The 57,671-nt window shown below is 74.2% G+C and carries 45 protein-coding genes, 2 tRNA genes and 1 other RNA gene (1 of these 48 running past the window's edge); 19 read left to right on the plus strand and 29 right to left on the minus strand.

What is annotated here, in order from left to right; genetic code table 11:
* Positions 1–1,918, minus strand: a 1,918-nt coding sequence (locus INN71_RS13505) for a DNA polymerase III subunit gamma and tau (protein WP_301800797.1), incomplete at its 3' end; no start/stop codon positions are given.
* Between the two features lie 79 nt (positions 1,919–1,997).
* An RNA gene (gene ffs, locus INN71_RS13510) (signal recognition particle sRNA small type) lies at positions 1,998–2,088 on the minus strand.
* A gap of 110 nt (positions 2,089–2,198) precedes the next feature.
* Here ffs and INN71_RS13515 point away from each other — a divergent pair.
* Positions 2,199–2,287 (plus strand) — tRNA-Ser (locus tag INN71_RS13515).
* Positions 2,288–2,364: 77 nt separating this feature from the next.
* Here the strand turns inward: INN71_RS13515 and INN71_RS13520 are convergent.
* From INN71_RS13520 to INN71_RS13560, 9 genes are all read right to left on the minus strand, one after another.
* Positions 2,365–2,811: a hypothetical protein gene (locus INN71_RS13520; protein ID WP_277501595.1), complete on the minus strand. Its 447-nt coding sequence runs from the start codon at positions 2,809–2,811 to the stop codon at positions 2,365–2,367.
* A 72-nt stretch (positions 2,812–2,883) separates the two neighbouring features.
* Entirely contained in the window at positions 2,884–4,194 is a 1,311-nt protein-coding gene (locus INN71_RS13525) for a S8 family serine peptidase (protein ID WP_277501594.1), read from the minus strand.
* Complete coding sequence (locus INN71_RS13530) at positions 4,191–5,678, minus strand: type VII secretion protein EccB (RefSeq protein ID WP_277501593.1); 1,488 nt, start codon at positions 5,676–5,678, stop codon at positions 4,191–4,193. Before INN71_RS13530 ends, INN71_RS13525 begins: the two co-directional genes overlap by 4 nt.
* Before the next feature lie 2 nt (positions 5,679–5,680).
* Complete coding sequence (gene eccD / locus INN71_RS13535) at positions 5,681–7,033, minus strand: type VII secretion integral membrane protein EccD (protein ID WP_277501592.1); 1,353 nt, start codon at positions 7,031–7,033, stop codon at positions 5,681–5,683.
* A 136-nt stretch (positions 7,034–7,169) separates the two neighbouring features.
* Positions 7,170–8,495 (minus strand): hypothetical protein, encoded by a 1,326-nt coding sequence (locus INN71_RS13540; protein ID WP_301800801.1) that lies wholly within the window; start codon positions 8,493–8,495, stop codon positions 7,170–7,172.
* 1 nt (position 8,496) lies between these two features.
* Positions 8,497–8,847, minus strand: coding sequence for a hypothetical protein (locus INN71_RS13545; RefSeq protein ID WP_277500800.1), 351 nt, complete (start codon positions 8,845–8,847; stop codon positions 8,497–8,499).
* Positions 8,848–9,004: 157 nt separating this feature from the next.
* Positions 9,005–9,301: a WXG100 family type VII secretion target gene (locus tag INN71_RS13550; protein WP_277500801.1), complete on the minus strand. Its 297-nt coding sequence runs from the start codon at positions 9,299–9,301 to the stop codon at positions 9,005–9,007.
* A 35-nt stretch (positions 9,302–9,336) separates the two neighbouring features.
* Entirely contained in the window at positions 9,337–9,648 is a 312-nt protein-coding gene (locus INN71_RS13555; RefSeq protein ID WP_277500802.1) for a WXG100 family type VII secretion target, read from the minus strand.
* Between the two features lie 138 nt (positions 9,649–9,786).
* Positions 9,787–11,148, minus strand: a complete 1,362-nt coding sequence (locus INN71_RS13560; RefSeq protein WP_277500803.1) for a hypothetical protein — start codon at positions 11,146–11,148, stop codon at positions 9,787–9,789.
* 145 nt (positions 11,149–11,293) lie between these two features.
* Between INN71_RS13560 and eccCa the strand changes: the two genes are divergently transcribed.
* The 3 genes from eccCa to INN71_RS13575 are packed head-to-tail and all read left to right on the plus strand — an operon-like array spanning position 11,294 to position 16,225.
* Positions 11,294–15,328 carry a type VII secretion protein EccCa gene (gene eccCa / locus INN71_RS13565; protein WP_277500804.1) on the plus strand — a complete coding sequence of 1,345 codons (4,035 nt, stop codon included), beginning with the start codon at positions 11,294–11,296 and terminating at the stop codon, positions 15,326–15,328.
* Between the two features lie 52 nt (positions 15,329–15,380).
* A complete protein-coding gene (locus INN71_RS13570) occupies positions 15,381–15,677 on the plus strand; it encodes a type II toxin-antitoxin system VapB family antitoxin (protein ID WP_277500805.1) in 297 nt (98 codons plus the stop codon).
* Positions 15,674–16,225, plus strand: a complete 552-nt coding sequence (locus INN71_RS13575) for a LytR C-terminal domain-containing protein (protein WP_277500806.1) — start codon at positions 15,674–15,676, stop codon at positions 16,223–16,225. The genes INN71_RS13570 and INN71_RS13575 overlap by 4 nt, the downstream gene beginning before the upstream one ends.
* 16 nt (positions 16,226–16,241) lie before the next feature.
* On the opposite strand, the gene INN71_RS13580 is transcribed toward INN71_RS13575, so the two are convergent.
* Positions 16,242–17,759, minus strand: a complete 1,518-nt coding sequence (locus INN71_RS13580) for a potassium/proton antiporter (RefSeq protein WP_277500808.1) — start codon at positions 17,757–17,759, stop codon at positions 16,242–16,244.
* Positions 17,760–17,928: 169 nt separating this feature from the next.
* Between INN71_RS13580 and INN71_RS13585 the strand changes: the two genes are divergently transcribed.
* Positions 17,929–18,438 carry a hypothetical protein gene (locus tag INN71_RS13585; RefSeq protein ID WP_277500809.1) on the plus strand — a complete coding sequence of 170 codons (510 nt, stop codon included), beginning with the start codon at positions 17,929–17,931 and terminating at the stop codon, positions 18,436–18,438.
* A 110-nt stretch (positions 18,439–18,548) separates the two neighbouring features.
* A complete protein-coding gene (locus INN71_RS13590) occupies positions 18,549–20,054 on the plus strand; it encodes a hypothetical protein (protein ID WP_277500810.1) in 1,506 nt (501 codons plus the stop codon).
* On the opposite strand, the gene galE is transcribed toward INN71_RS13590, so the two are convergent.
* Positions 20,042–21,061 carry a UDP-glucose 4-epimerase GalE gene (gene galE / locus INN71_RS13595; RefSeq protein ID WP_277500812.1) on the minus strand — a complete coding sequence of 340 codons (1,020 nt, stop codon included), beginning with the start codon at positions 21,059–21,061 and terminating at the stop codon, positions 20,042–20,044. The genes INN71_RS13590 and galE overlap by 13 nt on opposite strands.
* Positions 21,062–21,166: 105 nt before the next feature.
* Between galE and INN71_RS13600 the strand changes: the two genes are divergently transcribed.
* From INN71_RS13600 to INN71_RS13610, 3 genes are read left to right on the plus strand one after another with little or no spacing between them, the layout of a single operon-like run.
* A complete protein-coding gene (locus INN71_RS13600) occupies positions 21,167–21,610 on the plus strand; it encodes a hypothetical protein (RefSeq protein ID WP_301800809.1) in 444 nt (147 codons plus the stop codon).
* A 1-nt stretch (position 21,611) separates the two neighbouring features.
* A complete protein-coding gene (locus tag INN71_RS13605; protein ID WP_277500814.1) occupies positions 21,612–22,547 on the plus strand; it encodes a hypothetical protein in 936 nt (311 codons plus the stop codon).
* On the plus strand, positions 22,544–23,947 hold the full coding sequence (locus INN71_RS13610; protein WP_277500815.1) for a hypothetical protein: 1,404 nt from the start codon (positions 22,544–22,546) through the stop codon (positions 23,945–23,947). Before INN71_RS13605 ends, INN71_RS13610 begins: the two co-directional genes overlap by 4 nt.
* A 21-nt stretch (positions 23,948–23,968) precedes the next feature.
* Here the strand turns inward: INN71_RS13610 and INN71_RS13615 are convergent, their stop codons facing one another.
* From INN71_RS13615 to INN71_RS13625, 3 genes are read right to left on the minus strand one after another with little or no spacing between them, the layout of a single operon-like run.
* Complete coding sequence (locus INN71_RS13615; RefSeq protein ID WP_277500816.1) at positions 23,969–25,495, minus strand: VWA domain-containing protein; 1,527 nt, start codon at positions 25,493–25,495, stop codon at positions 23,969–23,971.
* Between the two features lie 5 nt (positions 25,496–25,500).
* Positions 25,501–26,376 carry a MoxR family ATPase gene (locus INN71_RS13620; RefSeq protein ID WP_277500817.1) on the minus strand — a complete coding sequence of 292 codons (876 nt, stop codon included), beginning with the start codon at positions 26,374–26,376 and terminating at the stop codon, positions 25,501–25,503.
* A gap of 41 nt (positions 26,377–26,417) precedes the next feature.
* Positions 26,418–26,684 carry a GlsB/YeaQ/YmgE family stress response membrane protein gene (locus tag INN71_RS13625; RefSeq protein ID WP_277500818.1) on the minus strand — a complete coding sequence of 89 codons (267 nt, stop codon included), beginning with the start codon at positions 26,682–26,684 and terminating at the stop codon, positions 26,418–26,420.
* Positions 26,685–26,842: 158 nt separating this feature from the next.
* Between INN71_RS13625 and INN71_RS13630 the strand changes: the two genes are divergently transcribed.
* From INN71_RS13630 to INN71_RS13655, 6 genes are all read left to right on the plus strand, one after another.
* Positions 26,843–26,932, plus strand: a tRNA-Ser gene (locus INN71_RS13630).
* A 481-nt stretch (positions 26,933–27,413) separates the two neighbouring features.
* Complete coding sequence (locus INN71_RS13635; RefSeq protein ID WP_277500819.1) at positions 27,414–29,504, plus strand: hypothetical protein; 2,091 nt, start codon at positions 27,414–27,416, stop codon at positions 29,502–29,504.
* Positions 29,505–29,971: 467 nt separating this feature from the next.
* A complete protein-coding gene (locus tag INN71_RS13640) occupies positions 29,972–31,210 on the plus strand; it encodes a helix-turn-helix domain-containing protein (protein WP_277500820.1) in 1,239 nt (412 codons plus the stop codon).
* Positions 31,211–31,428: 218 nt separating this feature from the next.
* Positions 31,429–32,289 (plus strand): collagen-like protein, encoded by an 861-nt coding sequence (locus INN71_RS13645; RefSeq protein ID WP_277500821.1) that lies wholly within the window; start codon positions 31,429–31,431, stop codon positions 32,287–32,289.
* 376 nt (positions 32,290–32,665) lie between these two features.
* Positions 32,666–34,189, plus strand: a complete 1,524-nt coding sequence (locus INN71_RS13650; RefSeq protein WP_277497803.1) for an aldehyde dehydrogenase family protein — start codon at positions 32,666–32,668, stop codon at positions 34,187–34,189.
* Positions 34,189–34,623 (plus strand): DUF779 domain-containing protein, encoded by a 435-nt coding sequence (locus INN71_RS13655; protein WP_277497802.1) that lies wholly within the window; start codon positions 34,189–34,191, stop codon positions 34,621–34,623. The genes INN71_RS13650 and INN71_RS13655 overlap by 1 nt, the downstream gene beginning before the upstream one ends.
* Before the next feature lie 18 nt (positions 34,624–34,641).
* Here INN71_RS13655 and INN71_RS13660 read toward each other — a convergent pair whose 3' ends face one another.
* The 12 genes from INN71_RS13660 to INN71_RS13715 all read right to left on the minus strand — a co-directional run bounded on the left by INN71_RS13660 (position 34,642) and on the right by INN71_RS13715 (position 51,082).
* Positions 34,642–35,280 carry a lactate utilization protein C gene (locus INN71_RS13660; RefSeq protein ID WP_277497801.1) on the minus strand — a complete coding sequence of 213 codons (639 nt, stop codon included), beginning with the start codon at positions 35,278–35,280 and terminating at the stop codon, positions 34,642–34,644.
* Complete coding sequence (locus INN71_RS13665) at positions 35,277–36,740, minus strand: lactate utilization protein B (RefSeq protein ID WP_277497807.1); 1,464 nt, start codon at positions 36,738–36,740, stop codon at positions 35,277–35,279. Before INN71_RS13665 ends, INN71_RS13660 begins: the two co-directional genes overlap by 4 nt.
* Before the next feature lie 17 nt (positions 36,741–36,757).
* Positions 36,758–37,543: a (Fe-S)-binding protein gene (locus tag INN71_RS13670; protein WP_277497806.1), complete on the minus strand. Its 786-nt coding sequence runs from the start codon at positions 37,541–37,543 to the stop codon at positions 36,758–36,760.
* A 22-nt stretch (positions 37,544–37,565) separates the two neighbouring features.
* Positions 37,566–40,616: a glycosyl hydrolase gene (locus INN71_RS13675; RefSeq protein WP_301800812.1), complete on the minus strand. Its 3,051-nt coding sequence runs from the start codon at positions 40,614–40,616 to the stop codon at positions 37,566–37,568.
* Between the two features lie 43 nt (positions 40,617–40,659).
* A complete protein-coding gene (locus INN71_RS13680) occupies positions 40,660–42,180 on the minus strand; it encodes a rhamnulokinase family protein (RefSeq protein ID WP_301800814.1) in 1,521 nt (506 codons plus the stop codon).
* 141 nt (positions 42,181–42,321) lie between these two features.
* A complete protein-coding gene (locus tag INN71_RS13685) occupies positions 42,322–44,361 on the minus strand; it encodes a bifunctional aldolase/short-chain dehydrogenase (RefSeq protein WP_301800816.1) in 2,040 nt (679 codons plus the stop codon).
* 73 nt (positions 44,362–44,434) lie between these two features.
* A complete protein-coding gene (gene rhaI, locus INN71_RS13690; RefSeq protein ID WP_277497797.1) occupies positions 44,435–45,598 on the minus strand; it encodes an L-rhamnose isomerase in 1,164 nt (387 codons plus the stop codon).
* Positions 45,595–46,044 (minus strand): L-rhamnose mutarotase, encoded by a 450-nt coding sequence (locus INN71_RS13695; protein ID WP_301800818.1) that lies wholly within the window; start codon positions 46,042–46,044, stop codon positions 45,595–45,597. Before INN71_RS13695 ends, rhaI begins: the two co-directional genes overlap by 4 nt.
* Before the next feature lie 215 nt (positions 46,045–46,259).
* Positions 46,260–47,285, minus strand: coding sequence for a rhamnose ABC transporter substrate-binding protein (gene rhaS / locus INN71_RS13700; RefSeq protein WP_277497795.1), 1,026 nt, complete (start codon positions 47,283–47,285; stop codon positions 46,260–46,262).
* 43 nt (positions 47,286–47,328) lie between these two features.
* A complete protein-coding gene (locus INN71_RS13705; protein ID WP_301800821.1) occupies positions 47,329–48,426 on the minus strand; it encodes an ABC transporter permease in 1,098 nt (365 codons plus the stop codon).
* A complete protein-coding gene (locus INN71_RS13710; RefSeq protein ID WP_301800823.1) occupies positions 48,426–49,493 on the minus strand; it encodes an ABC transporter permease in 1,068 nt (355 codons plus the stop codon). The genes INN71_RS13705 and INN71_RS13710 overlap by 1 nt, the downstream gene beginning before the upstream one ends.
* Complete coding sequence (locus tag INN71_RS13715; protein ID WP_301800826.1) at positions 49,490–51,082, minus strand: sugar ABC transporter ATP-binding protein; 1,593 nt, start codon at positions 51,080–51,082, stop codon at positions 49,490–49,492. Before INN71_RS13715 ends, INN71_RS13710 begins: the two co-directional genes overlap by 4 nt.
* Before the next feature lie 133 nt (positions 51,083–51,215).
* On the opposite strand from INN71_RS13715, the gene INN71_RS13720 reads away from it, so the two are divergent.
* The 3 genes from INN71_RS13720 (at position 51,216) to INN71_RS13730 (ending at position 55,387) form a co-directional block, all read left to right on the plus strand.
* Positions 51,216–52,223 (plus strand): LacI family DNA-binding transcriptional regulator, encoded by a 1,008-nt coding sequence (locus tag INN71_RS13720; RefSeq protein ID WP_301800828.1) that lies wholly within the window; start codon positions 51,216–51,218, stop codon positions 52,221–52,223.
* A gap of 340 nt (positions 52,224–52,563) precedes the next feature.
* A complete protein-coding gene (locus INN71_RS13725) occupies positions 52,564–54,093 on the plus strand; it encodes an HNH endonuclease signature motif containing protein (RefSeq protein ID WP_277497790.1) in 1,530 nt (509 codons plus the stop codon).
* Between the two features lie 373 nt (positions 54,094–54,466).
* Positions 54,467–55,387, plus strand: coding sequence for a M15 family metallopeptidase (locus tag INN71_RS13730; protein WP_277497788.1), 921 nt, complete (start codon positions 54,467–54,469; stop codon positions 55,385–55,387).
* Here INN71_RS13730 and INN71_RS13735 read toward each other — a convergent pair.
* Entirely contained in the window at positions 55,368–56,321 is a 954-nt protein-coding gene (locus INN71_RS13735; RefSeq protein WP_277497787.1) for a hypothetical protein, read from the minus strand. The genes INN71_RS13730 and INN71_RS13735 overlap by 20 nt on opposite strands.
* A 129-nt stretch (positions 56,322–56,450) precedes the next feature.
* On the opposite strand from INN71_RS13735, the gene INN71_RS13740 reads away from it, so the two are divergent.
* Positions 56,451–57,671: the 5' portion of an ABC transporter ATP-binding protein gene (locus INN71_RS13740; RefSeq protein ID WP_277497786.1), read on the plus strand. It continues 558 nt past the right edge of the window; the window shows 1,221 of its 1,779 coding nt (coding positions 1–1,221); the start codon lies at positions 56,451–56,453; its stop codon lies beyond the right edge, outside the window.

The following is a 57,671-nucleotide window of genomic DNA, read 5'->3' on the forward strand; positions in this document are numbered from 1 at the left end:
CGGCCCCGTCGGCCGGGGCCGCGGGGGCGGGTGGTGCGGGAGCGGGCGCGGCCGGGGCGGGGGGCGGCGTCGCCGGACGCTGACCGCCGCCGCCGCTGGCGCCGGGGTCGACGATGGCCTCGATGCGCCAGCTGACGCCGAGGACCTTCTCGGCCGCCGCCCGCACGATGTCGACGCTGCCGCCGGACTCGAAGGAGGCGCGGGCGCCCGCGTTCTGGAACCCCAGGGTGAGCACCCCGCCGTCGAACGCCACCACCTGGGAGTTCTGCGCCAGGTGGATCCACGTGACGCGCCGCATGGCCTTGGTGGCGTCGACGACGTCGGGCCAGAGGCGGCGCACGTCGGCGAGCGACATGCCGCCGGCGGCGGGCGCGGGCGTCGACGCGGCGGGCCGCTCCGCCGGCGGGGCGGCGGCGGGGGCCAGAGCCGGGGCGGGCTCCGAAGCAGGCTCCGGGGCGGGTGTGGGCTCGGGAGCGGCAGCGGGCGTGGGCGCCGGGGAGGCGGGCTCGGGGGCCGGCGCGGGCGCCAGGGAGGCGGGCGCCGGGGAGGCGGGCTCGCGCTCGGGCTCGCGCTGGCGGTCGGGCTGGGACGGCTCGGTCGGGGCCTGCACCGCGGGCGGCTCCTCGGCCCGGGCCGAGGGCTCCGGCGTCGCGGGGCGCCCGGCCGGAGCAGGCGCCGGCGGGGCGGGAGCGGCCGGCGCGGGAGCGGCGGGGGCGAGCACCGGCGTACCCCCGTCGGGACGACCCCCCGGCATGGCCAGACGGCGCTCGAGGCGGTCGAGGCGCGCCATCACGCCGTCGCTCGTCGAGTCGGCGCCCGGCAGGAGCACGCGGGCGCAGATGAGCTCGAGCAGCAGGCGGGGGGCCGTGGCACCGCGCATCTCGGTGAGGCCGGCGGCGACGAGGTCGGCGGCCCGGCTGAGCTCGACCCCGCCGAAGCGCGCGGCCTGGGCCGTCAGGCGCTCGCCCACGTCGGGCGCGACGTCGAGCAGGCCCGTGGTCGCGGCGTCGGGCACGGCGGCCAGGATGACGAGGTCGCGCAGGCGGCGCAGCAGGTCCTCGGTGAAGCGACGCGGGTCCTGCCCCGTCTCGATGACCTTGTCGACGACCCCGAAGACGCCGCCACCGTCGCCCGCGGCGAACGCGTCGACGACCTCGTCGAGCAGCGTGTCGGGCGTGTAGCCGAGCAGCGCCGTCGCCAGCGCGTGCGTCACGCCGTCGGGCCCCGAACCACCGATGAGCTGGTCGAGCACCGAGAGCGTGTCGCGGGCCGAGCCCGCCCCGGCGCGCACCACGAGCGGCACGGCGGCCGGCTCGATCGGCACGCCCTCCTTCGCGCAGAGCTCCCCCAGGTACGACGACAGCAGCCGCGGCGGGATGAGGCGGAACGGGTAGTGGTGGGTGCGCGAGCGGATGGTCGGGATGACCTTGTCCGGCTCGGTGGTGGCGAAGATGAAGCGCAGGTGCGGCGGCGGCTCCTCCACCAGCTTGAGCAGGGCGTTGAAGCCCTGCGTCGTCACCATGTGGGCCTCGTCGATGACGTAGACCTTGTAGCGGCTGTGGACCGGCGCGAAGAACGCCTTCTCCCGCAGGTCGCGGGCGTCGTCCACGCCACCGTGGGAGGCGGCGTCGATCTCGATGACGTCGATCGAGCCAGGCCCGCCGCGCGCCAGGTCGGTGCAGGAGCGACACTCGCCGCACGGGTCGGCGATCGGCGCGCGCTCGCAGTTGAGCGCCCGGGCCAGGATCCGCGCGCTCGTCGTCTTGCCGCAGCCGCGGGGGCCGGAGAAGAGGTAGGCGTGGTTCACCCGGTTGCTCGCCAGCGCGGCGCGCAGGGGCTCGGTGACGTGGTCCTGGCCGATGACCTCGGCGAACGTCTCCGGGCGGTAGCGCCGGTACAGCGCGAGGGGTGACTCCACGACCAGCACCCTAACGAGGGCCGCCGACAACGACGACGGCGGAGATGACGGCGAGCCCACGACAGGCGTCCGGGGACGAAAAGGCCCCCCGCGCACCCGGTAGAGCTCACTTGCCCTTGCTGCCTTCCGGCCCTGGGGGGATTGGGCGAGGTGCCGCCGCACGGGGGGTTGCGGGCGAGTGTAGGCGAGGCGCGCGGACGGGTCCAAGACGACCCCTGCCGACGCGGCACGCGCGGGACCCGATTTCCACGGTCCCAGCGCCACCCGCTACCCTCCTCGCGGAGGATTCGCCTAGTGGCCTATGGCGCTCGCTTGGAAAGCGGGTTGGGTTAACAGCCCTCAGGGGTTCGAATCCCCTATCCTCCGCCATCGCGCAGGACCCGGACGCCGGGACGGACCACGGTCCGTCCCGGCGTTCTGCGTCCCGCCGCCCGGTCGCGTCCGGCTCAGATGACGCCCGCGTCGACGATCTGCCAGCGACCGTCCTCGCCACGCTCCAGCACGTAGCCCCACAGCCCGTCCTGCATCGTGGCGTCGCCGGAGAAGTCCGCGTCGAAGAAGACCCACGGGCGGGTCGGCGTGCCGCGGGTCTCGCGGAGCTGCTCGATGTCGATCGAGCCTGGCCAGCTGAACCGGTCGTGGTCGTCCGAGGGGGAGATCGCGTTCGCGGTCGCGAAGTCGCGGGCGCTGATCGCCTCGGCGTAGGCCACGACGACCTCCTCGGGCGTCGCGTCCGGCCCGGGCAGGGGTACGTCGCCCCGCGGCGACGTCACCACCCACACCGCCCCGGCGGCGACGGCGAGCGTGGTGCCGACCGCCCGGGCCCGGCGCGGCCACCGGCGGGTGGCGGCGAACGGGTCGCGGTCGGCGCGGTGGTCGAGCGTCGTGCTCACGTGGCCCCCTGGTGGCTCGGTCGGACCTGGAGGATCCCACGGTCCGACGTGAGGACGGGGCGTCTCGCCGGGCTAGCGGCGGCGCAGTCGACTGGTCGCCGGTCGCAGCACGAGGGCGAGCACCACGGCCGCGCCCGCGACGAGGCCCCACCACAGGAAGTCCTGCCGGGAGTCGTCGAGCAGGTCCTCCTGCGGCGTCGGCGCCTCGGCCTGGGTGGCGGGGCGAGGGGCGGACGCGCTGCGCGTCACCCTCCCGGTCTCGGGGTCGACCTGCAGCGTGCGGGTGAGCGCGTCGTACGGCTGCACGACCCCGGCGCCGCCGTACGCGTTCGGGGCGTCGGTGACCCCACCCGCGGTCTCCTCCAGACGCGTCGCGACCTCGGCCGCGGTCCAGTCGGGGTTGCGCTGGCGCAGGAGCGCGGCGACGCCGCTCACGACCGCGGTCGAGTACGACGACGCGAACTCGAGCGCGCACGAGCTGCCGTCCGGCAGGTAGGTGACGGCGCCCTGGCTCGGCGCGACGACGTCGGTGAAGTACGACGGGCGCGTCCCGTCCGAGGGCTCGGCGCCCCGGAACGGCATGGACCCCACCGAGAGCACGTTGGGCAGCACGGGGCTGTAGCCGGCGGGGTAGGCGACCACGTCGGCCGGGTCCTCGGTGGGAGGGTCCCCGAGGGGCGTCAGCCCGTTCTCCTCGCCCTCCTGGGTCGGCGGCACGTTGGGCGCGGCCGCCACGACCAGCACGTCGAGAGCGGCCAGCGCCTCGAGCCGCGGACGGAGGACGTCGGTCCCGGCCACACCCGGGTCGACGCCCAGGGACACGTTGACGACGCCGATGTCGTTGCCGCCGCGCACCTGCGCAGCGACCCAGTCGAGGGCCTGGGCGACGGCTTGGGGGGTCAGCGTGGTCAGGCCCTGCTCCCGCGCCTGGGCGACCGCCTGCTCGCCCTGCGCGTCGATGTCGAGCACCTTCAGCGAGACGATCTGGGCGCCCGGCGCGACTCCGACCCCGCGGTCGGCGACGCCCCCGACCGGGGCGCCCGCGATGATGCCGGCCACCTCCGAGCCGTGCGGGTCCACGGGCGTGCCGCGCGACGCACCGCCGAACGCCTGCTCCCCGACGAGGTCGACCGGCACACGCGCACCCACGCCGCTGTCCACGACCGCGACCTTCACCCCCGTGCCGTCGACGCCGAGCTCGTCGCGCACCTGGGCGAGGCCGAGCTGCTCGACGAGGGGCGAGCCCTCGTCGGAGGTGACCGGCTGACCGTCCTGGAAGGCGTTGAGGCACAGGGCCGGCTCCGCGGACGCGGGACCGAGCGGCCCGACGACGGGGACCGTCAGGCCGAGCGCGAGCGCGCCGGCCGCCGTTCCCCACCTCACCCGGTGCCCCCGGTGCCCCCGGAGCCGCCCGGCGCGGCCTCCGCGCCGTCCGCGTCCCGCTGCCCGGGGCAGGACTGGGCCACCTGCCGGTCCGGGCTCAGCGTCTTCAGCGCCTCCTCGCGGGCCAGGGCGACGCCGCACTCGAACCCCTCCACCCACGAGGCCGGTACGACGGGGGTCGAGCCACCGTCGTACCCGAGCTGGGTCAGGGCGTTGCCCTGCAGGGCGTAGCGGATCCCCTGCGCGTCGACGAGGAACGCGTCGCCCGCCTCGCCGCGGCCGAAGCCGCCGCTGTCGACGACCGCACCCCGTCCCTGCTGGACGGCGGGAGCGACGGTGCCCACGGGGACCCCGTCGGCCGCCGCGGCGTCGCCGGGCCGCACGGCCAGCTCGACGGTGGGTGGCACGTCGTCGTGGGTGCGCAGGACGGCGCAGAAGCTGTCGGTGCGGTCGCCGGTCGCGAACTCGGGCAGGTCGGTGGGCCAGCGGCCCGGGTCGCCGGCCGCCGAGCCGCGGGTGCCGACGTCGCCGCTCACCTCGACCGGCGCCGCCCCCCGCAGCGACTGGTAGACCGCGGCCGCGAACGCGTCCAGCGGCTGGTAGCCGCCGGCCTGCAGGACGACGGGGCCGTCGTTGTACGTCGCGAGCGTGCCGACGGTCGCGGGCGCGCCGTTCGCCAGGGTGACCCCGGCGAGGGGCTGCCCCGTCTGCCCCTCCACGGCGAACGACGCGTCGGCGAGCGGGTCGGCGGCCGGGAACAGGTCGAGCCACCCGCGGGAGACCTCCGGGACCTCCTCCAGCGCCGGGCCGCGCAACAGCCCCAGCATCTCGTTCAGGACGGCCGGGTCGGAGGGCATCTGCATCCGGAAGGCCCGCGCGTTGCCCTCCTCGTCGGTCTGGCCGAGGGCGAGCAGGTGGTGCTCCTCGCCCACCCGCACGACCTGGGCGGAGCCGTCGACGGTCACGTCGGGTGACTCCTGCACGGCGATCCGGACGCCCTGCTCGCGACCCGTGCAGGCGGTCCAGCCCGAGCCGACCAGCCGGTTGGGCGACGGCAGCGACGGCGGCGCGTTGAGGATGCCGACGGTCTCGGTCAGCGCGTAGCGGTCGACCTCCTCCTGCGGCACCGTCGTCGGGGCGAGGTCGGGCCCGAGCACGAGCCGGGCGGAGGTGGTGTTGACGACGGGCACGAGGACCGTGTCGCCGCCCTCCTCGTCGACCTGCACGAGGAACTGCTCGCCGCTCTCCTCGACGATGACCAGGCCCTCGGTGTCGGCCCAGCCCGCGTCGGCGCGCGGCTTGAGGAAACCGACGACCGCGGCCGCGGCGAGGACGAGCACGGTGAGCGCGATGCCCCCGACGATGGCGCGCCCGGGGCGGCTGGGCTCGACCTCGCGGCCGCCCGGTGCCCCGCTGATGAAGGCGGTGACGAGGCGGCGGCGGCTGAAGCCGTAGGCCTCGACGAGGTCCCGCTTGGTGGCCACGCTCAGCCCCCGACGACGTCGAGCACGTCGATGGCGAGGACGAGGAGCGGCAGGAGCGCGACGAGGGCGAGCGTCTCGGCGACGTCGCCGAGACGGCCGCGGCGCAGGGACGGAGTGGACGGCACCAGGGTCGTGGCGAGCACGACCCCGCCCGCCGCGGCGAGGACGACGGCGGTGGTGGGCCGCCAGTCGGGGTGGATCACGAGCACCGCGGCGGCCGTGACGAGCAGGCCGACGATGCCGGAGGCCAGCCCGACGAAGACCTCGAGGCCCGTGCGGTACTGCCGCGTGCGCAGCATGAGGACGAGGCAGGACAGCACCGCCACGAGCGTGCCGAACAGCCCGAGCGACACCTCGAACGGGATCGCGACCACGACGAGCAGGCCCACCGAGGCCGAGACGCCGACGAGGATCTCGTGGGCCGTGCGGGCGTCGGCGAGCACGCGGTCGGCGTCGATCTCGTCGGGGTCGTTCGTGATGTCCTCGACGGTGACGACCTGGTCGACCCGGGTGCTCGTGGCGCTGAGCGCCAGCCACGGGAAGACGCTGCCGGCGATGACGACGAAGGTGGTGACGACGGTCAGCACGACGGCCGCGTCGAGGTCGGTGACGTCGACGAACCAGCCGCCGACGGCGAGCAGCGCGCCCACGAGCACCGGCGGCGCGAGCAGGGGGCGCCCGTCGTCGATGCCGATGAGCACGGCGAGCGCCACGGCGAGCACGCCCACCCCGACGTACGCCGCTCCCGGCCCCGTCAGCGTGCCGCCCTCACCGAGGAGCGCGCCGGCGACGCCGCCGAAGACCGACCCGACCAGCCCGAGCACGACCGCCGCCTGGCGCTCGCGCTGCACGCGGGAGAGCACGACCGCGCCGGCCGCGAGCACGACGGCGACCACGGCCGCCCCCACCCCCGCCAGCAGGTCGTCGGTCTGCAGGAGCAGCGACCAGGCGCCGACGAGCAGGAGGAGGGCGGCTGCCCCCAGGGCGGTACGACGGCCCGCCTCCGGCTGCCACGGCTTGAGCTCGCGCTCCACCACGTCGGTCATCGCCTCGACGATGTCGTCGTAGACCCGCGGGGGCTCCTCGTCGACGCCGGCGCTGACGGTGAGGAGGGTGCCGTCCTCGACGCCCTGGATGGTGAGACCGGCGTCGGCGGCCAGCTGGCGACCGTCCTGCGTGACGACCTTGTACCCGCCGTACACGGTCGCGGCGTCGAGCAGGCCGACGCTGCGCGCCAGCTCCGGCACGAGCTCCGCGACCGGGACGGCGGCGGGGAGGACGAGGTCCACCCGTCGGCGTCCGGACGCCACGGTCACCCGGACCAGTCCCGAGGCACCGGTCTGCAACTGGCTCATCGAGCGTCTCCCCCTCTCGCGCCCGCCGCGGCGACCCCGCCGGCTCCGAGCGACCCGCATGCTACCGGTCGTGACACGGCCGGGCCGGGGAGGCGAACGCCCCTCCCCGGCCCGGCCGTCAGCGTCGTCGCCGACGTCACCTCAGGACGTCGGGCCCGGTCGCCTCGTCGTCGATCCAGTCCTCGTCGACGAGCAGGTGGTCCCGGTCGTCGGCGCCCTGGCGACCCGAGCGGCCGCCCCGGCCACCGGCACCGCCCGCGGCACCCATCGCCCCGGACATGCCGCCCCGGCCACCGCGGCTGCCCACCGCGCCGGCACCACGGCCACCGGCACCGCCGGCGCCGCCGCGACCAGCAGCACCGCCGCCGCCCCCGGCGACCGTCGGTCCACCCCGGCCGCCGAGCGCACCCGGGCCGGCCGCGCGGTTCGTCGCACCGATGGCCCGACCGCCCGCGCCGGCCCCGCCGGCACCCCCGGCGGAGATCAGTCCGGCGCCCCCGCGCACGGCCGCGGCGCCGAGCGCACCGCCGGCCACGCCCGCGGCCGGGGCCACGGCACCGAGGCCGCCACCACCGCCGCCGGCGCTGATCGACGCACCGCCCCCACCCGTGACGTCGGGACCGCGGCCGAGCAGGCCGGTGTCGCCGGGCGAGGGGGGCGGGAGCACGCCGGGGAGGGTGCCGACGGGCTGGGGGTGGGGGCTCGGGACGAGGCTGCCGTTGCCGACGTCGTCCCCGTCGACGACGACCTGGCCGCCGTCGTCGGGACGGATCCCGACGTCCGTGCGGGGCGGGTCGCTGACGACCTCGCCCCAGTGCGCCCGGTCGATGACGCCGGCGCTGTTGCGCCCGGCCCCGGGGGAGCTGACCGCCCCGGGCGTCGGGCTCGAGGGACCGCTCGAGGGGGCGCGGCCCTGGTCGTCGCTGTGGTAGTCGTTGATCTGCGACCACAGCACCTGACTCTCGCCCATGCCGCCGCGCAGGCCGGTGAGGATCTGCGCGCACTTGTTCTCGCGCTCCTGCAGGGCCTGCTGGTGGCTCGCCACGTCGGCGCTGTGCTGGCGGTCCGCCTCGGTGCGCTGGGCCTGGTCCCACTCGGGGTCGTACGGCGCCTGCGTCGGGGAGGACGGGACGGCCGCGCCCGCGATCGGCGCGTACGCCGCCTCGGCGGAGGACACGCTGCCGTTCGCCGTCTGGAGCGCGCTGACGCCGATCCCCATGTTGCTGCTGAGCTGCTTGAACTGCACGTCGATGCCCTCGAGCACGGCGATCATCTGGGCGCGCGTCTCCTCGCCCAGCTGCTGCTCCGCGTCGAGCTTGAGGCGCGCGGCGCGGAGCGCGGCGGCCGCGTCGCTGGCCATCTGCGAGCCGGTGTGCCACCCCTCGCGCTGGGTCTGCAGCACGCCACGGCGGGCGCGGAGCGCCTGGATGAGCTGCTGCTCGTTGGGTCCGGGAACGGGCACGTCACACCACCATCGGTCGGTTCGGGCCACCGGAGATGCGGTGGACGGCGGCGACCATCGCGGTCGCGGCCATCTCGTCCGTCGCCTCGACGTCGGCGGCGACCTGGCTGAGGACGTCGCGCACGCCCACGAGCACCTCGTGGTGGGAGGCGAGGTGCTCGGACAGGGTGCGCTGCGCCCCCGAGTGCTCGGCGCGCACGGCATAGCCCGGCTGCCACTCGCCGTACAGGTCCGGGTCCACGGTCACGGTGTCGACGAACGTCGACTGGTACTGGGCGATCAGCTCGATCTGCTTGTCGATGCTCTTCAGCGTGAGGTCGATGACCTCGCGCGAGACTCTGGTGGTAGCCACGTCGTCCCCTCGTCTCTCGTGCGGCTGCGGCACTCCGGTGGTGCGGTGGGTGCTGCGTCGGCAGCACGTGCGGTGCGTTCGGGTCCGGCGGCGTGACCGCGCCCGGACCCGCAGCCGCCCCGACCGCGTGGAGGCGTCGGGGCGGCTGGTGGGTGGATCAGCCCGGGAAGCGGTTCGCGCCCCGCAGGTCGGCGGCGCGGTACTCCTGGTTGGACTGGCTGACCGAGGTGCTGGTCTGCTGCAGCAGCTCGATCATCTCGGCGATGGCCGCGTCCCAGCGGGCCTTGGCGACGCGGTAGGCCTCCTGGGCCTGGCCGCTCCACTCGCTCTGCAGGGGGGCGAGCTCGCCCTCGAGGCGGTCGAGGCGGGCCTCGATGCCGCGGGCCGCGCCGACGAGGTCCGCGGAGGCGGTCTCGAGCGCGCCGTGGTCGACTGTGATTCCGGAGGTGTTCATGCTGTCTGGTGCTCCTTCGACGTCGTGGGTGGCGCTCAGCCGAGGCGGCTGAAGCTGGAGGAGAAGGTGTCGGCCTGCGACGAGTCCGTCGAGGTCGTGTCGCGCTCGGTGTCGAGCAGCGAGCGCTCGAAGTCGTTGAGCGCGTCGTTGATCGTGCGCTGCTTCTCCTGCCACGCCACGTGCAGGCGGTGGAAGGCGGCGGCACCCTGGCCGCCCCAGCGGGCGCCGATCCCCTGGATCTGGCCCTCGAGGGTGCGGCACTTCTGGTCGATCTCGACCTTGGCGTCGGCCACCATCTGCGCGGCGTTGGAGAGGGTTCCCTCTCCCATCTGCATGTTGTCAGCCATGCTCTTTCCCTTCTTCCCCCGGTAGCGGCGAGCAGGCCGCCCGAGAACGTCTCGTGGATGTTGTCGTGAGCCGGCTGACGTCCCGATCACCCGGCGCGAGGGGCTGTGTACCCGGGTGGTAGAGGGGCGTAAACACCCTCAGCTGACGATTTCCCAGATCCGTCGGAAGAGGCCCACGGTCACCACGAACGCGGGCACGGCGAACGCCCCCGTGAGGGCCTCGGCGACCTCGGCCCGGCGCGACCACCACACCGACCGCCAACCGCGGCCCAGTGCGACCGCGACCGGCACGAGCGCGGCGCCCAGCACGAGCGCGGCGACCCCGAGGCGACCGGACCAACCCTGGTCGGCGACCGTGCCGACCAGGACGCACGCCAGGCACCACAGGCCGGCGGAGCGCAGCAGGAGCCGGGCGGCGACGTGGCGGTAGCTGCGGGCGACGAGCAGGTGGGTGGCCCCGACCAGCGCGACGAGCAGCGGCGCCCCGACGCGGTCCAGCGGCAGCGTGGTGGTCGCCAGCACGAGGGGGGCCGCCACGACGGTGGTGGCCAGCACGGCCACGCAGGCGGCGGTGACGACCCGGGCGCCCCGGGCCACCACGGCCTCGACGGCGCTGCGGCGGATCACCGTGCGCGAGCGCCGGCCGCCCGCGCGGTCGCGCGCCGACCAGGCCGAGACCGCCAGCCGCTCGATGTCGATGAGCGCCTGGTCGGGCACGTCGACGGCGGACCCGGGGACGAAGCGCCCGGCGAAGACGGTGAGGAGCAGGAGGGTCGCCCAGGCGACGCGCTCGTGCCAGCCGAGCACGGCCACGACGCCCGCGACGACGAAGACGACGATGCCGGCGACGACCCACACCCGCAGGCCCTCGTCCTCCTCCTCGGTGAGGGCGCGGCCCACGGCGGCGGTGACGGCCGCCGCCAGCGCGGCCACGCCGAGCACCATGGGCAGCCGCGCGCTCGCGGTGTCGGCGACGACCACCAGGGCGGCCGCCGCCCCGAAGGCCGGCGCGGCGAGCGCCCGCTGGCGGGCCGCCCCGCCCAGCGGGAGGACGCCGAGCACGGCGCAGCCGAGGAGGACGCCCCCGACGAGCTGCTCGTCGGCGGCGCCGGTCAGCGCGACGCAGACGGCCGCGAGCAGGGCTGCGACGGCGGCCAGCACGAGGGCGGCCGCGGTCACGACCGGGCCCCGGGGACCACGGTCGGCGCGGTCCGCCTCCGCGGCCTGCGCGGGCGGCGCCGGTGGTGCCTCGTCGGCCACCACGACCAGGCCGCCGGTGCGCACCCCGAGGTCCCCGAGGGCGGTGGCGGGCGGCAGGGCGCGGCCGCGTCCGTCGTACAGGCGCCGGGAGGCGGGGAGACCGGTCTGCTTCGCGTACTCCCGCAGGACGTCGGCCGCGGAGGCGCCGTCGGGGACCAGCAGGTCGAGGACGCCGGCCTCGCCGTGCACGCTCAGGGCGAGCGTGCCCACCGGCGCCGCACCCGCCGTGCTCTGGCTCATCGACCCGTCCCCCTCGTGCCCCCGGAGCCGCGGGCCGCGGGGCCCGGGGCTGTGCCGCCGGTCAGGGTAGTCCCTGCCGGTCGGCGGCACCTATCATCGCTCGCACCGCGGTGGAGCAGCCGGGGCCAGCACGAGGGGGAGCTCTTTGAGCACGACGCTGCGCAGCAGCCACCGCATCGACGCACCCGAGGTGCCCACCGGGCAGATCGTCCTCCAACCCCCGCCGCAGCTCGCGGAGCACGAGGGCGCCGGCGGCGTCCTGATGAACGCCATCCCGATGCTCGGCAGCATCGGCTCGATCGTCGTCATCGCCTCGCTGAGCAGCCAGGGCGGCAGCACCGGCGGGCGCAGCATGCTGGCGGCGGGCATGTTCCTCTTCGCCACCATCGGGTTCATCGGCGTGCAGATCGACCGGCAGCGCAAGCAGCGCAACCAGCAGGTCACGGGGTCGCGCACGGAGTACCTGCGCTACCTGGCCGGGGTCCGCAAGGCCGCCCGCGACTCCGCCGACCGCCAGCGGCGCGCCCTGACCTGGCACCACCCGGAGCCCGCGGCCCTGCCGGCCGTCGCCGAGGACCGCACCCGGCTGTGGGAGCGCTCCTCCTCCGACCCCCACTTCCTCCAGGTCCGCTGGGGCAGCTGCGCGCAGCCGCTCTCCGTCGAGCTGGTGCCGCCGGAGAGCGCACCGATCGACCAGGTCGACCCCGCCGCGGCCTCGGCCCTGCACCGCCTGCTCGTCGTCCACCGCATCCAGCCCGACCTGCCGGCCTCGGTCGACCTGCGGGCCTTCGACCGCGTCGAGGTCTGCGGCCCCGAGGAGCAGGCGCGCTCGCTGGCCCGTGCGGTGATCACCAGCGCCGTCGCCTTCCACAACCCCGACCAGCTCGTGGTCGCCGTGCTCAGCTCGGACGACCACCTCGAGCACTGGGACTGGCTCAAGTGGCTCCCCCACGCGCAGAGCGCGCAGCGCGCCGACGCGGTGGGCCCCATGCGGATGGTCTCGACCTCCATCGACGACCTGGCCACCCTGCTGCCGCCGGACCTGTCCGAGCGCCCGCGCTTCGGCGCCGACGAGCGCCCCGCCACCCCCCACGTGCTCCTCGTCGTCGACGGCGGCGCCCTGCCGCCGGGCAACCACGTCATCCCGCCGGACGGCCTCCACGGCGTCACGGTGCTCGACCTGCCCGAGCAGTGGGAGGAGCTCGAGGACCCGACCCGCCTGCGGCTGGAGATCGTGGGCCTCGACGGCCGCGGCCGCCCGCGCGTCGAGGCGCTGCGGATGCGCACCGACACCGTGCAGGGCACCGGCGACCAGTGCTCGCTGGCGACGGCCGAGGCGATGGCGCGCCGGCTCACCCCGCTGCACACCGTGACCGCCGGTGACACGGGCGAGGGCGTCAACCCCGCCGAGATGGCCGGGCCCGCCGACTTCATGGAGCTGCTGGGCCTCGGCGACGTCCACGCGTACGACGCGACCACCGCCTGGCGGCCCCGGCCCGCCCGCGACCGCCTGCGGGTGCCCATCGGCATCGGCGACGGCGGCATGGTCCACCTCGACATCAAGGAGTCCGCCCAGCAGGGCATGGGCCCCCACGGCCTGGTGATCGGCGCGACGGGCTCGGGCAAGTCGGAGTTCCTCCGCACCCTCGTGCTCGGCCTCGCGATGACGCACTCGTCGGAGCAGCTCAACATGGTGCTCGTCGACTTCAAGGGCGGCGCCACGTTCGCCGGCATGTCCCAGATGCCCCACGTCTCGGCGGTCATCACCAACCTCAGCCAGGAGCTGACGCTGGTCGACCGCATGCAGGACGCGCTGTCGGGCGAGATGGTGCGCCGCCAGGAGCTGCTGCGCGAGGCCGGCAACTACGCCTCGATCCGCGACTACGAGAAGGCCCGCGCGGCCGGCGAGGACCTCGCCCCGCTCCCCTCGCTCTTCCTCGTCGTCGACGAGTTCTCCGAGATGCTGACCGCCAAGCCGGAGTTCATCGACCTCTTCGTCGCCATCGGCCGCCTCGGCCGCTCGCTCGGCCTGCACCTGCTGCTCGCCTCGCAGCGCCTGGAGGAGGGACGCCTGCGGGGCCTGGAGTCGCACCTGTCCTACCGCGTCGGCCTGCGCACCTTCTCGGCCGGCGAGTCCCGGGCGGTCCTCGGCGTGCCCGACGCGTACGAGCTGCCCGCCGTACCGGGTCTGGGCTACCTCAAGCCCGACCAGTCCACGCTGCTGAAGTTCAAGGCGGCGTACGTCTCGGGCCCCCCGGCCACCAGCAGCCGCTCGCAGGTGCGCCGCGACGAGGGCGGCAACGTGCGCGGCATCCTGCCGTACACGATCTCCGAGGTGCAGACCCTCGACCCGGTCGAGGAGGAGGCCCCCGCCGAGGCTCCGCGCCCCACCGCGCACCAGGGCGAGCAGCCCTCCCTGCTCGACGTCGCGGTCGGCCGCATGGTCGGTCGCGGACCGGCCGCCCACCAGGTCTGGCTGCCCCCGCTCGACGTGCCCGACACGCTCGACCAGCTGATGCCCGACCTCACGACGACGCCCGAGCTGGGGCTGGTGTCGCCGCGCTGGCGCCAGCTGGGCGGGCTCACCGTCCCCCTCGGCACGGTGGACCGGCCCCGCGAGCAGCGCCGCGACACCTTGACCATCAACATGGCGGGCGCCGGCGGCCACGTCGCCGTCGTGGGCGGTCCGCGCAGCGGCAAGAGCACGCTGCTGCGCTCCATCGTCACGAGCACGGCGTTGACGACCACCCCGCTGGAGTCGCAGTTCTTCGTGCTCGACTTCGGCGGCGGCACCTTCGCGCCGCTGGCCCGCCTCCCCCACGTCAGCGGGGTCGGCACCCGTTCGGAGCCCGACGTCGTGCGGCGCATCATCGCCGAGATCCGCGGCATCGTGGACCGGCGCGAGGCCTACTTCCGCTCCCACGGCATCGACTCGATCGAGACCTACCGCAGCCGGCGTCGCGAGGGTCGCGCCGACGACGGGTACGGCGACGTCTACCTCGTCGTCGACGGCTGGAGCACCCTGCGCTCCGACTTCGACGACCTCGAGATGGAGATCCAGCAGATCGCGGGCCGCGGCCTGACGTTCGGCCTCCACATCGTCGTCGGCGCCTCGCGCTGGCCCGACTTCCGCGCCGCCATGCGCGACGTCTTCGGCACCCGCCTCGAGCTGCGCCTGGGCGACCCCATCGACTCCGAGATCGACCGCAAGGTCGCGGCCCTCGTGCCGACGGGGCGCCCCGGTCGCGGTCTCGTGCCCGGCAAGCTCCACTTCCTCGCGGCCCTGCCGCGGGTCGACGGCGCCGGGGACCCGGCCACCATCGGCGACGGCGTCGACGACCTGGTACGCCGGGTCGCCGCGGCCTGGACGGGTCCCGCCGGCCCCAAGCTGCGGCTGCTGCCGGAGCGCATCGAGGTCGACCAGGTGCTGGCCCAGGCCCGCGGCGTCGTCGGCGACGACGGCCGCTCCCTGCTCGACTCGGGCCGCATCGTGCTGGGCGTCAACGAGAAGGAGCTGGCCCCCGTCGGCCTCGACGTCGACGCCGAGCCGCACCTGCTGCTGTTCGGCGACGGGCGCTCGGGCAAGAGCTCGCTGCTGCGCACCTACGTGCGCGAGGTGATGCGCACCCGCACGCCGCAGCAGGCGCAGATCGTGGTCGTCGACTACCGCCGCTCGCTGCTCGGCGAGGTGCCGGAGGAGTACCAGCTCAACTACCTCACCAGTGCCGCGCAGGCGACGCCGTTGCTGCGCGACCTGGCGAAGTACCTCGAGAACCGCATCCCCGGCCCCGACGTGACGCCCGAGCAGCTGCGCAACCGCTCGTGGTGGACCGGCGCCGAGGTCTTCGTGGTGGTCGACGACTACGACCTGGTCGCCACCGCGCAGAGCTCCCCGGTCCAGCCGCTGCAGCCGCTCATGGCCCAGGCCCGCGACGTCGGCCTCCACGTCGTCGTCGCGCGCCGCTCCGGCGGCGCGTCCCGCGCCCTCTACGAGCCGGTCGTGCAGTCGATGCGCGACCTCGCCATGCCGGGCCTCGTCCTGTCCGGCTCGCCCGACGAGGGCTTCCTCATCGGCAACGTGAAGCCGCAGAAGGCCCCGCCGGGCCGGGGACGCCTCGTGACCCGCGACCGCGGCACCGAGGTCGTCCAGCTCGCCTGGTCCAGCCCGGCGGACCTGTGACGCGCGGGGACGGCCGCCGGGACGGGGCGCGGCTCGTCCGTATGATCAGCGCGTGATCTTCAAGCGCGTCGGCAGTGGACGGCCCTACCCGTCCCACGGGCTCGACGCCGCGGCGTGGGCCGCGGTCCCCCCGCGGCAGATCCGTCTCGACCAGCTGGTGACCACGAAGGACACGCTCCAGCTGGGCGCGCTGCTCGACGAGGACTCGACGTTCTTCGGCGACCTCTTCGCGCACGTGGTGCTCTGGCGGGGCGAGCTCTTCCTCGAGGACGGGCTGCACCGCGCGCTGCGGGCCGCCCTCCAGCAGCGCAACGTGCTGCACGCCCGCGTCGTGGTGGTGGAGCAGTGAGCGACCGGACCTCGGAGGGCATGTCGGCCCACACCCGCTCGGCGATCACCCTCGCGGTGCTCGTGGTCGTGCTGCTCGTCGGCCTCGTCCTGGGGTGGAACCGCGTGACGGCGCCGGTGCCGAGCGCCTCGCTCGGGGGCGGCGGCAACGAGGTGTGCACGCTGCGCTCGTTCGAGCCGGGTGACGCCCTCACCACGGCCGACGTGACCGTCAGCGTCTACAACGCGAGCGGCCGCTCGCGCCTGGCCAGCCAGACGATGGGCCAGCTCACCGACCGCGGGTTCGTGGCCGGCCAGGTGGGCGACGCGCCCGAGGGCGCCGTGGTGGACCGGGTCGAGATCCGTGCGGCCGCGCCGAGCTCGGCGGCGGCCGTCCTGGTGCGGGAGAACGTCGGCAGCCCGGCGGCGGTCGTCGAGGACCCGACGGTCGACGGCATCGTCGTCTACGTGGGGCCGTCCTGGCAGGGGCCGACCGGCGACGCGCGCGGGGACATCACGGTGGCGAACGCCGAGGAGGTCTGCGGCCCGCAGGAGACCGCGCTCCCCTGACCCGGTACGGCGGGCGTCAGCGCCGCCGTACCCCCGGACCACGGGTGCCCCAGCGGGCCAGCCGACCGTTCTGGGAGACCAGGCGCAGACGCGCCTCGGTGGCCTCGCGCAGGGCGCGCGGCGTGACGAGGATGAGGTCGTCGCCGCGGCGCAGCGCCGTGGTCGGCTCGGGCACCAGCACCGCGTCGCCCCGCACCACCAGCGAGATGGACGCCCCCACGGGCAGGCGCAGCTCCGCCACCTCGACGCCGTGCAGCAGCGACTCCTCGCTGATGCGCACCTGCAGCAGGTCGGCGGCCACGCGCTCCAACGGCGCCGCCTCGACCTCGAGGTCGCGCGCCTCGCCGTCGTCGGCCAGCCCGAGCCGCCGCGCCACCCACGGCAGGGTGGGACCGGTGAGCAGGGTGTAGACCACGACGAGCACGAAGACGATGTCGAAGAGCTGCTCCGAGCCCGCCACGCCGCCCGCGAGCGGGATGGTGGCGAAGACGATGGGCACCGCGCCGCGCAGGCCGGCCCAGGAGAGGAACGCCTGGTCGCGCCAGGGCGTGCGCGGCCGGCCCAGTGCGCTCACCACCACCGAGACGGGCCGGGCCACCACGGTCAGCAGCAGGCCGGCCGCCAGGGCGATGCCGATGGTCTGCCAGGTGAGGCGGGCCGGGCTGAGCAGCAGCCCGAGCATGACGAACAGACCGATCTGCGCGAGCCACGCGACGCCCTCGGAGAAGGACCGGGTGGCGGCGCGGTGGGGCAGGTCGGCGTTGCCGAGAACCAGCGCGGCGACGTACACCGCCGCGAAGCCGGACGCGTGGGCCGCGGCCCCGAGGCCGTAGGCGAGCACCGTCAGGCACAGCACGGCGATGGGGTAGAGGCCGGAGGCGGGCAGCGCGGCGCGGCGCATCGTCCAGGCGCCGCCGAGGCCCACGGCGAGCCCGAGCGCCAGGCCCAGCACCAGCTCGTAGACGATCTCGGCGACGAGGAACGCGACCCCGTGCTCGAGCGCGGCGCCGGAGCTGACCAGCACGACGAGGACCACCGTCGGCGCGTCGTTGAGGCCCGACTCGGCCTCGAGGACCCCGGTGATGCGGCGCGGCAGCGGCACGACGCGCAGCACCGAGAACACCGCCGCCGCGTCGGTCGCCGACGTGGCGGCGCCCAGGAGCACCGACAGCTGCCACGACAGGCCGAGCAGGAAGTGGGCCCCGAGCGCGACGACGAGCACCGAGACGCCCATGCCCACCGTGGCCAGCGTCAGCCCGAGCCGCATGCTGGGCCGGATCTCGCGCCAGTCGGTCGTCAGGCCGCCCTCGGCCAGGATGACGACGAGGGCGCCGAACCCCAGCGCGTGCGCCAGGCCGGCGTCGGAGAACTCGATGCCGAGGCCCGCGTCGCCCAGGGCCACGCCCATCAGCAGGTAGAGGATGAGGCTCGGCAGACCCGCCCTCGTGGAGACCCGCACCGCGAGGATGGCGAGCAGGGTGACCGCGGAGCCGACGAGCAGGAACCTGTCGAGGTCGTGCGCGTCGAAGGTCACGTGCACCTCGGGGGCGTCGGCGGTGGGGGCGTGCGCCTGATCCTAGTGCCGCGGCAGGGGCGCCTCCTCCACAGGCGCGGCGGACGGGGTTTGGGCCACCGTGCCGACCGGGGCACCCCGGGGTCGAGACGGGCGCGCACCGCGCCCGGGCACACCCCGAGGAGGAGACATGCTGCTGCCCGATCCGGACGCCCTGCGACGCCTGGCGACGACGTACGACGCCCGTGCCACCGCGATCCGCACCGAGGCCGACGCCCTGGTGGGCCGGGCGGAGGCCACGCCCTGGCTCGGGGCCGGCGCGGTCGCGATGCGCCTGGGCACGTCGTGCGCGGCGGACGACCTGCGTCGTAGTGCCGAGGACCACGCGGAGGTCGCCCGCGCCCTGGAGGCCCACGCCCTGCAGGTGGAGGTCTCGCTGGTGGCCGTCGAGGCGGCGCGCCGGGAGTTCCTGGAGATCGCGTCGTCGGTCGGCGCCCGCGTCGTCGACGTCGGCGGGGCCGTGGTGGACCTGGCCCAGGACGTCGCCGGCGGCGTGGCCGGCGGTCTCGCCGACCTCGTGGGCCTCGGCGACGACGCGGCCGAGGCGGCCGACGACCTGCGCGAGCGGATCGAGCGCATGGACGTGCCCGAGCCCGGCGACGCCGCCTGGCTCACCTTCGACGTGCCGGGCCTGCGATGAGCACCGGGACGCGGTCGGACCCGCCGTACGGGCCGGTGGTGCCGGGGACCGGAGCGGCGCCGGGCGCCGGAGCGGCGCCGGGCGCACCCGTCGAACCCGTCGTACCCGCCGTGCCCGTCACGCCCGTCGTGCCCGCCGAGGGCCTGCGGACCACGGGCGGCACCGCCAGCCTCGCCGCGACCTACGAGGCGGTCGAGCAGCTCGGCGGCCTGATGCTGGACACCGGTGAGCGGGCACTGGTCCGGGGCGCGGCGGCGGCGGACACGCTGGTCGACGGCGACCTGCTGATGTCCGTGGCCTACGCGCCCGTCACCTTCGCCCGGGTGGAGGCCCTGCTCGTGGGGCTCACCACGGGCCCGCACGGCCTCGCGGCGCAGGCCGCGACCTGGTCGGCGCTGGGGTTCGCCGTGCGGGAGGCGGTCCAGCACCTGCGCACCGCGGACGAGGCGGTGGCCCTCAGCATGGGCCTCCAGCGGTACCTGTGCTCCTACACCAGCGGCTGGGCCACGGTGCGGACCGCCCGCGCGTTCGGGTACGACGGACCGGTCCCCGGCGGCCCGGGGGACGACCTCACGTGGCTCCGAGGCGGCGGTGACCCTGACCCGGAGGACGCGGCCCGGACCGCGGCCATGGCGCGCCTGGCGGAGCGGCTCGCCCAGGACGACCCGACCGTGGTCGAGGGGCTGCTCGGACGCAGCAGCGGGTTCCTCGAGGGCGCGTGGGACGCCGACGACTCGTGGGTGCCGAGCCCGTTCGGCGGCGACACCTTCGTCCCGCACCTGGGCGAGGCCGCGGCCGTGTGGTCGGACGCCTACGTCGACGGGGTCCCGGTCGTCGAGCAGGTCGGGGCACCCGGCACGGGGGCCGCGGCCGTCGGTGCGGGCGGTCTCGTCGCGGCCCTCGCACGCACGGCCGCGCAGCCGGCCAGCGGGACCATCGAGATCCAGCGCGTCGGCACGGGCGCGGGCGCCCACCACGTCGTGCTGCTCCCGGGCACGGACGACCTGGGCACCCTGCCGTGGACGCAGGACACCGACGCGCGCGACCTCGGCACCAACCTGCGGTCGATGGCCGGGGAGAGCACCGTCTACCAGCGCGGGGTCGAGGAGGCGATGCGCGCCGCCGGCATCGGCCCGGACGACCCCGTCACCCTCGTCGGGCACTCGCAGGGCGGGATGGCGGCGGTGCAGGTGGCGGCGGGTGGGGAGTTCCGGGTGGAGGACGTGGTGACCCTCGGGTCCCCCGTGGCCCTCATGCCGGAGGTCCCGGCAGGCACCCGCGTCACGTCGCTGGAGAACACGCGGGACCTCGTGCCGCTGCTCGACGGCAGGCCCAACACACCGGCTGCGCACCACCTCACCGTGACCTTCGAGGGGGGCGGGGACGGGATGGTGGAGGGCCACTCCCTCGACACCTACGCCCGCGGGGCGGCGGCGATGGACGGCTCCGACGACCCGGCGGTGCGGCAGCGGCTGGAGGGCCTGCGGGCCAGCGGCGCCATCGACGGGGACGGTCCCGTCGAGGTGTCCACCTTCAGGATCACCCGCGGCGCACCCCCCGACCTGCCGTTCGGACCGGACCCGGCGTGGCTGGAGGAGCCGCGTCAGGCCGGGTAGCCGTCGGGGTTCGCCTGCTGCCAGCGCCAGGTGTCGGCGACCATGTCGTCGACCGTGCGGCGGGCGCGCCACCCCAGCTCCTCGGCGGCGCGCGTGGTGTCGGCCCAGTACGCCGGGAGGTCACCGGGGCGACGCGCGACGACCTCGTGCGGCAGCGGGCGGCCCACGACCGCGCAGAAGGCGTCGAAGAGCTCGCGCACGCTCGTGCCGCGCCCGGCCCCGAGGTTGAAGGCCCGCACGGGCGTGGCCATGGTGTCGAGGTGCTCGAGGGCGGCGAGGTGGCCCTCGGCCAGGTCGAGCACGTGGACGTAGTCCCGCAGGCAGGTGCCGTCGGGGGTGTCGTAGTCGTCACCGAAGATGGCGAGCCGGTCGCGGCGCCCGACGGCGACCTGCGCGACGTACGGCATCAGGTTGTTCGGCACGCCCTGGGGGTCCTCCCCCATGCGGCCGGACGGGTGCGCCCCGACGGGGTTGAAGTAGCGGAGCAGGGCCACGCGCAGCCCGGGCGTGGCGGCGGCGACGTCGGTGAGCACCTGCTCGGTCATCACCTTGGTGCGCCCGTAGGGGCTCGCGGCCGCGAGCGGCTGGTGGGTCTCGACGTACGGCACGGGGGCGTGGTCGCCGTACACCGTCGCCGACGACGAGTAGACGAGCCGGCGCACGTCGTGGCGCTCCATGGCCTCCAGGAGGGAGAAGGTGGAGTCGAGGTTGGTGCGGTAGTACTCCAGCGGGCGCTCGGCGCTCTCGCCGACGGCCTTGCGGCCCGCGAAGTGCACGACCGCGTCGGGGGCGGTCGCCGCGACGACGGCGTCGGTGCGGGTCGCGTCCGTGAGGTCCACCACCTCGAGCGCGGCGGGACGCCCGGCGAGCTCCGCGACGCGGTCGAGCACCGCCGGCCGCGCGTTCGAGAAGTCGTCGGCGACCACGACGTCGTGGCCCCGCTCCAGCAGGGCCAGCACCGTGTGGGAGCCGATGTAGCCGGCTCCGCCGGTGACGAGGATGCGCACCGGGTCATCCTAGGGATGCGCCAGGGCCCGCGTACTCGGATGTTTCGCCCTCCCGACCGCCGGGCAAGCAATCGGACGGACGGGGACCGAGCGGGAGGACGAGGGATGTACGGCGACGCCACAGTGATCCGCAGACGGGCCGCGCAGCTGCGCGAGCAGGCGGTCGACGTGCGCGCCCTGGCGGACCGCCTGGTGGCGGGCGCGGACGGCATCGACTGGAGCGGGCGTGCGGCGGAGGACCTCCGGCTGCGCATGCGCGACCGGGCCGCGCAGCTGCGGCAGGTCGCCGCGCTGCACGAGACGGCCGCCGAGTCCCTCGCCCGGCACGGCGCGGAGGTGGGCGACCTCAAGGACGCGATCGCCGACGCCGAGCGCAAGGTCGGCGCCCTCGTCGCCGAGGCCCGCACCCGCCAGGCCGAGCTGTCGTCGTACGACGACGCCGCCGGCGTCACCCGCACGCTGAGCCGAGAGGACCAGGAGCTCGTGGACGCAGACCTCCCCCCCGCCGGTCACAAGGACTGGCTCGACCTGACCCTGCAGGGCCGCTGACATGACGACCATCGATCTCGGGTCCCCGCCCGTCGCAACGCTGCCCCTGCTCGACGGCCTGCCGCGCCGGGTCGCGCTGACCCTGCCCGAGCTGCAGCACTGCGCGGTCGCCGCCGGCGGCGCGCCGCTCCCCTTCCTCCTGGCCGGCCCGGCCGCCGGTGACGCGCCGGCCGACGCCCTGGCGGACCGCCTGGGCGCGCAGCGCGCCGACACCGACGTGCAGGCGTACGCCGACGCGATCGCCTCGCTGCACGACCCGGCCGGCACCCTCGCCCGGCGCGGGCTGCTCGACGAGGAGGGGGTGGACGCCGGCGTGCTCGGCGCGATCGGCCTGCTCGCCGCGCCCCGCATCGGCGTGGACCTCGACGTGGTCGCCGGCGGCGTGCGCGCCAAGGCCTGGCACCGCCAGGCCGGCGGCGCCGTCGCCACGCTGGCCACGGTCGACGGCATCGTCTTCGACCTCGCCTGGTTCCCGAGCGACGCGTGGGCCGACGAGCTCGGCCGCGTCGCCGTGATCCCCGAGGACGTGACGCTGACGCCGTCGTCGGTCCCCGAGTGCGTCGACCTCCCCTACGAGCTCGTCGACGCCGCCGGCGAGGCGCTGCGCACCCACCGCGCGGACGTGCTGCCCGCCCTCGTGGCGCAGCACCTCGGCGCCGTGCGCGACCAGGACGGCCGCGTGCTCGGCGAGGGCGAGGTGCTCACCGTCGTGCAGGCGCTGCACACCGAGACCCAGGGCCGGCTGCGCGCGATGCTCGCCGACATCGCGGCCGAGGCCACGACCGTCGGTGTCGTCTCCTGGCTCCTGCTGGCCGACGGCTGGCACCAGCTCCGTCCCCACCGGGACGGCGACACCCACCGGGTGGAGGTGCGCCGGGTCGACCCCGGTGACTTCCCCACCGCTCTCGCACCCGTCCTCGCGGAGGTGACCGCATGACCGTCCCGGAGACCGCCCCCGAGACGACGCAGGACGGCACGGCCGAGACGGCCGGGCCCGACGCGGCGACCACGGAGGCCGCCGACCTCTCCCCCGCCGCGAAGGCCGAGGAGCGCTACGAGCGGATGCTCGGCCTCGCCGACCTGTTCGACGGCACGGGCGACGAGCTGCGCGCCCGGGCGCGCCTGGGCAAGGAGGTGCTGGAGGACGAGGCGGTCGCCGAGTCCGCCCCGCTCTCGCCCCGCACGTTCGAGACGGCCGAGGGCGACGTCCGTGCCGCCACGACGGGCCGCCACGGCCTGATGAGCCGCTCGGTCGACCTCGACGCCGACGCCCTCGTGGTGCGCGCGACCGTGCTGACCTACCAGTGGATCGACGAGCTGCAGGACGTCGCGTTCCGCACCCTGGGCTCCGCCGCGGGCCGGGCGATCGGCTACCTGGCGCCCGAGGTGGCGCTCGGCGGCGCGATCGTCTCCGCCGGGCTCATCGAGACCGACGCGATGGACCGCGACGGGCTGGCGGCGTACCTCGGGGAGCTCGCCGAGCAGAACCCCGAGCTGCTCGACCACGTCTCCACCGGTGGTGGGGGCCTGCTGGAGAGCCTGCAGATGCGGTCGCTGCTCACCGCCGCCTTCCTCGCGGGCGACCGCGGGCCGGCGGCCGGGCGGGCCGGGCTCGCCGCCGTCGGTGCCGGTGACTTCGCAGCCGACTCCGGCGCCGCCTTCCGCGACGTCGCCGTCGGGCTCGCCGACGTCGAGGCCTCCGCCGCACCCGGCGCGCCGGCGCCGGCGGCCGTCGACGCGGACGGGCTGACCGTCCCGCGCTCCATCGAGGACCTCATGACCTCCCTGGCCACGCTGACCCGCCGCGTGCAGGTGCAGCGGGTCGGCGAGGGCCGCTACATCGCCTACCTGCCCGGCCCCGACGGCGGCGCCCGCGGCCGGCTGCGGCTCGTCGGGGGCGACCACGCGGCGTACGGCGACGAGGTGGTCGCCGCGATCGAGCGTGCGGTCGGCGACGAGCCGGACGCGCGGGTCATGCTCGTGGGGTCGGCCCAGGGCGGGCTGACGGCCGCCGAGGTGGCCGCGGCCGCGTCGTCGGGCGTCTTCACCATCGACCAGGTGGTGACGGCGGGCGCGCCCTCCTCGCAGGTGCCCCGCATCCCCGAGGCCACGCGGGTGCTATCCCTGGAGGACCGCACCGACCCCGTCGCGCTGCTCGGCTCGCTCATCAACCAGGGGCTGACGAACCGCGTCACCGTCGTGTTCGACGGCGAGCACGCGCGAGGTGACCGCAGCGACCTCTACGTCGCGGGCGGGCGGGCGGCCGACGCGGCGACGCACCCGGCGCTGCGGGCGGAAATCGACCGCATCACGCAGCTGGGGTACCTGGCGGGCTGAGCCCGCCGGGCCCCCGCCCCGTCACAGCACGCGCTGCACGAACTCCTCGAGCTGCACGAGGTTGCGGCACTCGACCATGGGCACGACGGCGGCGTAGCGGGACGCCGCCGAGTCGCCGCTGTCCCAGTGCCGCGGGTGCTCGGGGTTGAGCCACCAGGCGGCGCGGATGCCGCTCGTCATGGCACGCAGGTCGTCGAGGGCCAGGTCGGAGTAGTTGCTGCGAGCGTCGCCGAGCACGAGCAGGGACGACGCCGGGCCCAGCGCGTCGCCGTACTGGCTGCGGAAGCTGTGCAGCGCGGCGCCGTAGCTGGTGCGGCCGACGAGCGCCGCGTGCTGGGTGCTGGCCACCAGCTCCTCCATCACCTCGGCCGGGTCGCGGCCGGGGCGCAGCACGTGCGTCACCTCGGTGGTGCGGTCGACGAAGGTGAACGCGCGCAGCCGGCCGAGGTTCTCGCGCAGCGCGTAGGTCAGCAGCAGCGTGAACTGGGCGAAGTGCGCCACCGAGCCACTGACGTCGCAGAGCACGACGAGATCGGTGCGGTGGGGCCGGCGCGGGCGGTGCAGCGTGCGGATCGGCACGCCGCCGGTGGACATCGAGGCGCGGACGGTGCGGCGGAAGTCGAGCGGCCCGCCGCGCTGCGCGGCGCGCTGCTTCGCGAGCCGGGTCGCGAGGCGCCGGGCGAGGGGGGCGACCTGGCGGCGCATCTCCTCGAGGTCCTCGCGCCGGGCGGCGGTGAACGCGAGCCGGTCGATGCTGGGGCGCACGGCGACGTCCGCGACGTACTCCGGCGACTTGCGCTCCGCGATCCGGCGCCGGGCGTCGTCCTCGACCAGCCGGGTGAACCGGCCCACGCCGCGCGCGACGCTGCGCTCCGCCCGCTCGCGGGCCGCCGGGTCCATCGCGTCGGTGTCGAGGTCGCCGAGGAGGCCGGCGACGACGCGGTCGGTGAGCTCGCCGGGGGCGAGGCGCCGCAGGGTCTGGTACGCCGAGTACGCCGTCTGCCCGGCGGTGCGCCCGGGCATGGCGCCGAAGCGGCCGACGGCCTCGGCAGCGAGGCGCGCCAGGTCGTCCCCCGGCGGGGCGGCGTCGCCGTCGCTGTGCTCGGAGCGCTCTCCCGCCTCCGCGGCGAGCGCGTCGGCCAGCGTGGTGGCGAGGCGCTCGCGGAAGGCGGCGACGGCCTCGGCGTTGTCGCGGCTCGGGTCGAGGGCGCGGCCGGCGGCCGGGTCCTCGGCAGCCGGGTCGAGCGTGGCCAGGCCCTCGCCGACGAGGTGGGGGAAGAAGAGGTCGAACAGGGTGTCGAAGGTGGTGCGCTGACCGGCCTTCTTGACCAGCGTGGCGGCGTACCCGGCCCGCACCGCGGAGCGGTCGGTCCAGTCGAGCCGGCGCAGGGCGGCGGTGGCGTCGAGCCCCTCGGCCAGGCTCACCGGCAGCCCGGCGCCGCGCAGCGCCTCGACGAAGGCGATGTGGCGGTCGATGAGGCCGCTGCGCACGGCGGACCCGGCGGGCTCGCGCGGCGGCGGGCCGGGGGGCGGCGGGGCGGGGGGCACGGCGCTCAGGCCCTCAGCCGCAGCTCGCGGACGGCGCGGTCGTGGTCGGTGGCGTGCTTGAGCACGGCGCCGAGGGTCGCGCTGATCGCGGCCTGGTCGAGCTCGCGCACCTCGAGCGCGACGAGGGTGCGGGCCCAGTCGATGGACTCGGCGATCGAGGGGGCCTTCTTCAGCTCGAGCTCGCGCAGCCGCACGACGGTGGCGACGAGCTGGCGGGCGACCGCGTCGTCGAGGTCGGGCACCTGGGCCGCGACGATCTCGCGCTCCCGCTCGGCGTCGGGGTAGTCGAGGTGCAGGTAGAGGCAGCGTCGCTTCAGCGCCTCGGAGAGCTCGCGGGCGGCGTTGGAGGTGAGCACGACCAGCGGCTTGCGGGTCGCGACCACGGTGCCGAGCTCGGGGATGGTGACCTGGAAGTCGCTCAGCACCTCGAGCAGGAGGCCCTCGACCTCGACGTCGGTCTTGTCGACCTCGTCGATGAGCAGCACGGTCGGCTCGTCGCGCCGGATGGCGGTGAGCAGCGGCCGGGTGAGGAGGAACTCCTCGGTGAAGATGTCGTCGTGCGTGGCGTCCCAGTCGGGGGCGGCGCCGTCGGCACCGCGCGCGGTCTGGATGCGCAGCAGCTGCTTGGAGTAGTTCCACTCGTACAGCGCCCGGGCCTCGTCGAGACCCTCGTAGCACTGGAGCCGCACCAGGCCGGCGCCCGTCGCGCGGGCCACGGCCTTGGCGAGCTCGGTCTTGCCGACCCCCGCCGGACCCTCGAGCAGCAGGGGCTTCTCGAGCGCCCCCGCGAGGTACGCCGTCGTGGCCGTCGCCGTGTCGGCGAGGTAGCCGGCGTCGCCCAGGCGGGCAGCAGCGTCGGTGGGCGAGGAGAACCAGGTCATGGCGTCATCCTCACCCACCGCGCTCACCGGTGGACGGTGGGTCAGGCGTGGGTCTTGCGACGGCCCATGATGCCCTCGACGAAGCCGACCAGCACGACGGCGGCGATGATCGCCACGATGGCGCCGATGATGTTGAGCTCGCCGAAGTCACCCGTGCCGAGCAGCGTCGCGACGACGCCGCCGATCAGCGAGCCGATGACACCCAGCACGAGCGTGCCGACGAGGCCGAGGTTCTGGCGACCCGGCTTGATGAGGCGCGCGACGACGCCGACGAAGAGACCGAACACGATGAAACCGATGATTCCCATGGGACACCAGTACCCACCCGGCCGCTCCCCGTGCGAATCGGCGCACGTCGCGCAGCCCACACCCCGGGTACGTCGAGCCGAACTCGCCGGGTCGTCGCTCGCGTGCCCGGCAGCACCCGATTCGGAACGCCGGGCGCCCGTCGGCTAATGTCTCCCGCGGTGGCGTGTCCGAGCGGCCTAAGGAGAACGCCTCGAAAGCGTTTGTGGGTGCAAGCCCACCGAGGGTTCAAATCCCTCCGCCACCGCCATACGTCCGGGAGCCCGGGCCCCACGGGGCCCGGGCTTCTTGCATCTCCGCCCACCCGTCGGCGCGACGCCACGCGAACCGCATCATGGTCCTGTGACCCCGGTCACGGGCCGCCGCGCGCTCCGGCGAGCGATCGTGACACCGTGGGCCACCCCAGGGAACCGAAGGGGCGCATCCGTTTCGAGTCACGGACCATGGTCTGACCGCAGGTCGGCCCGGCTGACGACGCCGCGCTCCCCGCCACGCCGCGCACCGAACCCAACCGGTGATGCGTTCCCCGTTCGACCCTCGAGAGCAGAGGTGCGGATGGTCCCGGGCGACGACCACCCGCGCAGTGGAGATTCCGCGCGACATCTGCGGCGTTCTCCGAACAAGGTCGGCGCTGCCTCTTACTCTCGGCATGTCCGGGCGAGCGAGGGGGTAGCGGTGTGGCCGCGACATTAAGTGGCACTAGGTCGTCACTGGGAATTTCAACGGAGGACGTGAGTTCCTACCGTTCGTACCTAACGTTCGACCCTCGTCCCGACGCTGTCGACCTGGCCTTACAGCAGATTGCCGCCTGGCTCCGCGAGAAGAGCTACGGGGAGCCAGACCTCCAAGTTTCGCAATTGTTGAGGGTTTCAAACTCCGCAGAACTCGTGGTTGCCCACCACGAAGCCAAGCGTGTGAGCGATTTCCGCATTCGACTCACCGAGACCGAACGCAACGGGACGCAGTGGCTTACCTCAGTAGCCATGCACTCGCCGGCCCGAGGCACTGGGTGGCTGTCCATTCGCAGCGGCCACACCGGCGGCAAACAGGCCGAGCGACCTAAAGTGGCGAAGTACCTCATCGAGGTTCTGGAACTGCGGGATGGCGACTACCCCGTCTCTGCTGGCGCACAGATCGTTCGTCCCGACGACGTTGAGGACCTGCTCGAGGCCGTATGCGACCTCAACCGGAACGGATTGCTATTCGTCGCCGCCACCGACAAGTCGCAAGCCGACATGCTGCCCGCTTTCGCGAAGCGGGCAGAGACGTGGGCCCGCCGCATTCACGGCATCGCTCAGTTCGTTGTGCTCGACCCGGAAGCCAGCACGGTCTTCAACGAGGGCGTTGGCCCGACCCACGCAGCGATACCCTGGACGGTCCGCACCTACGCCCCAGGCGTCGACCCCGCTTGGGAACCTGACGCACGCCGCCACCGCGTCCTCGGTACGCGACGACTGGCTGACGAGACTGATCAAGCCATTGCCGGGATCATCACCAGAGCGGCCCGCAAACACTCGGCTGGCCACAAGTTGCCCGACGCCGCCCGGACAGTCATAAAGGGATTGAACCGGGTAGAAGACCGGCTTCTCTTGGACGCACTTTTCTCTCCAGGGTCGCCCACTGCTCAATTACTTTCCGACGCGAGCGAGGGCCTCGCGGTCGCTGCGGACAAGTCGACTGGAACCGATCTCGCCCCACGGGAAGCCGTTGCGGAGACAGGAGCAGTCGCAGAGACGCTCGCCTCGGAGGCAGCCCAATTGCTCGCTCACGGGCCTGCAACGAACGGGGCCTCCATCGAAGTCGATACCGAGACTTTCGAAGCGGACTACTCGAGGGAACCCGATGACTCGAATATCACGACACCTCGCGACCCCCGTGCCCTCAACGGCATCTCAGCAAGCACCGCCCACGCGGCAAATGATGGCGAAACCAGATCAGTCGACTCCGAAGGTGACATAGCTGCTGTCGCCGCCGAATACCTTTCGATCATTGAACTCGTAAAGCAAACCCTTGGCGTTGACGACCTCACACCCCAGGCGCTCGAGCAAGTGGCCATGTCGGCAAGCCGGGCCTCGGACCAGGCGGCGGCTCGCGAACAGATGGCTGAACGAATCAGCTCGGAGTTGGCCGAGCGCCAAGGACGGATAGAGGCTCTCGAAGAAGAGGTGGAGGCGTGGCGGGAAACCGCCGAGGAGGCGCTCCTAGAGCAGGGCAGCGCTGAGGAGGATCGGCGCGCCATCCAGGACGAGGTGCTACGACTGCGCCGGTTCTTGCTCGAGCAAGGTCGCCATACAGAGGCACTCAGCCCGACCCCGACCTCCGCCTCGACCAGTGCGCCGAGAAACTTCGAAGAGCTTCTAGACCGGCTCGGCGAGTTCGAGCAACACGGCGTCGTTTTCACAGGCGACCGGCGACGGACCATAGGACTTGACGACAACGACACTGTCGGCAACCTCGTGGGCGCGGCATGGGAGTACCTACTGGTCTTGGCCGACTACGTACGGTCGAAAATGTTGGGTCACTTCGACGGCAACATGAAGAGCTACCTACTCCACACTCCAGCCGGCTACCGGCCCCTTCCCAAGAGCCGCTTTGGCGAGAAGGAGAGCAGGTCCACCCTCAACCAGTGGGGCGCCGACCGAGTTTTTCCTGTGCCGCCTGAGGTAGCGCCGACGGGGGAGATCCTGATGGAGGCGCACTTCAAGCTGCCCCGATGCGGCATGGTCACTCCACGTATCCATTACTACGACAACGCTCACGCCGACGGCAGGGTCTACGTCGGCTATATCGGTCCGCATCTTCGAACCAAGGCAACAAACTGATGGGCGGGCGTACGCCACGACCGCTGATCGTTGGACGGGACGGCCACCCGACGACGGGTGGCTAAACAAGGCTTCCTGCCCCCTGCCATCAGGACGCCCAAGCGGCCCAGGAACAAACCAGTTCGACGGTAAGCGTCCGCTATTCCGCGCACGGCCCGGCCGAGACCCAAGCTCGACAGCCTTCCCGTGTCGAAGGAGCGGTCCGTTCAATCCCGGCTAACCGTCACAGAACTCGGTCGTCTGCGGCGGCGTACCCTGAAGTCGAGCGCGCTTACCGCCATACCTCCCGGGAGCCCGGGCCCCACGGGGTCCGGGCTTCCGGCAACTCCGCCTCACCCGTCGACGCGGCGCCGAGCCAGGAGCATCATGGGTCTGTGACCCCGGTCACGAGCCGCCGCGCGCTCGCGCCGGTCGTGGGCAACGGCGCCCCCGGGGTCCACGGACGGACGGGAGAGCGACGCGTGGGCATGACGAGACACCTCCCGCCACGGCGCGACGGCGGGATGCGGTCGGCGGTGGTGGACTCCTGGCACCGCTCCGCCTCGGCGGGCGTGCGGCCCGACGACGCCACGGCGCCGATCACGCTGCCGGAGGACGCGCTGCGGGACCAGCGCGAGGCCCACCCGCTCGCCCGCGTGTTCCCCCTGCTCGACGACGTGCTCGGCCACGCCGCGCGCGACTGCGGCGCGGTCATGGCGGTCTCGGACGCCGACGGGCAGCTGCTGTGGGTATGCGGCACCCCGACGACGCTGCGCAGGGCCGAGGCCATCGGGTTCGTCGAGGGGTCGAACTGGGACGAGCGGCTCGCCGGCACCAACGCCCCCGGTCTCGCCCTCGCGCTCGACCAGCCCGTCAGCATCGTGCGCGACGAGCACTTCCGCTCCGCCGTGCAGGGCTGGAGCTGCGGCGCCGCCCCCATCCACGACCCCGGCACGCACGCGCTGCTCGGGGTCCTGGACATCACCGGCGGCGACCAGATCGTCGTACCCCAGACCATGGCGATGATCCGCGCTGCGGCCCGCATGGCCGAGCTCGAGCTGGCCCGGGACCTGCTGACCCGGCAGGCGCCGGCCCCCGCCTCGACCGCGCCCGGTGCCCACCTCGTGCTCGAGGGGCTCGGGCGCACCGACGCGCTCCTCACCGTCGAGGGCGCGGGCGGCGCCCCCCGGACCGTGCGGCTCTCCCCCCGGCACAGCGAGATCCTGCTGCTCCTCGCCTCGGCGCCGCAGGGACTGTCGGGCGACGAGCTGGCCGTGCTGCTCTACGCCGACGACGGGAGCGGCGGCAGCGGGTCCTCGACGCTGCGGGCGGAGCTCAACCGCCTGCGCCACCTGCTGGGCGGCGACCTGCTGGCGTCGCGCCCGTACCGCCTCACCGCCCAGGTCACCGGCGACTGGCTCACCGTCGAGGCCCTGCTCGCGACGGGCGACCTGCGGGCCGCCATGCGCGCGTACGGCGGACCCGTGCTGCCCCGCTCGACCGCCCCGGGCGTGACCCGGCTGCGGGAGAACCTCGGGTCGCAGCTGCGGGGGGCGCTGCTGCGCAGCCGCGAGGCCGACCTGATGTCGCAGTGGACGCGGTCGACGTGGGGCGCCGACGACTACGAGATGTGGCAGGCCCAGCGCCGCGCCGTCGGGGCGACGTCGCCGATGCTGCCGCTCATCGACGGCCAGCTCGCGCGGCTCGACCGAGAGCTGGGGGTCTGAGGGGGCGTGGTCTCGAGGGCCGCTGGCGCGGCCACCTCAACCACCGGGTGGCTGGCGCGGCCACCTCGACCACCGGGACGGGCCGCGCGGCCACCTCGACCACCGGGACGGGCCGCGCGGCCACCTCGACCACCGGGTTGTCTAGACCGGGCCATCCGGACGGCGGGGTGCGCCGAACGTGAGGCGGGACACACGTCCCCCGACCCGAAGGAACCGCCATGGCCCCCTCACGCCGTCCCCGCCTCCCCCGCGTCGCCCTGCCCGCCCGCCTCCGCTCGCTGCGCCCCACGCCGTCGCTCATCGTCGCCTCCCTCGCCCTCGCGGTCGCCGCGGGTGGCGGCACGGCGTACGCCGCCAGCCAGATCGGCGGGGAGAACATCCGCAACGGCTCCATCACGGGGTACGACGTGCGGGACGGCTCGCTCTACCGCGCCGACTTCGCGAAGAACCAGATCCCGGCCGGCCCGCGCGGTGCTACGGGCGCGACCGGTCCGCGCGGCGCGACGGGCGCCCCCGGTGCCCGCGGGCCCCAGGGCGCCCCCGGCACGCCGGGCGCGCCTGGCGCTCCGGGCCAGCAGGGACCCCAGGGCGAGCAGGGCGAGCAGGGCCCCGCCGGGCCGGGCGTCCGCTGGTTCCTCATCGACGCCTCGGGCGCGATCGTCGACCAGTCGGGCGGCTTCACGGTCGCCGCGGCGTACCCCGAGCTGGCCAACACCGCCCCGGCGGGCGCGCCCTCGAACGCGCTGCGCGCGGCCGGCAACGTCTACGTGAACGCGGGCGAGGACCTCACCGGTTCGGGCATCGTGGCGACCATCGCGCTGCAGAACCAGGTCGACCAGAACGGCGACGGCGTGACCAACGGCCGGGCGGGCGCGGCCGACGCCAACCCCGAGTTCTCCGGCGAGATCACCGCGACCACCTGCGGCCTGGCCGGGATCGTGGCCTGCGCTCCGACGGGCACGAACAACACGAACCACCTCGTCGTCAGCCCGCGCCTCAGCGACGGCTCGGTCACGACGTCGACGAACCGCAAGCGCTTCTACGTGATCGTCACCGACGGCGGGATCACCATCGGCTGACCGCCGTACCCCGGCCGCCTGCTGCAGGTTTCCCCGCCCAGGCGGGGAAACCTGTGGTCTGCGGCCGATGCCTGGGCCGCAGACCACAGGTGTTCGTCGCAGAGTCGCGGCGGCCCGGGGCCGAGGCGGGCCCGGGCGGCGGCGCCCGGGCGGCGGCGCCTGGGCGGCGGCAGGCGGTCGCCCTCGCGCGCCCGAGTGCGCAGGTTCAGCCGGAACGCGGGCCGAGGACTGAATCCACGCACTCCGCGGGAGCCCGCCGCCCCCGCCGACCGCCCGCTCCCGGCCGGGAGCGGCGCGCAACGGTCCTGCAACGTGGGCAGCCCTAGCGTGTGAGCGCAGTCACACACCGCCTCACGCACCGAGGAGATCCCACCCCATGACCGTCTACGCCGCTCCCGGCTCCGCCGACTCGCTCGTCACCGTCGAACCCCGCTACGACCACTACATCGGTGGCGAGTGGGTGGGCCCGGTGAAGGGCGGCTACTTCGAGAACATCTCCCCGGTCAACGGCAAGCCGTTCACCGAGGTCGCCCGCGGCACGAGCGAGGACATCGACGCCGCCCTCGACGCCGCCCACGCGGCCGCCGACAAGTGGGGCGCCACGTCGCCCACCGAGCGCTCGAACGTCCTGCTGAAGATCGCCGACACCATCGAGGCGAACCTGCCGGCCCTGGCCGTGGCCGAGACCTGGGACAACGGCAAGCCGGTGCGCGAGACGCTGGCCGCCGACCTCCCCCTCGCGGTCGACCACTTCCGCTACTTCGCCGGCGCGCTGCGCGCCCAGGAGGGCGGCGTCTCGGAGATCGACTCCGAGACCTACGCCTACCACTTCCACGAGCCGCTGGGCGTCGTCGGCCAGATCATCCCGTGGAACTTCCCCATCCTCATGGCCGTGTGGAAGCTCGCCCCCGCGCTGGCGGCCGGCAACTGCGTCGTGCTCAAGCCCGCCGAGCAGACGCCGTGGTCGATCCTCAAGCTCGTCGAACTGGTGGGCGACCTGCTGCCCGCCGGCGTGCTCAACGTCGTCAACGGCTTCGGTGTCGAGGCCGGCAAGCCGCTCGCCTCCTCGCCCCGCATCGCCAAGATCGCGTTCACGGGCGAGACCACCACGGGCCGGCTGATCATGCAGTACGCCAGCCAGAACATCATCCCCGTCACCCTCGAGCTGGGCGGCAAGAGCCCGAACATCTTCTTCGAGGACGTCGCCGCCGAGCGCGACGCGTTCTACGACAAGGCGCTCGAGGGCTTCGCGATGTTCGCGCTGAACCAGGGCGAGGTCTGCACCTGCCCGAGCCGCGCGCTCGTGCAGCGCTCCATCTACAGCGACTTCGTGCCCGAGGCCGTCGCCCGCGTCGAGAAGATCACGCAGGGCAACCCGCTCGACGACACGACGATGATCGGCGCGCAGGCCTCCAACGACCAGCTGGAGAAGATCCTCAGCTACATGGACATCGGCAAGCAGGAGGGCGCGAAGATCCTCACCGGCGGCGAGCGCAACGTGCTCGAGGGCGACCTGGCCGAGGGCTACTACGTGCAGCCGACGATCTTCGAGGGCGACAACTCGATGCGCGTCTTCCAGGAGGAGATCTTCGGCCCCGTGGTCGCGCTGACCTCCTTCGACGACGAGGCCGACGCGCTCAAGGTCGCCAACGACACCCTCTACGGCCTCGGCGCCGGCGTCTGGTCGCGCGACGGCAGCCGCGCGTTCCGCATGGGCCGCGGCATCAAGGCCGGGCGCGTCTGGACGAACTGCTACCACGCCTACCCGGCGCACGCCGCGTTCGGCGGCTACAAGCAGTCGGGCATCGGCCGCGAGAACCACAAGATGATGCTCGACCACTACCAGCAGACGAAGAACCTCCTGGTGTCCTACTCCCAGAACGCCCAGGGCTTCTTCTGATGACGACCCCCGACACCGGCTCCGGCGGCGCGCCGCTGCCGCCCGAGCCGGTGCGGGTGGCGGTCACCGACGCGGCGGCCGAGCTCGTGCGGCGTCTCACCGAGACGCACGGACCGGTGATGTTCCACCAGTCCGGCGGCTGCTGCGACGGGTCGGCGCCGATGTGCTACCCCGACGGCGACTTCCTCACCGGCGACGCCGACATCCACCTCGGCGACCTCGACGTCGGGCTGGAGCGCGCCGTGCCCGTGTGGATGTCGCGGGCGCAGTTCGAGTACTGGAAGCACACCCACCTCACCATCGACGTCGTGAAGGGACGCGGGGCCGGCTTCTCCCTCGAGGCCCCGGAGGGTCTGCGGTTCCTGCTGCGCTCGCGGATCCTCACCGACGACGAGTTCCTGGCGCTCGAGAAGAGGATCGCCGACGCGTCCTGACGCCCCGCCCCGGCGGGCTCAGCCGACGAGGAGCACGTGCAGCGTGCGGGGGCCGTGGACGCCCTCGACGCGGTCGAGCTCGATGTCGCTCGTCGCGCTGGGCCCGCTGATCCACGTCGCCGGGCGCGCCGGGTCGAGCAGCGCGACCGCGTCGGGCACGTCGTCGACGACCTGGTCGGCGCGCACGAGGCACACGTGCAGGTCCGGCACGAGGCTGATCGCCCGCCGTCCCTGGTCGGGCGCGTGGTCGAGCACGATCGTGCCGGTCTCCGCGATGCCCACCCGGGCCGCCGTGACGACGCCCTGGGTGTCGTCGAGCTCGAGCGCGCTGAGCGGCGCCCCCGGCGCGTCGACGACGGTGCCGACGTCGCCCGCCGACAGCGCCGCGACCACGTCCGGGTCGAGGTCGGGCGGGACGACGACCAGCGCGGCGGGGCCGGCGTGCCGCCGTACCGCCGCGAGCACGCGCTCGCCCACCTCGGCGGGCGAGCACCGCTCGACGACGGCCTTGTAGTCCTCGACCCGCTCGACGAAGAGGTCGAGCCGCTCCTGGGGCGAGTACGCCGGCACGCGGGGTGCGTCGGGCACCTCACGGGTCCGCTCGACCCCGGCCAGCGCGGAGCGCACCCTGCCGAGGATCTCGTCGCGGGCGCTCATCGCTGCTCCTCCCCACGGGTGCGCGCCCACCAGGCGCGGAAGGACTCGCGCGGCGGGGCCGGCAGGTCGCGCGCCCCGGTCCAGGCGGCGGCGCCCGGCCCGGGGAGGGGTCCGGCCGCCGACCGGCCGCCGGGCAGGTGCCGCTTGCCGAAGCGGCCCAGCACCCGGCCGCCGAGGCCCGACAGCTTCTCGACCCGGGCGAGGCGGCGGTGGTCGGACAGGGCCCAGGCCGCGCCCTTCATCGCCACGGCCTCGGCCTTCGGCACGCGGTCCTCGCGGTGGCCGTCGACCACTTTCGAGCGCAGGTGCACGAGCACCTCGGGGATGTCGATGCGCACGGGGCAGACCTCGAAGCACGCGCCGCACAGCGAGGAGGCGTAGGGCAGCGAGTCCGTCTGCGGGTCGCCGGTCCCCTTCATCAGCGGGTTGAGGATCGCGCCGATGGGGCCCGGGTAGACCGAGCCGTAGGAGTGGCCGCCGGTTCGCTCGTAGACCGGGCACACGTTGAGGCAGGCCGAGCAGCGGATGCAGCGCAGGGCCTGGCGGCCGACGTCGTCGGCCAGCGCGCGGGTGCGCCCGTTGTCGAGGAGCACGACGTGCACCTCCTGCGGCCCGTCGCCGGGGGTCACGCCCGTCCACGTCGAGGTGTAGGGGTTCATCCGCTCGCCGGTGGAGCTGCGCGGGAGCAGCCGGAGCAGGGGGTCGAGGTCGGCGTACGTCGGCACGACCTTCTCGATGCCCACGACGCTGACGAGCACCTCGGGCAGCGTCAGGCACATGCGCCCGTTGCCCTCGGACTCCACGACGACCAGCGTGCCGGTCTCCGCTACCGCGAAGTTGGCGCCGGAGACGGCCACCTTGGCGCGCAGGAACTTCTCGCGCAGGTGCGCCCGGGCCGCAGCGGCCAGCACGGCCGGCTCGTCGGTGAGGTCGGCCGGGGCGGGCCGGCCCACGGCGCCCATCTCGCGCAGGAAGATCTCCCGCACCTCGGCGCGGTTGCGGTGGATGGCCGGCACGAGGATGTGGCTGGGCAGGTCACCGGCGAGCTGCACGATGAGCTCGGCCAGGTCGGTCTCCCAGGCGGCGATGCCCTCGGCCGCGAGCGCCTCGTTGAGGTCGATCTCGGCGGTCGCCATCGACTTCACCTTGACGACCTCGTCGACCTCGTGGGCCCGGGCCACCTCGGCGACGATGCGGCAGGCCTCCTCGGCGTCGCGGGCCCAGTGCACCGTCGCGCCGTTCGCGACCAGGGAGGCCTCGAGGCGCTCGAGCTGCACGTCGAGGTCGCGCAGCGCCGAGTCCTTGACGGCGGCGCCCGCGAGGCGCAGGTCCTCCCACTCCGCCACCTCGCCCACGACCGCGGCCCGCTTGCCGCGGATGACGCCCGTGGCGTGGGCGAGGTTGTGGCGCAGCTGGGTGTCGCCGAGCGCGGCGCGCGCGGCGGTCGGGAACGCCGGCATGCCGACGAAGGTGCCGGTCACGTAGCACCCCCGGCGCGCGGCGTGGCGGCGGCCGGCGTACCCGCCTCGGTGGCGGAGCCCGTGGGCCCGGCCTCCGTGCTGGCGAGGATCTCCGCGAGGTGCACGACCCGCACGCCGGCCTGCTGACGCGAGAGCATGCCGCCGATGTGGAGCAGGCAGGAGTTGTCGCCGGCCACCAGCACCTCGGCGTTCGTGGAGCGCACGTGGCGGGCCTTGTCGGCCCCCATCGCCACGGAGGTGTCGGCGTTCTTCACCGCGAAGGTGCCACCGAAGCCGCAGCACTCCTCGGCGCCGGGCAGGTCGACGAGCCGCAGCCCGCGCACCTCCTCCAGCAGCTGCCGGGGCCGGTCACCCACCCCCAGCGTGCGCAGCGAGTGGCACGTCGGGTGGTAGGTGACGGTGTGGGGGAAGTAGGCCCCCACGTCCGTCACGCCCAGCACGTCGACGAGGAACTCGGTGAGCTCGTAGGTGCGCGGCGCGGTCTCCGCGACCGCGGCCTGGAGCCCGGCGTCACCGGAGCGGCGCGCCACCAGCGAGTGCTGGTGGCGCACCGAGCCCGCGCACGAGCCGGAGGGGGTGACCACGGCGTCGTACCCGGCGAAGGCCTCGACGAAGGTGCGCACGACCGGCACCGCCTCGTCGAGGTAGCCGGTGTTGACCATCGGCTGGGCGCAGCACGTCTGCGCCACCGGGAAGTCCACCTCGACCCCCAGCCGCTCCAGCAGCGTCACGACCGCCTGCCCCGTCGCCGGGAACATGGCGTCGTTGACGCAGGTGACCATCAGCGCGACGCGCACGGGACGCTCACCTGACCTCCTGCTCGACGTACGGGACCAGCCGGACCGGGCCCAGCAGACCATAGTTCTGCCGGGTCGCCACGCCGTACACCTCGGGGGTCACCGTGCGCAGGCGGTTGAGCAGGGTGGAGGCCACCTCGACCTGGATCGTGTTGCGGCCGCGGCGCAGGCGGCGACCGAGGTCGACCGTCGTGACCAGCGGGTCGCACGGGGGCAGCGCCTGGCCGTTGACCGACACCCGGAAGGTGTCCTCGACCGCGCCGAGCTCGAGCAGCGCGCCCGTGCCCGTCGGCCACTGCTGGCCGAGGTCGATCGTCACCGAGTAGCGGCCGATGCCGGAGACGTCCTCCAGCCCGGGGATCTGCGACCAGGGACGCAGGCCCTCCACCCGGGTACGGCGGGTGGTGCGGGTGGTCGTCGTGGCCGTGCGGCCCGGCGTCCAGTCCTCGACCTCGAGGTCCCACGTGCCCAGCGTCAGCGGCGCGCGGACCGAGGCGATGGTCGTCACCTTCGTGCGTCCGCCGGCGAGGGTGACCGTGTGGCGCCCCGCGGTCGAGGAGCGCACGACGATGCGGCGCTCGTCGCCCGACACGGCCTCGGCCGTGGTGGCGACGACCGAGACCGGACGCTCGGAGCGCGCCGGCGCGGCGAGCACGACGACGGTCGACTGGCCGGGCTGCAGGTCGACGCGCACCCGCACCTTCGACCCGGACCGCTCGTGGAACGCGACCGGCGTGAGCGTGCCGCTCCACGTGTCGAGGCGGTAGGGCACCGCGTCGGCGCGCGTGGCGGTCAGCCACACGTCCTGGGTGACGCGGGTGAGGCGGCGGTTCTCGGCGTGCTTGGCGTTGGCCAGGTAGTAGAGGTCGACACCGCCGCCCTCGGCGAGCACCCGGCGCACCGACATGACCGTCGAGCGCTCGTGGGTGACGTCGGGGGTGACGCCCAGCGCGGCCAGCGCGCCCGGCACGTCGGCGTTGGCGGTCGCGCCCACCGTGCGGGTCGTCGGCAGCGCCGCGACCGCGGCCATCTCGGCGCGGATCTGCGCCACGGTCTCCGCGGACTCGACGCCGACGGGCTCGGCCAGGTTCGCCCAGTCGCCCATGAGCACGACCTTGAGGCCGGCCTCGGCCAGCGCGCGCACCCGGCGGGCGGCCGACAGCTCGATCGACAGGCGGTTGCCCCGGAACTGGTCCGGGCCCACGATCATCACCTTGTACGCCGGACCGTCCGGCGCGAGCCGGCCGTCCCGCACGGTCGCCAGCGGCAGGTCGAGCAGCGCGGGCGTCGCGAACCCGTGGGTCCAGCCCAGCGGGATGCCGTCGTTGGTCGCCCAGGGGGCGCCGATGCCGGTGGACGCCCAGCCCTTGGGCCGCAGGAACACCACGTCGTACTTCGGGACACCGGTCTGCAGCACCAGCTGGGTGCGGGCGAGGTGGGCCGCGATGCCGGGCATGTGCTGCCACAGCGGCGTGCGCGGGCCCCACGCCTCGCCGAAGCCGATGGCGCCGTTGTAGTACGGCGAGAACGCCGCGAAGCCGGGCCAGGTCACGCCCGGCGCGGTGGCGTGGGCGAAGCCGTGGAGCACGGCCATGTTGACGCCGGCCGCGTAGATGCTGTGGATCGTCTGGAGCGCGCGCTCCCAGGTCGTCGAGTAGGCGCCGCCGTTGTAGCAGGCCGCCTCGCACGACAGCACGGTGCGGCCGCCGAGGTCGCGACCGCCCGCCATCACGCGGTAGTCGTCGAGGTTCTTGAACCCGAGCGACTCGGTCTCCGGCACGTCGACGACGGCGCTGTGCTCGACCGTGTCGGTCTCCAGGCCGTAGGGCTGCACGCGCAGGCCCATGTCGAGGGTGCGGGCGAACTCCTGGATCGGCTTCAGGTGGTGGTCGCGGTAGAGGTCGGAGATCGTCTGGTTGACGTCGTCGCGCACCCGGATCGTCGTCGTGGCGTCGAACGCGAACTGGTAGCGCTCGTGGAGCTCGAGGACGCAGGCGAGGTAGGGGCGCAGGTCGTAGCCGCGGCGCTCGGCGAACTCCTCGAGGAAGCGCGGCGTCCAGATCGTCGCCTCGGTCTCGATCTCGAGGGAGTCCTCGAAGAGGTAGCCACCGGCGGAGCGCAGGAGGCGGCGCAGCTCGTCGTCGAGGATCGTGGACTCCCACAGGTCGATCACGGCCTGCGAGCCGAGCGGCGAGAAGTGGTCGACGACCCAGCAGCGCGGGTCGGTGTGCGGGCCGGCCTCGGGCTCCTGGCCCGAGCCGCGCTGCCAGTAGGCGAGCAGCTCCCACGAGCCGGAACCGGCGGGCGCGGTCCACGTCAGCCGCCCGTCGACGACCTCGTCGGTCAGCTCGACGACGGAGGCGAGGTCGAGGACGGCCTCCGCGCGGGCGGTGCCCGGCGTGACGACGCGCGCGGCCTGGACGCCGACGAGCGTGCGGACGGTGGCGGCCTCGACGGGCTCCACGACCGGCTCCGGCAGTGCGTCGTCGTACGTCGCGCCGGCGGCGAGGGCGACCCGCCCGTGCACGAGCTCGGCGCAGGCGCCCTCGTCGTCCGGCGTCAGCGTCGGCACGGCGGCCGGCCACGAGGGACCGACGGTGATGTCGACGCGGACGCCGCGGCGACCTGCCTCGCCGAGGGCGGCCTTGACGCCGTCCACCCACGACCGGGTGCCCCAGCCCTGGGTGGCCAGCGGGATCTCGATGTCGCGGGCCCGGAGGCTGTGGGTGACGTCCGCGATCTCGACGGCGCCGAAGCCGGCGGCGGCGATCTGCTGGACCTCGAGCTTGATCTGCGCCGGGTCGACGGCGCCGTGCGGCCACCACCAGCGGAAGCCGGCGGCGGTCGCCAGGCCGGGGGTGGCCAGGCGGCGGGCCAGGTCGTCCGGCAGGCCCGGGTGCGGGTTGCCGGCCGCGGCGGCCGGGGAGGCGCCCGCACCGGTCGCGACGGTGGCGATGCCGGCCGTGGCCACGGCGGCGGTCAGGAGGCGGCGGCGGTCGAGGCGCGGGCCGCCCGTCGGCGTGCTGCCGGGGCCGGCGGAGGTGACGTCGTTGTCCATGGGGGTCTCCGAGAGGGGCGGGGCCGGGGAGGGCCGGGGACGCTCAGCCGACGGGCGTCGGTCGGGCGGTCTGGACGCGTCGCTCCGCGGCGGCCCAGTCGAGGTGGTCGCGCGGCTCGTAGCGGCGCAGCTGGTGGGTCTCGCGCAGCAGGGCGCGCATGGCGGTCAGGTCGGGGAGGTCCGCGCCGAGGGTGCGGGCCTGGACGAGCACGTTGCCGAGCGCGGCCGCCTCGCCGGGACCGGCCAGCACGGGCACGCCGACGGCGTCGGCCGTGAGCTGGCACAGCAGCGTGTTGTGCGTGCCGCCGCCCACGACGTGGAGAACGTCGAAGCCCTCGCCCGACGTCTCCGCCGCGGCCCGCAGGTGGCGACGGTAGGCGACGGCGAGCGAGTCGACGACCGTGCGGGTGACCTCGGCGCGCGTGGTGGGCACCGGCTCCCCCGCCGCCTCGGCGAGCGCGCGGATGCGGGTCGGCATGTCGCCGGGCGGCAGGAGGCTCGCGTCGTCGATGTCGACGACGGTGCGCAGCGCGGGCAGCTCCGCGGCCTCGGCGAGCAGGCCGGGCAGGTCGACCGTCGAGCCGTCGCGCTCCCAGGTGTGCACCGACTGCGAGAGCACCCACAGGCCCATGACGTTCTTGAGGTAGCGGACGGTGCCGTCGACGCCGGCCTCGTTGGTGAAGTTGGCAGCCCGCGCCTCCTCGGTGAGCACCGGGGCGCGCAGCTCGAGGCCGACGAGCGACCACGTGCCCGAGGAGATGTACGCCGACCGCTCGCCCGCCGCGGCCGGGACCCCGACGACGGCGGAGGCCGTGTCGTGCGAGCCCACCGCGACGACGGGCACCGGCGGCTCGTCGGCGCCGCGGCCCAGCGCCGCGGACACGTCGGGCAGCAGCGTGCCGACGCGGTCGCCGGCCTCGCGCAGCGGCGGCAGGATCGACCACGGGATGCCGAGGCGCGCGGCGAGGTCGGTCGCCCAGCTGCCGGTCGTGGCGTCGTACAGCCCCGTGGTGGAGGCGTTGGTGCGCTCCGCGCCGATCTCGCCGGTCAGCCAGTAGCCGAGCAGGTCGGGCAGCAGGAGCAGGGTCTGCGCCGACTCCAGCGCGGCCGTGCCGCGGGCGGCGGCGAGCTGGAAGACGGTGTTGAACGGCAGGTGCTGCAGGCCGGTGCGGGCGAAGAGCTCGGCGGCGGGCACGGTCTCCCACACCTGCTCCGGCACCCCGACGGTGCGGGCGTCGCGGTGGCTGTAGGGGTTGCCGAGCAGCACGCCGTCGCGGTCGAGCAGGCCGTAGTCGACCGCCCACGAGTCGATGCCGATGCCGTCGAGCGGGCCGGTGGCCGCGATGCGGCGCAGGCCGGCGACCACCTCGCGGTGGATGCCCAGCACGTCCCAGTAGAGCGAACCGCCCGCGCTGACGCCCCCGTTGGGGAAGCGGTGCACCTCGGCCAGCTCGAGCCGCCCGGGCCCGACGACCGCCACCATGACCCGGCCGCTGGTGGCGCCCAGGTCGACGGCCGCCACCCGCAGGTCACCGGGGCGCGGGGTGGGCAGGTCGGGGGTCACGGCTCGTCCTCTTCTCGGTGCGGGGTGGGTGGTGCCGGGGCGTGCTGGTGGGTGCTGCGGGTGCTGCGGGGTGGGGTGGCCCGGCGGCGGGCGGGATCGGCGCCCGCCGCCGGAGCCGTCAGGGGTTCCTCGGCGCGGGGGTCAGCGGAGGAACGCGGCGGCGACGCCCGCGTCGACCGGCACGTGCAGCCCGGTCGTGTGGGTCATCTCCGGGCCGCAGAGCACGAACACCGCGTTGGCGATGTGCTCGGGCAGCACCTCCTTCTTCAGGATGGTGCGCTGCGCGTAGAACTTGCCGAGGTCCTTCTCCTCCACGCCGTAGACGGCGGCGCGGTTGGCGCCCCAGCCCGAGGCGAAGATGCCGGAGCCCTGGACGACGCCGTCGGGGTTGACGCCGTTGACCTTGATCCCGTGGGCGCCGAGCTCGGCGGCCAGCAGGCGGACCTGGTGGGCCTGGTTCGCCTTCGTCGCCGAGTAGGCGATGTTGTTCGGGCCGGCGAAGACGGAGTTCTTCGAGGAGATGTAGATGATGTCGCCGCCCATCTCCTGGGCGATCATCACCGTGGCCGCGGCCTTGGAGACGAGGAACGAGCCCTTCGCCATCACGCGGTGCTGGAGGTCGAAGTCCTCGCCGGTGGTGTCGAGCAGCGACTTCGACAGCGACAGGCCCGCGTTGTTGACGACCAGGTCGATGCCGCCGAAGGCGAGCACCGCGGCGTCGATCGCCGCCTGCACCGCGACCTCGTCGGAGACGTCCGCCGCCACGCCGAGCGCGACGTCGGCGCCACCGATCTCGGAGGCCGCGGCCTGCGCCTTCGCCAGGTCGAGGTCGGCGATGACGACGCAGGCGCCCTCGGCGGCCAGCTTCTTCGCCGTGGCCTTGCCGATGCCGCCGGCGGCGCCGGTGATGAACGCGATGCGCGAGGCCATCGGCTTCGGCTTCGGCATGCGCTGGAGCTTCGCCTCCTCGAGCGCCCAGTACTCGATGCGGAACTTCTCCGCCTCGTCGATGGGGGCGTACGTCGAGAGGCCCTCGGCGCCGCGCATGACGTTGATGGCGTTGGTGTAGAACTCGCCGGCCACGCGGGCGGTCTGCTTGTCCTTGCCGAAGCTGAACATGCCGACGCCCGGGACGAGCACGATGAGCGGGTCCGCGCCGCGGATCGCCGGGCTGTCGGCCGTGGCGTTGCGGTCGTAGTAGCCCTGGTAGTCCTCGCGGTAGGCCTCGTGCAGCTCCTTGAGCCGCGCGATCGAGTCCTCGACGCTCGCCGAGGCGGGCAGGTCGAGCACGAGGGGCTTCACCTTGGTGCGCAGGAAGTGGTCGGGGCAGGAGGTGCCCAGGGCCGCCAGGCGCGGGTGCTCCGCGGCGGCGAGGAAGTCGAGGACGACGTCGGCGTCGCTGAAGTGACCGACCATCGGGCGGTCCTTGCTGGCGATGCCGCGGATGGTGCCCGCGAGCGCGGCGGCCTTCGCCCGGCGCTCGGCCTCGGGGAGCGCGCCGTACCCGTCGAGTGCGGGGCCGAAGGGCTCCGCCTTGGAGTTCTGGGCGATGTAGGCCGCGGCGGTGTCGATGATCCACAGCGAGTTGGCCTCGGCCTCGTCGCTCGTGTCGCCCCACGCGGTGATGCCGTGGCCGCCGAGGATGCAGCCGACCGCCTGCGGGTTCTTCTCCTTGATGGCCGCGATGTCGAGGCCCAGCTGGAAGCCGGGGCGGCGCCACGGCACCCACACGACCTTGTCGCCGTAGATCTTGCTGGTCAGCGCCTCGCCGTCCGCGGCGGTCGCGATCGCGATGCCGGAGTCGGGGTGGAGGTGGTCGACGTGCGCGGCGTCGACGAGGCCGTGCATGGCCGTGTCGATGCTCGGCGCGGCGCCGCCCTTGCCGTGGAGGCAGTAGTCGAACGCGGCGACCATCTCGTCCTCACGCTCGATGCCCGGGTAGACGTCGACGAGCGCGCGCATGCGGTCGAGCCGCAGCACCGCCAGCCCGGCCTCCTGCAGCGTGCCCAGGTCGCCGCCCGAGCCCTTGACCCACACGAGCTCGACGGGCCGGCCCGTCACCGGGTCCGTCTCGGTGCCCTTGGCGGACGTGTTGCCGCCGGCGTAGTTGGTGTTCTTGGGGTCCGAGCCCAGGCGGTTGGACCGGGCGATCAGCTGCTGGGGGACGGTGAGATCAGTCATCTCGGGTGGTTCCTCTGGGGTGTGAGGGTGTGCGGTCGGGTCGGTGCGTCCGGGGTGCGGCAGGCGGGGCGGGTCAGTTCCAGCCGACCTGCGTGCCGCCGACACGGGCGGCCTCGAGGCCCTCCTGGTGGCCGCTCGCGGCGTACGCCTTCATCGGGTGCGCGGGCAGGCCGCGCTCCTCGCGCCAGGCGGCGAGGTCGGCGCGGACGTCGGTGGAGAAGGCGTCCATGAAGATCTCGTGCGCCTCGAGCACCTCGCCGGCCTCCTGGGCGGCGGTGAGGGCCTCGCGGTCGAGCAGCAGCGCCCGGGCCGTCATCTCCTGCACGTTGAGCACGGAGCGGATCTGGCCGGGGATCTTCTTCTCGATGTTGTGGCACTGGTCGAGCATCAGCGCGACGTCGGAGTCGGCGTCGAGGCCGCCCCCGCGGATGACCTCGACCATGATGCGGAAGAGTTGGAACGGGTCGGCCGAGCCCACGATGAGGTCGTCGTCGGCGTAGAAGCGGCTGTTGAAGTCGAACGAGCCGAGCTTCCCCAGGCGCAGCAGCTGGGCGACGATGAACTCGATGTTCGTGCCGGGCGCGTGGTGGCCCGTGTCGAGGCAGACCTTCGCGCGGTCGCCCAGGGCGCTGACCTGCACGTACGACGTGCCCCAGTCCGGGACGTCGGTGTGGTAGAAGGCCGGCTCGAAGAACTTGTACTCGAGCACGAGGCGCTGGTCCTCGCCGATCCGGTCGTAGATCTTGGTCAGCGACTCGTGCAGGCGGTCCTGGCGGCCGCGCATGTCGGCCTGGCCCGGGTAGTTCGAGCCCTCGGCGAGCCAGATCTTCAGGTCGCGCGAGCCGGTGGCGTCCATGACGTCGATGCACTCGAAGTGGTGGTCGACGGCCTTCTGGCGGATCTTCGGGTCCGTGTGGGTCAGGGCGCCGAGCTTGTAGTCGTCGTCCTGGAACGTGTTCGAGTTGACCGTGCCCAGCGCGATCCCCAGGTCCTCGGCGTAGCGGCGCAGGGCCGCCCAGTCGTCCACGAGGTCCCACGGGATGTGCAGGGCGACGGCCGGCGCGAGACCGGTGAAGCGGTTGACGGTCGCGGCGTCCGCGATCTTCTCCTCCACCGAGCGCGGGGTGCCCGGGGTGCCGAACACCTTGAAGCGCGTGCCCGAGTTGCCGTAGGCCCAGGAGGGGACCTCGATCGCCAGGCGCTCGAGCGTCGGCGTGATGGCGGTGAAGCTGGTCATGCGGGGTCTCCCTCGGTACGACGGCTCGCGGCCGCCGCGCTGTCGCTGTGGTCGGTGGGGCTCGGTGCGGTGGTGCCCGGTGCGCTGGTGCCGGTAGTGCTGGAGGTGGCTGCGGCGAGCTGGTCCTCCAGGTGGAAGACCTCCTCGAGCTGCAGGAAGCCGGTGTCGGGGGCGGCGCCGTCGAGGTCGACGAAGAACTCGCCCATCTCGGCTTGCCAGCGGGCGTTGACCTCGGTGGCGGCCATCGCGGCCTGCGCGTCCTCGATGGTCGTGGTCACCTCGACGTACCCGACGAGCAGGCCGTCGGGACGCACGAAGAGGGAGTAGTTGCGCCAGCCGGACGCGTGGAGCGCCTCGAGCATGTCGGGCCACACGGCGGCGTGGCGCTCGCGGTACTCCGCCAGGCGGTCGGGCTTCACCTGGAGCTGGAAGCAGACGCGCTGCACGGGACCTCCTCGACACGGGATTGAATCGTTTTAATCCTACGCCACCGCGGGGTTCCGGCCGGTCGCGGTACCAGCGGTAGTCCTCGACTACCGCTGGTACCGCGAGCGCGGGTGGTGCGGTGGATCAGGTGGTGCGGTGCTGCGGTGCTGCAGTGGATCAGGTGCTGCGGGTGGCCGCGGGCGGCCGGGGGTCGACGTACGACCTGATCGACCGATCAGAAGTCGAAGTCGCCGATGTTCTCCGACGTGAAGACGGTCGGGTCGCCCAGGAGGACCTCGCCGTCGGCGCCGACGGTGTACTCGCCCAGGTCGCCGGCGGTGAAGGTGTCACCCTCCTCGCCGGTGATGTCGCCCTCGACGAGCGCGTGGGCGGCGTGCGCGGCCAGGTAGCCCAGGTCCTCGGGGTTCCACAGCGCGAACGAGGTGACGGTGCCGTCCTCGATGAACTCGCGCATCTGGTTCGGCGTGCCGAGGCCGGTCAGCGCGACCTGGCCCTTGTACTGCGACGTCGAGAGGTAGCGCGCCGCGGCGGCGATGCCGACCGTGGTCGGGCTGATGATGCCCTTGAGCTCCGGGTTCGACTGCAGCAGCGCCGCGGTCTTGTCGAAGGACGTCTGGTCGTCGTCGTCGCCGTAGACCGTCTCGACGATCTCGATGTTCGGGTACGTCTCGGCGGCGTAGGACTCCATGAGCTCGATCCACGCGTTCTGGTTCGTCGCGTTGGCCGCGGCGGACAGGATCGCCACCTGGCCCTCCTCACCGATCTGCTCGGCGATGAGGTCGACCTGCGTCTGGGCGATGCCCTCGGCGGACGCCTGGTTGACGAAGATGTCGCGGTACTCGGGGTCGACGTCGGAGTCGAAGGTGACGACCTTGACGCCCGCGTCCCGGGCCTCCTCGAGCGCGGAGCCCAGGGCGGTCGGGTCGTTCGCCGAGACGACGAGGGCGCCGACGCCCTGCTGGGCCGCCGTGTTGATGAACGGGACCTGCGCGTCGGGGGTCGCCGTGGTCGGGCCGACCTCCTCGAAGGTGCCGTCGAACTCGCCGACGGCACGCTCGCCACCGGTGCTGGAGGCGTCGAAGTACGGGTTGCCGAGGTTCTTCGGGAGGAAGGTGATGGTGGAGGCCGAGTCGCCGCCACCGCCACCCTCGCCGTCGTCGGAACCGCAGGCGGTCAGGGCTGCACTCGCGGCGAGCGTGAGGGCGACGAGCGCGGAGACGCGCCGGGTGTTGAACTTCATCGTTCTTGCCTTTCGATGGTGGTGACGTCGATGTGCGACGAGATCACGCGGATGGGCGCCGTCCGAGGCGGCCGAGCGGCCCCTTCGCTCCCGTGGGCATGCGCCCCGAGGCCCACGCGAGGAAGCGGGGTGCCACGACCGACGCCACGAGCAGGAGCCCGATGACGATCGTCGTGACGTTCTCGGTCTCACCCTGCAGGCGCATGGCGCTGGAGATGACACCGATGAGCAGGACGCCGGCGACGACACCGTGGAGGGCACCGCGGCCGCCGAAGATGGAGACCCCGCCGAGGAGCACGGCGGCGATCACCTGGAGCTCCATGCCCGTGGCGGCGTCACCGCGCGCCAGGTCGTAGCGGAGCGTGTAGTAGACGCCGGCCAGGCCCGAGACGGCGCCGGCCAGCAGGAACAGGACGAGCTTGGTGCGGGCCACGTCGACGCCGCTGAAGCGCGCCGCCTCGTCGTTGAGACCGATCTCGTAGACCCCGCGGCCGAAGCCGGAGAAGTGCAGCAGGGCGGCGAAGACGACGGCCAGCACGAGGAACACCACGAGCACCTGGGGGTAGCTGGTCTCGCCGAAGCGCTCCTTGACCCGGTCGGTCCACTCCTCGGGGAAGCCCGTCTTGGCCTCGGTGCCGAGCAGGCCCACCGCGATGCCGCGGTAGAGGGCGAGCGTGCCGATCGTGACCGCCAGCGAGGGGAGCCCGACGTACCCGACGAGGAACCCGTTGAAGGCGCCGCAGAGCGCGCCGACCGCGATCGCGGCGAGGGCGGCCATCGTGAACGACAGGCCGGCGTCGGCGAACAGCACGCCGGTGAGCACGCTGGTCAGCGCGACCGTGCTCGCCACCGACAGGTCGATCTCGCCGGTGATGATGATCATGGTCATCGGCAGGGCGATGAGCAGGATCGGCATGAGGTCGAGGAACAGGTAGTAGACCGTCAGCGGGCCGTCGAAGTTCGGGACGTTGACGTTCGCCCAGACGAGCACCACGACGAGGAGCGCGATGATGGCGGTCTCGCGGGTGAGCAGCCAGCGCTGCCAGGCCGGACGGGCGTACGACGGGTACGTGCGCGCCGCGCTCGCTCCGGTGCCCGGGCCCGACGCGGTCGGGGCCTTCGTGGGGGTGGAGGCGGACATCAGCCTTCCCTCTCTTCGTCGAACTTGCGGGCCTGGCGCAGCGCGAGGATCCGGTCGAGGACGACCGCGCCGAGGATGAGGGCACCGACGACGGCGCGCTGCCAGAAGTCGGGGATGCCGAGGATCGGGAGCGCCCGGTTGATCGTCACGAGCAGGACCGCGCCGATGGCCGCGCCCCACACCGTGCCGGAGCCGCCGAAGATCGCGACGCCGCCGATGACGGCCGCGCCGACCGCCTGCAGCTCGATGCCGTTGCCGACGCCGGAGCTGACCGTGCCGTAGCGGGCGGCGTGGACGACGCCGGCCAGGCCGGCGAGGGCGCCGCAGAGCACGAAGGCGGTGAGCACGCGGGTCGGGACCTTGAGGCCGTAGAGCTTCGCGGCGTCGGGGTCGGAGCCGATGGCGTAGAGCTCGCGGCCCGAGCGGGCCGTGTGGAGGTAGTAGCCGACGAGGGCCACCACGGCGACCGCGACGATCGTCAGCAGCGGGATGGTGAGGAACGACTTGGTGCCGAGCGCCAGGAAGCCCGAGGGCATGTCGCTCGCGTTGATCCGGTCGCTGCCGGCCCAGGTCAGCATGATGCCGCGGTAGCTGTACATCGTGCCGAGCGTGATGACGAGCGCGGGCACCTGGGCGTAGGCGACCAGGACGCCGTTGATGACACCGAGGAACGCACCGAGCGCGACGCCCGCCAGCACCACGACGATGATCGGGATGCCCGGCACGTCGATGAAGAGCCGGCCGGTCAGGTACGCCGTGAGCGCCATCGTCGAGCCGACCGACAGGTCGACGCTGCGGGTGACGATGACCATCATCTGGCCCGCCGCGAGGAGCAGCAGGATGGACGGGGTCAGCAGCAGATCGCGCCAGCCGTCACCGGTCAGCAGGAAGCTGTCGTTGCGCGCCGTCGCGACGGCGATGACCGCCAGCAGGAAGATCGCCACGGCGATCTCGCGGGAGCGCAGGGCGGCGCCGAGGGCGCCCCGGGCCGCGGCGCCGCGTCCCGGCGTACCGGCACCCGGGCCGGGGGCCGAGTGGGGCTCCGGCTTGGTCAGGGTGGCGCTCATGCGCCCACCTCCTTCAGGAGGGCGTCGGGCAGGACGGGGGCGAGCTCGCCGGTGGACTCGTGGCCGGCGGTGGCGGCCTTCATGACCGCCTCCGGGGTGGCCTGCTCACGGCTGAGCTCGGCGGTGATCTCGCCCTCGCGGACGACGAGGACGCGGTCGGCCATGCCGAGCACCTCGGGCAGCTCGGAGGAGATCATGAGGATGGCGAGGCCCTGGCCGGCGAGGTCGGAGAGGAGGCGGTGCACCTCGGACTTCGTGCCGACGTCGATGCCGCGCGTGGGCTCGTCGATGATGAGCAGCTCCGGCTCGGTGGCCAGCCACTTGGCGATGACGACCTTCTGCTGGTTGCCGCCGCTCATGGTGGTCGCGGCCATGTCGAGCGCGTTGGTCTTCACCTCGAGGCGGTCGGCCCAGGGGGCGACGGCCTTGTTCTCGGCGGCGGTGGTGAGCAGGCCCAGCTTGTCGAGCTTCGTGCGGATGACCGCGGCGACGTTGTGGGCCACCGAGTTGTCCACGACGAGGCCCTGCTTGCGGCGGTCCTCGGGGACGAAGGCCATGCCGGCGGCGATCGCGGCGCGGGGGCGGCGGGGCTTGACCGCCTTGCCGTGCATCCGCACCGAGCCGGCGTCGTAGCGGTCGACGCCGAAGACGGCGCGCGCGATCTCGCTGCGCCCGGCGCCGACGAGGCCGGCCAGGCCGACGATCTCGCCCGCGCGGACCTCGAAGGAGATGTCACGGAAGGTGCCGGCGGAGCTGAGGCCCTCGACCTGCAGGACCGGCTCGCCGATGGTGGCGGGCTGCTTCGGGAAGAGCTCCCCGACCTCGCGGCCGACCATCATCTCGACGATCGCGTCGGGCGTGGTGGAGGCGATGGCGGTGGTCGCGACGTACTCGCCGTCCCGCATGACCGTCACCTGGTCGCAGAGGGCGAAGACCTCCTCGAACCGGTGGGAGATGAACACGAGGCCGCGGCCCTCGTCGCGCAGGCTCCGGGCCACGGCGAAGAGGCGCTCGACCTCGACGCCGGAGAGCGCGGCGGTCGGCTCGTCCATGATGAGGAGGCGGGCGTCGAGCGAGATGGCCTTGGCGATCTCGATGATCTGCTGGTCGGCGATCGAGAGGCCGAGCGCGGGGCGCTTCGGGTCGATGTCGACACCGAGGCGCGCGAAGATCGAGCGGGTCTCGGCGAGCATCGCGGCCCGGTCGATGCGGCGGCCGCGGCCCAGGGGCTGGCGGCCCATGAAGATGTTCTCCGTGACCGAGAGGTCGGGGAACAGCGTGGGCTCCTGGTAGATGACGGCGATGCCGGCCGCCTTCGACTCCGCGGTCGACGTGAAGTCGACGTCGCGGCCCTCGAAGCGCAGCGTGCCGCCGTCGCGGCGGTGGACGCCGGCGACGATCTTGATCAGCGTCGACTTGCCTGCGCCGTTCTCCCCCACCAGGGCGTGGATCGACCCGGGGTGCACGGTGATGGTGCCCGACCGCAGCGCGGCGACGGGACCGAAGGACTTCCGCACGTCGGCCATCTCGAGCACCGGGGTCGCCGGTGTCGAGGCCGGCGCGGACGCCTTCGTCAGGGGGTCAGGCATGGGACCTGCTTCCTCGTTCGGGGGAACTGCCGCTCGGTCTTAAATCGTTTCAATATGAGCGGCGTCACGCACGCTATGACGGCAGTCACGACACTGTCAACCAATTCCGTTGAATCGTGTTAACGTCCGCGACATGCCCGAGGCCCAGGTGCGCGACGTCGCCCGCCTCGCCGGCGTCTCCCCCGGGACCGTCTCCAACGCGCTCAACCACCCGGAGAAGGTCTCGCCCGCCACGCGCGAGCGCATCCTCTCCGCGATCAGCGAGCTGGGCTTCGTCCCGAACGACGCGGCCCGCCAGCTGCGGCGCGGCACCAACGCGAGCATCGGCATGATCGTGCTCGACATCGCGAACCCCTTCTTCACCGCCGTCGCCCACGGCGTCGAGCAGCGCCTCGCCGAGGTCGGGCGCCCCCTCGTGCTGGCCAACAGCGGGCAGAACCACGAGCGGGAGGTCGCCTACCTCGACCTGTTCGCCGAGCAGCGCCTCTCCGGCGTGCTCGTCACGCCGGCCGGCCAGGTGCTCGACCGGCTGCGGCGCCTGCGCGACCGCGGCACCGCGATCGTCGTCGTCGACCGCAAGACCGGCGCCCGCGAGTTCTCCTCGGTCTCCGTCGACGACTCCCTCGGCGGGCGCCTCGCGACGCAGCACCTCCTCGAGATCGGCCGCCGCCGCATCGCCTTCATCGGCGGCCCCGAGGACCTCAGCCAGATCGAGCACCGCCTCGGCGCCGCACGCACCGCCGTCGAGGAGCACGGGTCCGGCGAGATCGTGCACCTCGACGTACCCACCCTCGACGTCGAGGCGGGCCGCACCGGCGCCCGCGAGCTGCTCGACCTCCCCGCCGCCCGCCGGCCCGACGCGATCTTCGCGGCCAACGACCTCATCGCCCTCGGCGTGCTGCAGACGCTGACGCTGCGCGGCGTGCGGGTGCCGGACGACATCGCGCTCGTCGGCTACGACGACATCGACTTCGCCGCCGCCGCGGCCATCCCCCTGACCTCCGTGCGCCAGCCCGCCGTCGCCATGGGCGAGGCCGCCACGACGCGGCTCCTCGACGTCATCGCCGACCCCGCCGGGTCACAGGTCGAGCACATCGTGCTCGAGCCCGAGCTCGTCGTGCGCCGCTCCACCGTCGCCTGAGGGGTACGGCGGGCCGCGGGGCGGGTGCGGCTGTTGCCGATCGCCCCGGGGCACCGATCGCGGCGGGGCACCGATCGCGGCGGGGCACCGATCGCGGCGAACGCGGCCGGATCGGGGCCCAGGGGCGGTCCGTCGGGGGCGATCGCCGCGATCCGTGCTGGTGGGCGACTCGGCGGCCGCGCACCGGTGGTTGAGGTGGCCGCCCCGGCGGCCCTCGAAACCACCTCGGGAGCGGCCGCCGGCTGGCGCTCCGAGGACACGCGAGATCGCTGATTCTCTTCTCCCCAGCCCGCCGCGCTCCCGGCCGAGACTGTCGGTGGCCACCTCTAGCGTTGTCGGTATGAACCACCCGAGCACCGCCGTCGTCGAGGGCCCTCCGGCCGTCGACACGACGGCGCTGCTCGCGACCGCTCGAGCCGCTTCGGCGACCCAGATGGCCGCCGAGGTAACGGCGTTCGTGGCGGTCGCTGACTGGGCCGAGGCCCACACCGACGGGGTGGTGGGTGACCCCATCGGGCCGCTCGGGCTCCGGCACGAAGACCCCAGCTCAGTACCGGGTGGCGACCGGTTCCTCGAGCTCGGCGGCCCGGGCGCACCCATGGTCTCCGAGTTCTGCCTCTACGAGATCTCCGCGGCCCTCGGCCGCTCCGTCACCTCCGGTCGGCCGTTGGTCGGTGACGCGGTCGAGCTGCGCCACCGCCTCCCGCGGCTGTGGGCCCGGGTCCTCGCCGGCGCCGACCCGGCCACGCAGAAGCGCGCGCTGCCGGTGTGGCGGGCCCGCAAGATCGCCGCTCTCACCCGGACACTGACTGCCGAGGCGGCCGACTTCGTGGACCGCAACCTCGCCCCCGTCGCGCACCGCGCCACGATGCCGACCGTCGAACGGCTCGTCGCCGAAGCGGTAGCGCGCTTCGACCCCGAGAACGCCGAGCTCGACCGCGCCGATGCGGACGAGGCCCGGTACTTCACCATCGAGACCACCCCGGTCGACACCGCCTCGCCCTGGAGCGGGGTCGTGCCCGTGCACGGCACCCTCGACATCGCCGACGCCCTCGACCTGGACAACGCCGTTCAACGAGTGGCTGCCGACCTCGCCGCCGCGGGCTGCGACGCCGACCTCGACGTCCGCCGTTCGATGGCGGTGGGTGAGCTCGCCCGCCGCCAGACCGCACTTGACCTGTACGGCGTCATTGACGACGCCGGCGACGCCGGCGGACGTGCAGCCTCGACGCGCACCCCGGCCCGGAAGGTCGTGCTCTACGTCCACCTCAGCGACGCCGCCATCGCTGGGAACCGCTCCGCCGACGACTTGGCGGCGGGGCCCGGCGTCGATACCGCGACCGGTGGCGTCGGGATCGACCTGGCCCGCCTCGAGAACACCCGGGACCTCATCACCGCCGACCAGGTCCGCGACTGGTGCCACACCCCGGGCACGACGATCACCGTCAAGCCCGTCATCGACCTGAACGAGCACGTGGCGGTGGACGCGTACGAGATCCCCGACCGCATCGCCGAACGGGTCCGGCTCGACCGGGCCACCTGCGCCTTCCCCTACTGCGGCCGACCAGCCAGGGGCCTCGATCTCGACCACATCCAGCCCTACCGGTGGGAAGCAGCACCCGGCGCCGGACAGACCTCCACCAGCAACCTGGCGCCACTGTGCCGCGGCGAACACCGCGCCAAGACCCACCCGTCGCCGACGGGGGTCAGCCCACCGGAGAACGAACCGACGGGCATCGACCCGCCCGGCACCGGTCCGCCCGACCGGCGATGGCATTACCGCCGAGACCTGCTCGGCACCTACATCTGGACCAGTCCGCACGGGTTGCAGTACGCCGTCGACTCGACCGGCACCACACCGCTGAACTAGTCCCGTCACCAGCGCCGACCCCGCCACCCAGCACCACGTGGCGGGGCCACCGGCATGTCCCGGCGTGGTTTCGAGGGCCGCCGGGGCGGCCACCTCAACCACCGGACGACCCCCACCAGCGGCATGTCCCGGCGTGGTTTCGAGGGCCGCCGGGGCGGCCACCTCAACCACCGGACGACCCCCACCACCGGCATGTCCCGGCGTGGTTTCGAGGGGTGCTAGCGCACCCACCTCAACCACCGGGACGCGCCCGCCGCCTCGACCACCAGGACGCCGCCACGTCGACCACCGCCGTACCCGCCCGGCCACCTCGACCGCCGCCGTACCCACGCACGTGCCGCCGCGGCGGGTGGGCACGTCGTACGGTCGTCGGGTGGGTCGACGTCTCCGTTCTGCGACGGTCACCGTCGTGACGACGGCGCTGCTGCTCGCGGCGTGTGCGGGCGCGCCCGACGACCCGGAGCCCGCGGAAACGCCGCGCGCCGCGGCCCCGACGGCGGCCGCGCCCGCAACCACCCAGCCGGCGACCACGACCGCCGCCCCCGCACCCGCACCCGCACCCGCACCCGCACCCGGTACGCAACCACCCGCGTGGCTCGGCACGCGCGTGCTGCCCGTGCGCTCGGACGGGTCGGTCGCGCCGCAGCCCACCCCGCCGGAGCTGGACCCGCGGCGCTTCACGCTGCCGGACGAGCTGGCGCCGCTGCCGGGGGACGGCTACGCGGCGGAGGTCACCTCACCGGCACCCGCCGACGTCCTGGCGCGGTCGACGTGGCGGCCGGGCTGCCCGGTGGCGGCGCGGGAGCTGGCGTGGGTGCGTCTCACCTTCTGGGGCTTCGACGACGCCCGGCACACCGGCGAGCTGCTCGTCGCCGCGGACGTCGCGGACGACCTGGTGAAGGTGTTCCGCACGCTCTACGCGGCGCGCTTCCCGATCGAGGCGATGCGGGTCACCCCGATGGCAGCGCTCGACGCGCCACCGACGGGCGACGGGAACACGACGGAGTCGTTCGTCTGCCGCGCGACGACCGGCGAGTCCGCGTTCTCCCAGCACGCCTACGGCACGGCGGTGGACGTCAACCCGTTCCAGAACCCCTACGACAAGGGCGCGGGCGCGGCCCGGGTGGTGATCCCGGAGCTGGCGACGTCGTACACCGACCGCACCGCCGTCCGCCCCGGCATGGTGCTGCCCGACGACGCGGTCGTCCGCGCCTTCGCCGCGGTCGGCTGGGAGTGGGGCGGCGCGTGGCGGACGCTGTCCGACCCCCAGCACTTCAGCCGGAACGGGCGGTAGCCGGGCCGAGCTCGACGGTCGTGGGCAGGTCGTCGGCGCGCACGTCGACGACGAGGAGGTACGGCTCGTCGGGGTCGCACGTCGCCCCCACGTCCGGCCACTCGGGCCGCAGGTGCGTGGCGTCGGCCTCGAACTCCGCCACGACGTCGGGTGCGGGCTGCAGCGGGCCACCCGTCTCGCAGGCGGCGAGGAGCCACGCGAACCGCCGGTACGCCGGGGCTGGCGCCGCCACCGTCACCGGGCTCCACTCCGACTCCACGGTCACGGGCACCTCGACGGCCCCCTCGACCTCGCGGCCCGTCCCGACCTCCAGCCCCGTCGCCGCCTCGACCCGCGCGAGGTCGACCGGCACCTGCCGGCTCTCGACGCGCTCGACGACCACGTCCGGGAGCTCGTCGCGGGCGACCTCGGGCGCGACGTCGAGGACGTAGACCTCCCAGTCCGGCTCCGCGCAGTGGACGCCGTCGGGGTCGTCGAGCGCCTGGTGCTCGCTGCCGCGCGGAGTGGCGACACCGACGGTGCCGTCGCGCTCCCACAGGACCGGTTCGCCGACCCGCCCGCACGCGTCGTCCACGAACTGGAAACGCCGCACTCCGGGCGCGAGGTCCGGCAGGTCGGCATCGACCTCGGCGACCTCCGGCCGCGGCTCCTCCCCCGCGCGCAGCTCGAGGGGGTGGTGCCCCGGAGCCACGTCGTCGACGGGCTCGTCGACGACCAGCCGCGCCTCGACCCGGCCCTCGACCCGGCCCTCCCGGCCCTCCCCCGGCTCACCCGGGCCACCCGGCTCGCCGGCGGACGGCCCCGTCGTACCGGGCAGCCCCGACCCGCCGCCCAGCAACCGGCCGCCGTCGCACCCGGCGAGCACCGGGCCGGCCGCGGCGACCAGCAGGGCGGCGAGCACCGCCGTACGCCCGCGGGCTCGCGCGTGGGTCATCCCGCCTCCTCCTCCTGCGGCCGGTCCGCCCGGCCCTCGCGGTTGGGACGCGCGCCGCGGCCCGGCGGTTCCGTACCCCGGGCGAGCACCGGCGAACCCGCCCGCCGGCGTCGGTTAGGGTTCCCTCACGTGCGCCGCCTCCGCCTGCTCCCCGACCCGGAGAGCCCGCCGCCCCCGGTGGTCGACGCCCGGCCCGCCACCGGCGCCGCCCTCCTGCGACGCACGCTGCGCCGCCACCGCGGCCGGCTCGGCGCCGCGTTCGCCCTCATCTCCACCTGGCAGGTCTGCGAGGCACTCGTGCCCGTCGCGATCGGCCTCACGATCGACCGCGCCGTCGCCACCGGCGACCTGAGGAACCTGGCGATCGCGGCGGTCGGGCTGTGCGTGCTGTTCGCGGTGCTGAGCTTCTCCTACCGCTTCGGCTCCCAGGTCGCGTGGCGGGCGATGCAGACGGAGACCCACCGCATCCGCACCGAGGTGGCCGACCACGTGCTCGCGCCCGCCGGGGCCCGCACCGGCGCCCTGCCCGGCGAGGTCCTCTCGTTGGCCACGGCCGACGCCGACGTCGCCACCGCCGTGGTCCGCCAGGTCGCGCAGAGCTGCGCCGCGCTGTGCGGCCTCCTCGTGGCGGTCGTCCTGCTGCTCGCCATCGACCCGCTGCTGGGGCTCGTCGTGCTCGTCGGCACCCCGCTCGTGCTGCTGCTGTCCCAGTCGCTGGCGCCGCGGCTGACCCGCCGTACCGCCGTCGCGCAGGAGCGCATCGCCCGCGCGTCCGGCCTGGCCACCGACGTCGTCACCGGCCTGCGGCCCCTCAAGGGCATCGGCGGCGAGGCGGTCGCGCTGGCCCGCTACCGCGCCGCCAGCGGCGAGGCCGCCCGCGCCGGTGTGGCCACCGCCCGCTCCGAGGGCCTGCTGTACGGCGCCACCGCGGGCGCCGCGATGCTCTTCCTCGCCGTCGTGGCCCTGCTCGCCGGGCTGCGCGCCGTCGACGGCCACCTCAGCGTCGGCGAGCTCGTCGCCGTCGTCGGCCTCGCGCAGTTCCTGGCGGAGCCGCTGCAGATGTGTGCCGCGACGATCGCGGCGCTGGCCGCCTCCCGCGCCTCGGCGGACCGGCTCGTCACCTTCCTCGCCACCCCCGAGCTCGAGCTGCACGGCGAGCGGCCCGCGGGCGCGGGGACCGCCGTACGTCTCGACGACGTCCACGCCGGCCCGCTGACCGGGCTCACCCTCGAGGTCGCGCCCGGCGAGCTCGTCGCGCTCGTGGTCGACGACCCGGCGGCGTCGCGGTCCCTGCTCGAGGTGCTGCGCGCCGAGACCGTGCCGGTGCGCGGCGCGGCCACGCTGGGCGGC

Origin of the sequence: Nocardioides sp. ChNu-153 (genome assembly GCF_030466625.1) — a bacterium.
Taxonomy (GTDB): Bacteria; Actinomycetota; Actinomycetes; order Propionibacteriales; family Nocardioidaceae; genus Nocardioides.

What these genes read in the sequence shown, in the direction of transcription:
- eccD (WP_277501592.1), bottom strand. Translation starts at nt 7,033, where the DNA reads ATGAGCCAGTTGCAGACCGGTGCCTCGGGACTGGTCCGGGTGACCGTG.
- INN71_RS13550 (WP_277500801.1), bottom strand. Translation starts at nt 9,301, where the DNA reads ATGAACACCTCCGGAATCACAGTCGACCACGGCGCGCTCGAGACCGCC.
- INN71_RS13555 (WP_277500802.1), bottom strand. Translation starts at nt 9,648, where the DNA reads ATGGCTGACAACATGCAGATGGGAGAGGGAACCCTCTCCAACGCCGCG.
- INN71_RS13560 (WP_277500803.1), bottom strand. Translation starts at nt 11,148, where the DNA reads ATGAGCCAGAGCACGGCGGGTGCGGCGCCGGTGGGCACGCTCGCCCTG.
- INN71_RS13585 (WP_277500809.1), top strand. Translation starts at nt 17,929, where the DNA reads ATGCTGCTGCCCGATCCGGACGCCCTGCGACGCCTGGCGACGACGTAC.
- INN71_RS13600 (WP_301800809.1), top strand. Translation starts at nt 21,167, where the DNA reads ATGTACGGCGACGCCACAGTGATCCGCAGACGGGCCGCGCAGCTGCGC.
- INN71_RS13605 (WP_277500814.1), top strand. Translation starts at nt 21,612, where the DNA reads ATGACGACCATCGATCTCGGGTCCCCGCCCGTCGCAACGCTGCCCCTG.
- INN71_RS13610 (WP_277500815.1), top strand. Translation starts at nt 22,544, where the DNA reads ATGACCGTCCCGGAGACCGCCCCCGAGACGACGCAGGACGGCACGGCC.
- INN71_RS13620 (WP_277500817.1), bottom strand. Translation starts at nt 26,376, where the DNA reads ATGACCTGGTTCTCCTCGCCCACCGACGCTGCTGCCCGCCTGGGCGAC.
- INN71_RS13625 (WP_277500818.1), bottom strand. Translation starts at nt 26,684, where the DNA reads ATGGGAATCATCGGTTTCATCGTGTTCGGTCTCTTCGTCGGCGTCGTC.
- INN71_RS13640 (WP_277500820.1), top strand. Translation starts at nt 29,972, where the DNA reads ATGACGAGACACCTCCCGCCACGGCGCGACGGCGGGATGCGGTCGGCG.
- INN71_RS13645 (WP_277500821.1), top strand. Translation starts at nt 31,429, where the DNA reads ATGGCCCCCTCACGCCGTCCCCGCCTCCCCCGCGTCGCCCTGCCCGCC.
- INN71_RS13650 (WP_277497803.1), top strand. Translation starts at nt 32,666, where the DNA reads ATGACCGTCTACGCCGCTCCCGGCTCCGCCGACTCGCTCGTCACCGTC.
- INN71_RS13655 (WP_277497802.1), top strand. Translation starts at nt 34,189, where the DNA reads ATGACGACCCCCGACACCGGCTCCGGCGGCGCGCCGCTGCCGCCCGAG.
- INN71_RS13660 (WP_277497801.1), bottom strand. Translation starts at nt 35,280, where the DNA reads ATGAGCGCCCGCGACGAGATCCTCGGCAGGGTGCGCTCCGCGCTGGCC.
- INN71_RS13665 (WP_277497807.1), bottom strand. Translation starts at nt 36,740, where the DNA reads ATGCCGGCGTTCCCGACCGCCGCGCGCGCCGCGCTCGGCGACACCCAG.
- INN71_RS13670 (WP_277497806.1), bottom strand. Translation starts at nt 37,543, where the DNA reads ATGGTCACCTGCGTCAACGACGCCATGTTCCCGGCGACGGGGCAGGCG.
- INN71_RS13675 (WP_301800812.1), bottom strand. Translation starts at nt 40,616, where the DNA reads ATGGACAACGACGTCACCTCCGCCGGCCCCGGCAGCACGCCGACGGGC.
- INN71_RS13685 (WP_301800816.1), bottom strand. Translation starts at nt 44,361, where the DNA reads ATGACTGATCTCACCGTCCCCCAGCAGCTGATCGCCCGGTCCAACCGC.
- rhaI (WP_277497797.1), bottom strand. Translation starts at nt 45,598, where the DNA reads ATGACCAGCTTCACCGCCATCACGCCGACGCTCGAGCGCCTGGCGATC.
- rhaS (WP_277497795.1), bottom strand. Translation starts at nt 47,285, where the DNA reads ATGAAGTTCAACACCCGGCGCGTCTCCGCGCTCGTCGCCCTCACGCTC.
- INN71_RS13705 (WP_301800821.1), bottom strand. Translation starts at nt 48,426, where the DNA reads ATGTCCGCCTCCACCCCCACGAAGGCCCCGACCGCGTCGGGCCCGGGC.
- INN71_RS13710 (WP_301800823.1), bottom strand. Translation starts at nt 49,493, where the DNA reads ATGAGCGCCACCCTGACCAAGCCGGAGCCCCACTCGGCCCCCGGCCCG.
- INN71_RS13715 (WP_301800826.1), bottom strand. Translation starts at nt 51,082, where the DNA reads ATGCCTGACCCCCTGACGAAGGCGTCCGCGCCGGCCTCGACACCGGCG.
- INN71_RS13720 (WP_301800828.1), top strand. Translation starts at nt 51,216, where the DNA reads ATGCCCGAGGCCCAGGTGCGCGACGTCGCCCGCCTCGCCGGCGTCTCC.
- INN71_RS13725 (WP_277497790.1), top strand. Translation starts at nt 52,564, where the DNA reads ATGAACCACCCGAGCACCGCCGTCGTCGAGGGCCCTCCGGCCGTCGAC.
- INN71_RS13735 (WP_277497787.1), bottom strand. Translation starts at nt 56,321, where the DNA reads ATGACCCACGCGCGAGCCCGCGGGCGTACGGCGGTGCTCGCCGCCCTG.